The organism is Phyllobacterium zundukense (assembly GCF_025452195.1).
GTDB lineage: Bacteria > Pseudomonadota > Alphaproteobacteria > Rhizobiales > Rhizobiaceae > Phyllobacterium > Phyllobacterium zundukense_A.
Window position 1 is genome coordinate 1,855,001 of record NZ_CP104973.1, and the last position, 47,500, is coordinate 1,902,500.

41 protein-coding genes, 1 tRNA gene, 2 rRNA genes and 2 pseudogenes are annotated in these 47,500 nt (G+C 55.0%); 22 read left to right on the top strand and 24 right to left on the bottom strand.

Annotated features, from left to right (window positions below; genetic code table 11):
• Positions 1–2: 2 nt before the first annotated feature.
• The 5 genes and pseudogenes from N8E88_RS21505 to N8E88_RS21525 all read left to right on the top strand — a co-directional run bounded on the left by N8E88_RS21505 (position 3) and on the right by N8E88_RS21525 (position 4,468).
• Positions 3–2,814, top strand: a 23S ribosomal RNA gene (locus tag N8E88_RS21505).
• Positions 2,815–3,052: 238 nt separating this feature from the next.
• Positions 3,053–3,167, top strand: a 5S ribosomal RNA gene (gene rrf, locus N8E88_RS21510).
• Between the two features lie 53 nt (positions 3,168–3,220).
• Positions 3,221–3,297: transfer RNA gene (locus N8E88_RS21515), tRNA-Met, on the top strand.
• Positions 3,298–3,360: 63 nt separating this feature from the next.
• A pseudogene (locus N8E88_RS21520) lies at positions 3,361–3,579 on the top strand (transposase domain-containing protein); the annotation flags it as partial.
• 94 nt (positions 3,580–3,673) lie between these two features.
• Positions 3,674–4,468 carry a GNAT family N-acetyltransferase gene (locus N8E88_RS21525; RefSeq protein ID WP_262295420.1) on the top strand — a complete coding sequence of 265 codons (795 nt, stop codon included), beginning with the start codon at positions 3,674–3,676 and terminating at the stop codon, positions 4,466–4,468.
• Positions 4,469–4,745: 277 nt separating this feature from the next.
• Here the strand turns inward: N8E88_RS21525 and N8E88_RS21530 are convergent, their stop codons facing one another.
• From N8E88_RS21530 to N8E88_RS21575, 10 genes are all read right to left on the bottom strand, one after another.
• Positions 4,746–6,389, bottom strand: coding sequence for an ABC transporter ATP-binding protein (locus tag N8E88_RS21530; RefSeq protein WP_262295421.1), 1,644 nt, complete (start codon positions 6,387–6,389; stop codon positions 4,746–4,748).
• Positions 6,386–7,309 carry an ABC transporter permease gene (locus N8E88_RS21535; RefSeq protein ID WP_262295422.1) on the bottom strand — a complete coding sequence of 308 codons (924 nt, stop codon included), beginning with the start codon at positions 7,307–7,309 and terminating at the stop codon, positions 6,386–6,388. The genes N8E88_RS21530 and N8E88_RS21535 overlap by 4 nt, the downstream gene beginning before the upstream one ends.
• A 3-nt stretch (positions 7,310–7,312) precedes the next feature.
• Complete coding sequence (locus N8E88_RS21540) at positions 7,313–8,227, bottom strand: ABC transporter permease (RefSeq protein ID WP_262295423.1); 915 nt, start codon at positions 8,225–8,227, stop codon at positions 7,313–7,315.
• A gap of 70 nt (positions 8,228–8,297) precedes the next feature.
• Positions 8,298–9,809 carry an ABC transporter substrate-binding protein gene (locus tag N8E88_RS21545; RefSeq protein WP_262295424.1) on the bottom strand — a complete coding sequence of 504 codons (1,512 nt, stop codon included), beginning with the start codon at positions 9,807–9,809 and terminating at the stop codon, positions 8,298–8,300.
• A 94-nt stretch (positions 9,810–9,903) separates the two neighbouring features.
• Complete coding sequence (gene kdgD, locus N8E88_RS21550; protein WP_262295425.1) at positions 9,904–10,809, bottom strand: 5-dehydro-4-deoxyglucarate dehydratase; 906 nt, start codon at positions 10,807–10,809, stop codon at positions 9,904–9,906.
• 83 nt (positions 10,810–10,892) lie between these two features.
• Positions 10,893–11,624 carry a FadR/GntR family transcriptional regulator gene (locus tag N8E88_RS21555; RefSeq protein WP_262295426.1) on the bottom strand — a complete coding sequence of 244 codons (732 nt, stop codon included), beginning with the start codon at positions 11,622–11,624 and terminating at the stop codon, positions 10,893–10,895.
• Positions 11,625–12,038: 414 nt separating this feature from the next.
• Positions 12,039–12,773: a DUF8692 domain-containing protein gene (locus tag N8E88_RS21560; RefSeq protein WP_262295427.1), complete on the bottom strand. Its 735-nt coding sequence runs from the start codon at positions 12,771–12,773 to the stop codon at positions 12,039–12,041.
• Between the two features lie 469 nt (positions 12,774–13,242).
• A complete protein-coding gene (locus tag N8E88_RS21565) occupies positions 13,243–13,416 on the bottom strand; it encodes a hypothetical protein (protein ID WP_262295428.1) in 174 nt (57 codons plus the stop codon).
• A gap of 56 nt (positions 13,417–13,472) precedes the next feature.
• Positions 13,473–13,676 (bottom strand): hypothetical protein, encoded by a 204-nt coding sequence (locus N8E88_RS21570; protein WP_262295429.1) that lies wholly within the window; start codon positions 13,674–13,676, stop codon positions 13,473–13,475.
• Positions 13,677–13,813: 137 nt separating this feature from the next.
• Complete coding sequence (locus N8E88_RS21575) at positions 13,814–14,185, bottom strand: nuclear transport factor 2 family protein (protein WP_262295430.1); 372 nt, start codon at positions 14,183–14,185, stop codon at positions 13,814–13,816.
• A 360-nt stretch (positions 14,186–14,545) separates the two neighbouring features.
• Between N8E88_RS21575 and N8E88_RS21580 the strand changes: the two genes are divergently transcribed.
• Positions 14,546–16,420, top strand: coding sequence for a TPR end-of-group domain-containing protein (locus N8E88_RS21580; protein WP_262295431.1), 1,875 nt, complete (start codon positions 14,546–14,548; stop codon positions 16,418–16,420).
• Between the two features lie 152 nt (positions 16,421–16,572).
• On the opposite strand, the gene N8E88_RS21585 is transcribed toward N8E88_RS21580, so the two are convergent.
• The 8 genes and pseudogenes from N8E88_RS21585 to N8E88_RS21620 all read right to left on the bottom strand — a co-directional run bounded on the left by N8E88_RS21585 (position 16,573) and on the right by N8E88_RS21620 (position 25,042).
• Positions 16,573–16,806 carry a c-type cytochrome gene (locus N8E88_RS21585; protein ID WP_210280555.1) on the bottom strand — a complete coding sequence of 78 codons (234 nt, stop codon included), beginning with the start codon at positions 16,804–16,806 and terminating at the stop codon, positions 16,573–16,575.
• 121 nt (positions 16,807–16,927) lie between these two features.
• Positions 16,928–18,181, bottom strand: a complete 1,254-nt coding sequence (locus N8E88_RS21590; RefSeq protein WP_262295432.1) for a PQQ-dependent sugar dehydrogenase — start codon at positions 18,179–18,181, stop codon at positions 16,928–16,930.
• A gap of 167 nt (positions 18,182–18,348) precedes the next feature.
• Positions 18,349–20,093 (bottom strand): annotated as a pseudogene (locus N8E88_RS21595) (TRAP transporter large permease subunit).
• A complete protein-coding gene (locus N8E88_RS21600) occupies positions 20,090–20,800 on the bottom strand; it encodes a TRAP transporter small permease subunit (protein WP_262295566.1) in 711 nt (236 codons plus the stop codon). The pseudogene N8E88_RS21595 and the gene N8E88_RS21600 overlap by 4 nt, the downstream one beginning before the upstream one ends.
• 47 nt (positions 20,801–20,847) lie before the next feature.
• On the bottom strand, positions 20,848–21,993 hold the full coding sequence (locus N8E88_RS21605) for a TRAP transporter substrate-binding protein (RefSeq protein ID WP_262295433.1): 1,146 nt from the start codon (positions 21,991–21,993) through the stop codon (positions 20,848–20,850).
• 348 nt (positions 21,994–22,341) lie between these two features.
• Positions 22,342–23,349 (bottom strand): aldo/keto reductase, encoded by a 1,008-nt coding sequence (locus N8E88_RS21610; RefSeq protein WP_262295434.1) that lies wholly within the window; start codon positions 23,347–23,349, stop codon positions 22,342–22,344.
• A gap of 65 nt (positions 23,350–23,414) precedes the next feature.
• Positions 23,415–23,627 (bottom strand): hypothetical protein, encoded by a 213-nt coding sequence (locus N8E88_RS21615; RefSeq protein WP_262295435.1) that lies wholly within the window; start codon positions 23,625–23,627, stop codon positions 23,415–23,417.
• Between the two features lie 68 nt (positions 23,628–23,695).
• Positions 23,696–25,042 carry a Rieske 2Fe-2S domain-containing protein gene (locus tag N8E88_RS21620; RefSeq protein ID WP_262295436.1) on the bottom strand — a complete coding sequence of 449 codons (1,347 nt, stop codon included), beginning with the start codon at positions 25,040–25,042 and terminating at the stop codon, positions 23,696–23,698.
• A gap of 197 nt (positions 25,043–25,239) precedes the next feature.
• On the opposite strand from N8E88_RS21620, the gene N8E88_RS21625 reads away from it, so the two are divergent.
• The 5 genes from N8E88_RS21625 (at position 25,240) to N8E88_RS21640 (ending at position 28,744) form a co-directional block, all read left to right on the top strand.
• Entirely contained in the window at positions 25,240–25,962 is a 723-nt protein-coding gene (locus N8E88_RS21625; protein WP_262295437.1) for an IclR family transcriptional regulator, read from the top strand.
• Positions 25,963–26,026: 64 nt separating this feature from the next.
• Positions 26,027–26,857 carry a ferredoxin reductase gene (locus N8E88_RS21630; protein ID WP_262295438.1) on the top strand — a complete coding sequence of 277 codons (831 nt, stop codon included), beginning with the start codon at positions 26,027–26,029 and terminating at the stop codon, positions 26,855–26,857.
• A complete protein-coding gene (locus N8E88_RS31895) occupies positions 26,785–26,973 on the top strand; it encodes a 2Fe-2S iron-sulfur cluster-binding protein (RefSeq protein WP_410010694.1) in 189 nt (62 codons plus the stop codon). Before N8E88_RS21630 ends, N8E88_RS31895 begins: the two co-directional genes overlap by 73 nt.
• A gap of 89 nt (positions 26,974–27,062) precedes the next feature.
• Entirely contained in the window at positions 27,063–27,761 is a 699-nt protein-coding gene (locus N8E88_RS21635) for a class II aldolase/adducin family protein (protein ID WP_262295439.1), read from the top strand.
• Between the two features lie 71 nt (positions 27,762–27,832).
• On the top strand, positions 27,833–28,744 hold the full coding sequence (locus tag N8E88_RS21640; RefSeq protein ID WP_262295440.1) for a LysR family transcriptional regulator: 912 nt from the start codon (positions 27,833–27,835) through the stop codon (positions 28,742–28,744).
• Between the two features lie 18 nt (positions 28,745–28,762).
• On the opposite strand, the gene N8E88_RS21645 is transcribed toward N8E88_RS21640, so the two are convergent.
• Complete coding sequence (locus N8E88_RS21645; RefSeq protein ID WP_262295441.1) at positions 28,763–29,815, bottom strand: ABC transporter substrate-binding protein; 1,053 nt, start codon at positions 29,813–29,815, stop codon at positions 28,763–28,765.
• A gap of 291 nt (positions 29,816–30,106) precedes the next feature.
• Here N8E88_RS21645 and N8E88_RS21650 point away from each other — a divergent pair, with 291 nt between their 5' ends.
• Genes N8E88_RS21650 through N8E88_RS21660 form a run of 3 tightly spaced genes read left to right on the top strand, consistent with a single transcriptional unit; the run spans position 30,107 to position 34,022 of the window.
• A complete protein-coding gene (locus tag N8E88_RS21650; protein ID WP_262295442.1) occupies positions 30,107–31,099 on the top strand; it encodes an ABC transporter substrate-binding protein in 993 nt (330 codons plus the stop codon).
• A 55-nt stretch (positions 31,100–31,154) separates the two neighbouring features.
• A complete protein-coding gene (locus N8E88_RS21655) occupies positions 31,155–32,906 on the top strand; it encodes an ABC transporter permease (RefSeq protein WP_262295443.1) in 1,752 nt (583 codons plus the stop codon).
• A gap of 18 nt (positions 32,907–32,924) precedes the next feature.
• Positions 32,925–34,022, top strand: coding sequence for an ABC transporter ATP-binding protein (locus tag N8E88_RS21660; RefSeq protein ID WP_262295444.1), 1,098 nt, complete (start codon positions 32,925–32,927; stop codon positions 34,020–34,022).
• Positions 34,023–34,063: 41 nt separating this feature from the next.
• Here the strand turns inward: N8E88_RS21660 and N8E88_RS21665 are convergent, their stop codons facing one another.
• Together N8E88_RS21665 and N8E88_RS21670 are read right to left on the bottom strand one after the other, a co-directional pair.
• The gene (locus N8E88_RS21665; protein ID WP_262295445.1) at positions 34,064–34,813 is read right to left on the bottom strand and encodes an IclR family transcriptional regulator; all 750 of its coding nucleotides are present in this window, start codon (positions 34,811–34,813) and stop codon (positions 34,064–34,066) included.
• A gap of 96 nt (positions 34,814–34,909) precedes the next feature.
• Positions 34,910–36,523 carry an FAD-dependent monooxygenase gene (locus N8E88_RS21670; protein ID WP_262295446.1) on the bottom strand — a complete coding sequence of 538 codons (1,614 nt, stop codon included), beginning with the start codon at positions 36,521–36,523 and terminating at the stop codon, positions 34,910–34,912.
• A gap of 261 nt (positions 36,524–36,784) precedes the next feature.
• Between N8E88_RS21670 and N8E88_RS21675 the strand changes: the two genes are divergently transcribed.
• Positions 36,785–37,774 (top strand): ABC transporter substrate-binding protein, encoded by a 990-nt coding sequence (locus N8E88_RS21675; protein ID WP_262295447.1) that lies wholly within the window; start codon positions 36,785–36,787, stop codon positions 37,772–37,774.
• Between the two features lie 44 nt (positions 37,775–37,818).
• On the opposite strand, the gene N8E88_RS21680 is transcribed toward N8E88_RS21675, so the two are convergent.
• A complete protein-coding gene (locus N8E88_RS21680; protein ID WP_262295448.1) occupies positions 37,819–38,751 on the bottom strand; it encodes a LysR family transcriptional regulator in 933 nt (310 codons plus the stop codon).
• A gap of 107 nt (positions 38,752–38,858) precedes the next feature.
• Here N8E88_RS21680 and N8E88_RS21685 point away from each other — a divergent pair, with 107 nt between their 5' ends.
• The 6 genes from N8E88_RS21685 (at position 38,859) to N8E88_RS21710 (ending at position 44,593) form a co-directional block, all read left to right on the top strand.
• Positions 38,859–39,872, top strand: a complete 1,014-nt coding sequence (locus N8E88_RS21685; RefSeq protein WP_262295449.1) for an amidohydrolase family protein — start codon at positions 38,859–38,861, stop codon at positions 39,870–39,872.
• Positions 39,873–40,007: 135 nt separating this feature from the next.
• Positions 40,008–41,051: an ABC transporter substrate-binding protein gene (locus tag N8E88_RS21690; protein ID WP_262295450.1), complete on the top strand. Its 1,044-nt coding sequence runs from the start codon at positions 40,008–40,010 to the stop codon at positions 41,049–41,051.
• 39 nt (positions 41,052–41,090) lie between these two features.
• The gene (locus tag N8E88_RS21695) at positions 41,091–42,131 is read left to right on the top strand and encodes an ABC transporter substrate-binding protein (RefSeq protein ID WP_262295451.1); all 1,041 of its coding nucleotides are present in this window, start codon (positions 41,091–41,093) and stop codon (positions 42,129–42,131) included.
• An 8-nt stretch (positions 42,132–42,139) separates the two neighbouring features.
• Positions 42,140–42,991 carry an ABC transporter ATP-binding protein gene (locus N8E88_RS21700; protein WP_262295452.1) on the top strand — a complete coding sequence of 284 codons (852 nt, stop codon included), beginning with the start codon at positions 42,140–42,142 and terminating at the stop codon, positions 42,989–42,991.
• Positions 42,988–43,794, top strand: a complete 807-nt coding sequence (locus tag N8E88_RS21705; protein WP_262295453.1) for an ABC transporter permease — start codon at positions 42,988–42,990, stop codon at positions 43,792–43,794. Before N8E88_RS21700 ends, N8E88_RS21705 begins: the two co-directional genes overlap by 4 nt.
• A gap of 34 nt (positions 43,795–43,828) precedes the next feature.
• Complete coding sequence (locus N8E88_RS21710; protein WP_262295454.1) at positions 43,829–44,593, top strand: class II aldolase/adducin family protein; 765 nt, start codon at positions 43,829–43,831, stop codon at positions 44,591–44,593.
• 3 nt (positions 44,594–44,596) lie between these two features.
• On the opposite strand, the gene N8E88_RS21715 is transcribed toward N8E88_RS21710, so the two are convergent.
• Together N8E88_RS21715 and N8E88_RS21720 are read right to left on the bottom strand one after the other, a co-directional pair.
• Positions 44,597–45,097, bottom strand: a complete 501-nt coding sequence (locus tag N8E88_RS21715; protein WP_262295455.1) for a gluconokinase — start codon at positions 45,095–45,097, stop codon at positions 44,597–44,599.
• On the bottom strand, positions 45,094–45,861 hold the full coding sequence (locus N8E88_RS21720; protein ID WP_262295456.1) for an SDR family oxidoreductase: 768 nt from the start codon (positions 45,859–45,861) through the stop codon (positions 45,094–45,096). The genes N8E88_RS21715 and N8E88_RS21720 overlap by 4 nt, the downstream gene beginning before the upstream one ends.
• A gap of 163 nt (positions 45,862–46,024) precedes the next feature.
• Here N8E88_RS21720 and N8E88_RS21725 point away from each other — a divergent pair, with 163 nt between their 5' ends.
• Positions 46,025–47,458 carry an aldehyde dehydrogenase family protein gene (locus N8E88_RS21725; RefSeq protein WP_262295457.1) on the top strand — a complete coding sequence of 478 codons (1,434 nt, stop codon included), beginning with the start codon at positions 46,025–46,027 and terminating at the stop codon, positions 47,456–47,458.
• Positions 47,459–47,500 lie beyond the last annotated feature (42 nt).

Consider the following 47,500-nt stretch of genomic DNA (forward strand, 5'->3'; position numbering starts at 1 on the left):
ATGATCAAGTGTCTTAAGGGCATTTGGTGGATGCCTTGGCATGCACAGGCGATGAAGGACGTGATACGCTGCGATAAGCGTCGGGGAGGTGCGAATACCCTTTGATCCGACGATTTCCGAATGGGGAAACCCACCTTAGATATCTAGAAAGTTATTTTGGTTCTTCTGAACCAAAATAATTTCTAGATATCATAATAAGGTATCTGACCTTCGAATACATAGGGGTTAGAAGCGAACCCGGGGAACTGAAACATCTAAGTACCCGGAGGAAAGGACATCAAACGAGACTCCGTTAGTAGTGGCGAGCGAACGCGGACCAGGCCAGTGGCTTTTGTGAGACAAGTGGAACACTCTGGAAAGGGTGGCTAAAGTGGGTGACAGCCCCGTACACGTAATGCGAACAAAAGTCCTTGAGTAGGGCGGGACACGTGAAATCCTGTCTGAACATGGGGAGACCACTCTCCAAGCCTAAGTACTCGTGCATGACCGATAGCGAACCAGTACCGTGAGGGAAAGGTGAAAAGCACCCCGACAAGGGGAGTGAAAGAGATCCTGAAACCGAATGCCTACAAACAGTTGGAGCCCAAGATTTGTTCTGGGTGACAGCGTACCTTTTGTATAATGGGTCAGCGACTTAGTGTGACGAGCAAGCTTAAACCGGTAGGTGTAGGCGCAGCGAAAGCGAGTCTGAACAGGGCGTTTCAGTTCGTTGCATTAGACCCGAAACCAAGTGATCTAGCCATGAGCAGGTTGAAGGTAAGGTAACACTTACTGGAGGACCGAACCCGCATCTGTTGCAATAGATTGGGATGACTTGTGGCTAGGGGTGAAAGGCCAATCAAACTTGGAGATAGCTGGTTCTCCGCGAAATCTATTTAGGTAGAGCGTCGATTTTATACCTTCGGGGGTAGAGCACTGGATGGGCTAGGGGATCTCACCGATTTACCAAACCTAACCAAACTCCGAATACCGAAGAGTACTGATCGGCAGACACACGGCGGGTGCTAACGTCCGTCGTGAAGAGGGCAACAACCCTGACCACCATCTAAGGTCCCTAAGTTATGGCTAAGTGGGAAAGGATGTGAGGATCCCAAAACAACCAGGATGTTGGCTTAGAAGCAGCCATCATTTAAAGAAAGCGTAACAGCTCACTGGTCTAAATAAGGGTCTTTGCGCCGAAAATGTACCGGGGCTCAAGCCATACACCGAAGCTGTGGATTTGCTTAGCGATAAGCAAGTGGTAGCGGAGCGTTCTGTAAGCCGTTGAAGAGGGACCCGTGAGGGCCTTTGGAGGTATCAGAAGTGAGAATGCTGACATGAGTAACGATAAAGGGAGTGAGAGACTCCCTCGCCGAAAGTCCAAGGGTTCCTGCTTAAAGTTAATCTGAGCAGGGTTAGCCGGCCCCTAAGGCGAGGCCGAAAGGCGTAGTCGATGGGAACCACGTTAATATTCGTGGGCCTGCGGGTAGTGACGGATCGCGTGTGTTGTTCCTCCTTATTGGATTGGAGGGGCTTCGAAGCGGTCCCAGGAAATAGCTCCCGCGTATAGACCGTACCCTAAACCGACACTGGTGGACTGGTAGAGAATACCAAGGCGCTTGAGAGAACTGCGTTGAAGGAACTCGGCAAATTGCACGCGTAACTTCGGAAGAAGCGTGACCCTTTTTGACGCAAGTCGAGGAGGGTGGCACAGACCAGGGGGTAGCGACTGTTTACCAAAAACACAGGGCTCTGCGAAGTCGCAAGACGACGTATAGGGTCTGACGCCTGCCCGGTGCTGGAAGGTTAAGAGGAGAGGTGCAAGCTTTGAATCGAAGCCCCAGTAAACGGCGGCCGTAACTATAACGGTCCTAAGGTAGCGAAATTCCTTGTCGGGTAAGTTCCGACCTGCACGAATGGCGTAACGACTTCCCCGCTGTCTCCAACGCAGACTCAGTGAAATTGAATTCCCCGTGAAGATGCGGGGTTCCTGCGGTTAGACGGAAAGACCCCGTGCACCTTTACTATAGCTTTACACTGGCATTCGTGTCGGCATGTGTAGGATAGGTGGTAGACTTTGAAGCGGGGGCGCCAGCCTTCGTGGAGTCATCCTTGAAATACCACCCTTACCTATATGGATGTCTAACTGCGGTCCGTTATCCGGATCCAGGACAGTGTATGGTGGGTAGTTTGACTGGGGCGGTCGCCTCCTAAAGAGTAACGGAGGCGCGCGATGGTGGGCTCAGACCGGTCGGAAATCGGTCGTCGAGTGCAATGGCATAAGCCCGCCTGACTGCGAGACTGACAAGTCGAGCAGAGACGAAAGTCGGTCATAGTGATCCGGTGGTCCCGCGTGGAAGGGCCATCGCTCAACGGATAAAAGGTACGCCGGGGATAACAGGCTGATGACCCCCAAGAGTCCATATCGACGGGGTTGTTTGGCACCTCGATGTCGACTCATCGCATCCTGGGGCTGGAGCAGGTCCCAAGGGTATGGCTGTTCGCCATTTAAAGCGGTACGTGAGTTGGGTTCAGAACGTCGTGAGACAGTTCGGTCCCTATCTGCCGTGGGTGTAGGAATATTGACAGGATCTGTCCCTAGTACGAGAGGACCGGGATGGACGTATCTCTGGTGGACCTGTTGTGGCGCCAGCCGCATAGCAGGGTAGCTATATACGGACGGGATAACCGCTGAAGGCATCTAAGCGGGAAACCCACCTGAAAACGAGTATTCCCTATCAGAGCCGTGGAAGACCACCACGTTGATAGGCCGGGTGTGGAAGTGCGGCAACGCATGAAGCTTACCGGTACTAATAGCTCGATTGGCTTGATCATTCTCATTACAAATATCCATCTGACGAAGTCAGATGAATTGGATTTGTCTCACGCGCCGTATCGCACCTTTGGTGCGGGCGCTGCGACAGCGCGCGGCACACGCCGCGACGGCCAGTCGGCCTTGCGGGCTTCGCCCGAAGGTCGCCAGCCGCCAACTAAAACAACCAAAAAACTCCAGCTTCTCATTTGTATCGCATGCGCCTGAAAAACCGCATGCGTGAACGTTGCGCTTTGCTGACCTGGTGGTTACAGCGGGGTGGCTGCACCCGATCCCATTCCGAACTCGGCCGTGAAACGCCCCTGCGCCAATGGTACTTCGTCTCAAGACGCGGGAGAGTAGGTCGCTGCCAGGTCTGCCAAACGCAACGCTCAGAAACAAATCTCACAAAACAAAACAGAACTATGACGCGGGGTGGAGCAGCCCGGTAGCTCGTCAGGCTCATAACCTGAAGGTCACAGGTTCAAATCCTGTCCCCGCAACCAAATTATTCCCACAAAACACGCATAGGCGCTCATCGCGCAAACAACCGCGCTCGCCGGACTCGGAATCGCAAGAACACACTCTTCGCAGGGCACGATGCTGGGGCTGAGAACTGGGCGACCATCGCCTCGCTCATCGAGACCTGCAAACTCAATGCCGTCGATCCGCTGGCCTATCTGACCAACACGCTCACCGCCATTGTCGAAGGCCACAAGCAGAGCCAGGTCAATAAACTGCTGCCCTGGAATTACTCGGGATTGCGCAGCGGCACTTCTAACAAATGACCACTGGTCGCCTAAGGGTGACGAGCGGGCCTATCTTGTTCCGGTTTGCCGGGCTCCTAAAGGATGGTAGCTTTTTGCTGACTGGGAGGGCGAAATGGCAGGTTATTTTGGAACGGAGATGCAACAACGCCTCCAGGCTCGGGCGGAGGTAGCTGCTGAATTGATCGCCTCGACACCCGGCGCATGTCAGGCGGGTCGTACGATGGGATGTGATGATCCGGATAAATTCGGATGGGATCGTATCGGCGAAATCATAGAACAGGATGGTGTTTGCGGGTTCCGGCTCATTGATGCCGACAATGTCGAAGAGATCAGGTCTGAACTTTCGAGCCGAGCATGCAGGCTCGATACTTGGGATGTCTTCCTCGCAGACCGCGAAACGGCACTCGCAGCTTCCGAGAAATTTGCGCATCTGCCGCTGCCTGCGGAGTATTCTCTATCGCCTACGCCGATTGACCCGGAGAGCGATCACATGCGGCGGCTCCAAGCGATGATGGCAGGCGCTGGTCTGGTACCTTTTTCCGGATCAATGCTAACTGGAGCAGTCGGTAGTGCGACAACCGTTCTGATCGGCGACGCCGAAGGAAACGTGGCCGCTTGCGCACACGGATATATGCCGCATAACGCCTACAGCCCATATCATGGTTATGCTTGGGGCGGTCTCGTCGCAGTGGCGGAGCCGCATCGTGGCAAGGGGCTTGGCAAGGTAATCAATGCTTTAATGATTAATCGAGTGTTCCGGCACCTCAAAGCCAGTCACATTTACGAGCTAGTCTCGGCAAGTAACGTTGCGTCCCGACGAATGGTCGAAGCGTGCGGGTTGCGGCTGGAGCCGACGCTCACCTGCGGAATCGCAACGCCCAATAAGAGCGGGCGATTTACAAAATAGGTTACCAAATCTCGGAATTATCCCGCCCAGGTGTGACACGGACATCGCTTACGGTAAATCAGTCCAGTGGACTGATTTAAGACCCGAACGGGCAAATCCTGTCCCCGCAACCAAAAACAAAAAGGCCCGGCTTGTCCGGGCTTTTGTTTTTTGGCTTCGTGGCCGGCCGATTTGAAGCGGTATCAGGGGCTGCAAGGCGCGCCGCCGACGTGGCGGACAGCAGTTTCCAGATTAGTAACGCATTCCTCGCATGTTACGATTCCGCACCGCAACGTTTTTATGTTTCAAGCCATTTGGGAACGGGTGTTGCGTCCAGTAGACTACGCGTATAGCCGTGGCTGGGACTACCGAAGATGGCCGAGGTTGGTCCTTCCTCGACAATTTCGCCTTGTTTCATGACGAGAATCCGGTCTGCGAAGTGACGCACGATTGGCAGATCATGCGTGATGAAAATGTAGGAGAGTCCAAGCCGGGTCCGAAGATCAGCGAGCAAGTCGATTACCTGAGCCTGGATGGAAACATCAAGCGCAGACACCGCTTCGTCGCAGATGACGAGTTCGGGTTCGCTTGCAAGTGCGCGGGCAATTGCAATCCTTTGCTTCTGACCCCCTGAAAACTGGTGCGGATAGCGATCCGCGTGCTCGGGTTTCAGGTCAACGAGCTCAAGGAGCTCTACGACGCGGTCTTTCCACTTGGCCTTTGGCAAGATGTCGGCGTGGATGGACCAGGGTTCGGAGATGATCGCGCGTACGTTCATGCGCGGGTTCATCGAGCCGTAGGGATCCTGAAACACCATTTGAACCTTGCGGCGATAGGCGAGCAGACGGTGCTCGTCCATGGCGAAGACATCCTCCCCGTTGAAGATTGCCTTGCCGGATGTGGGATCGTTCAGCCTCAGCAGCATGCGCGCGACACTGGATTTGCCCGAACCGGATTCGCCGACGATGCCAAGCGTTTCGCCCTTTCTAACTTCGAAATTCACATCCCTGACGGCGAGGAACGTTTTTTTCTTCTTGCCGAAGAGCCCTGACGACAAGGCGTATTCCTTTGTCAGGTTTTCAACCCGCAGAACGGTTTCGCCAGAAGGATTCGTGGAGCGTCGATTGGTGTTTTCCGCAGCATCGCCATGCGGAAGCGCCGCGATCAGCTTTTTCGTATAGGCGTGTTGCGGTTTGGTGAAGACTTCTCTCGCCACGCCCGCCTCGACGATTTTGCCGCGGTTCATGACGATGACCTTATCGGCCATCGATGCGGCAACCTCCAGATCGTGTGTGATAAGGATCAGTGCCATGCCCGTTTCGCTCTGCAGATCGCGCAATAGATCGAGAATTTGCGCCTGAACGCTGACGTCGAGGGCCGTCGTGGGTTCGTCGGCGATCAGCAGATCAGGTTTCAAGGCGATTGCAATCGCGATCATCACGCGTTGCCGCTGGCCGCCCGAAAACTGATGCGGATAATGGTCAATCCTTGTTTCCGGATCGGGAATGCCGACGCGCCGCAGCATATCGACAGCGCGTTGGCGGGCTGGCCTGCCCTTGGCGATGCCATGGCATTCGAAGACTTCGCAGATTTGCCGCCCTACCGTGTAAACCGGATTGAGATATGCGAGAGGGTCTTGAAAGATCATAGCGATCCTGCGGCCGTTAATGGACCGGCGCGCCTCTCCCTGGAGACTGCCGATCGGAGCTCCCTCGAACGAAATCCGTCCACGGACGATATCACCGGGCGGTTGATCGATCAGATCCATCACCGCGCTGGTACTTACGCTCTTGCCTGAACCACTCTCACCGAGAATAACCAGCGTTTCGCCCCGATTGACCTCGAACGAAACGCAATCGACAGCTCGCACAGGCGCGCCATCGGAGAGGAAATCCACCGTCAGATCATCAACGGAAAGAATGGGGATTGCTGACTGGCTCATCTGGACGCCTTTCTCAGGCTCTGGAGACGCCAACGCTGCTGCGGATCTGCCATAGTTCTGGCCCAACTGGAAAGCAAGTTCAGGGAGAGAGTTGTCAAAAGGATCGCCAAGCCAGGCCAGAACGAGATCCACCAGGCATTGGCCAGATAACCACGGCCGTTGGCGACCATGGCGCCCCAAGTAAACTCCGGGGGCTGGATGCCGAGACCGAGGAAGCTCAATGAGGACTCCGCCAGAATGACCGTTGCGAAATCGATAGCAGCGATGGTCAGCAGCGTTGGTAATACCATAGGAGCGATGTGCCGGACAACGATACGGAGCGGCTTGGCGCCCATGGATTTCGCCGCGCTCACAAACATCCGCTCGCGCAACTCCAGCACCTCCGCGCGCGTGGTGCGCAGGTAGATCGGTGTGCGCGTCAGGGCAAGAACGATAATCAGGTTGGAGATGCTCGGGCCAAGCGTATAGAGCACGATAAGGGCGAGCAGCAGTGACGGGAAGCTCATGATAATATCGGCGACACGCTGGATCACCTGGCTGTACCAGCGTTCGCTATAGCCGGCAATCAGCCCGAGTACGCCTCCGATCAGCATGGAACAGACGACCGCGGCAAGCGCGATGCCCAGCGTGTTCTGTGCACCGACAATCAACCGCGCCAGGATAGGACGCCCAAGTGTGTCGGCGCCCAGAAAAAAGAGCCACCCGTGATTGAAGGAAAATGGCGGCAGGTTGCGCTGGCGCAGACCTAATTTGGCGGCCATATCGCCAATAAGCGGCGGTCCGGCGAGCGTAGCTATCGCCAATATCACGAGAAAAATGGCTGCGGCGAAAGCAAGCTTGTCGCGCTTCAGGCAGTTGAAGACCACCCGGGCGTTTCCATGGGAAGCAGAGACGGATGTTTCGCTGATGATTGCGGTCATGGGCTAATACCGAATTCTTGGGTCGAGCACCGCGTAGAGAAGGTCTATGCAGATATTCAGAATGAAGATCGCGGTTGCGGTGACCAGAATGGTTGATTGCACGACGGCGAAATCGCGCTGAATGATGGCGTCGATCATCAGCTTGCCGATACCTGGCCAGCCGAAGACGGTTTCAACGATGACCGCACCGTTGATGAGACCTGACGTCAGGTCGCCAGCGACGGTGATGACGGGAAGAAGCGAGTTTCTAAGCGCGTGTCCGAAGATGATCTGTTGCCGCCGCAGGCCCTTGGCCCTCGCGGTCTTGATGTAGGGTGAGGCGAGCGCCCCGAGCATGGCGCCACGAACAACTTGCACCAGTAATCCAAAGGGACGAAGCATCAAAACAAAAATTGGCAATATCCAATGCAGATAGCTGCCTGTGCCGGATGTCGGTAGAAGTTCGAAGCTGACGGCAAATATGAGAATTCCGACGATCGCGACCCAAAAATCCGGCGCGCTGGCACCTGACAGGGAAACGAGCGTCACGACACGGTCGAACAGGCTACCCGGCCTGGAAGCAGCAAGTGAGCCGACAACGAGTGCGAGAGCGGTAGAGAGCACCATCGCAACAACAGCAAGTTTCAGCGTTTGTGGAAAAGCCTCCAGCGCAACCGCCATCGCCGAGCGGTTCTGGCGGACAGATTCACCAAAATCGAGACTGAGCAGATCGCGCAGATACTGCAGAAACTGCCAATAAACAGGTTGATCGAAACCGTGCAGCTTGGCGAACGCGGCTCGGGCCTCGGCCGTCGAATCGAGGGGCAGAAAAAGCGATGAGGGATCGCCGGTCAGCCGCGTGAGGAAGAAGACCAGTGCAAGCAGGCCCATGACCGAAATGACGCTGTGCGATGCGCGCCTGCCGATAAAACTTAACATGAATTTGCCTTTCGGCTGTAACTGGAACAATCAGGAGCGCAACTCAAACCGGCCGCGCTCCTGTGGGATATCAATCCTTCATGTGGATATTTGCCAGCGGAATTTCGCTGTTGGTCGTAATATCCGGCTTCCAGTCGAGGCGCTTGCCCACACGCGTATATCCGATCATGTGGAACATCGGAATGTCGGATACGACGTCCGTGCGCGCCTTGGTGAAGATCGCCTTGAAATCCTTCGTGCGCTCTTCGCCGCTTGCGGCAAGTGCAGCGTCGATTTCCGCATCGAACGCCGTGTCGGACACGGTCGAATACTGACCGGTCGAGCGGTAGAAGATCGGAATGGTGAATGCGGAGTCGCCCTTGTTGTTGTCGTGCATCATCTGCAACAAGGTAGCGCCGCGCTCCTCAGGATAGGGCTTCTGCAGGTAACGGATCCAGTCCGCAACGTCCAGCATGGTGAGCTTCACGTTGAGCCCTGCCGTCTGCCACATCGCTGCCATCGCTTCCATAGCCTCACCGCCGTTGGGATAGATCCCGTTGCGGCCGATCAGAACGATCTCCGTGTCGACGGGCACGCCAGCAGCTTTCGCTTCCGCGACGAGTTTGGTCGCCTTTGCCGGATCGGATTCCCAAGGCTGCAAGCTGTCGTCGTGGCCATTGATGCCTGGAACGACCATCTGTGATGCGCGCTTTACGTCAGGTCCGAACAATGCCTTCAAACCCTCCCAATCGATCGCCAGATTGAGCGCCTTGCGGATGCGCAAATCGTTGAGCGGCGGCTTGGACATATCAACGCGCATCGCAGTCGTTTCCGAATTCAGATAGGAGAAATCCGTTTCGGGATTGGTGGCGTCCTGAATGGCGATCGATGGCGTCAGGTCAGCTTCACCGGTTTCGACCATCGCGGCACGGATCGACGATTCGGATCTCCAGACGTAGGTCGCCTTTTCGATTTCGGGCTTTTCGCCCCAATATCCGTCAAACCGGTCCATAGTGACCGTTTGTGTGTCGAAGGAGGTCAGCTTGAATGGGCCGGTCCCGACAGGATCATTGACGGGTTTGTCCGCCGGAGTGTTGGGGGAAACAACCATCACCACGCTGAGCAGCGTCGGCAAGATCGGCTCGGGCCGGTCGGATTTGATATCCAGCGTCAGATCGTCGACCGGCGTTGCTTCGAGCGTCCGGTCACCGAACTTCGCCATGTTGTTGCATGTCAGCGCACCGCCCGTCATGCGTTTGATGGAAAAGGCGACAGCTTTCGCATCCATATCCGTTCCATCCTGAAACTTGACGCTGGGCCTGAGCTTGATGCGCCAGGTCATATCGTCGATGCGGGCCCACTCTGTCGCCAGCTTTGGCTGCGGCAGGCCCGTCTTGGCATCGATGACAGTCAACGCTTCGGTGACGTTCTGGCTCAGAATCTGCCCGACATTGGTAATGATGGTGCCGCAGGGCTCCAAATTGGCAGGTTGCTCCGGCAGAACGATCTTGATCTCCTTCGAAGCCTCCTGGCCATGCGCGATTCCGGACGTTGTCGCCATGAGCGCCATGGCAATGACAGCGATGCTGTGTCTCGTTTTCATATTGTCTCCTCCCATTGATGTTCAAACTTTTCGAATGGCGCGCAGAATGACGCCGCCCGACTGAGCCGAAGAACCGCAAGCTCCCTTCCTGCGGTTAGCCCTCTGCACTTTCTATGAGCCTTGCGAGCATGTCCTTTTCATCAGGCTTGAGATTGGTCAGGGGCGGGCGGACAGGTCCTGGTGTTCTGCCGATGAGTTCAACACCCGCCTTGATGATGGAGACCGGATATCCCACTTCACGATCGCGGATTTTGGCGAATTCGAAGAAGAAGCCCTCGAGAATGGTTGCCATTGTCTTCTGGTCTTCGGCGCGCATCGCCTTGTAGAACCGCTGCGCGAGGGCTGGAACGAAATTGAAGACAGCCGACGAATAGGTTGTGACACCCACGGCGTTGAATGCCTCCGCAAAAAGCTCGTGCGTCGGCATGCCGCCTATGTAGCACAGACGATCGCCGAGCTTCGCCGTGACGTTGCGGACGAGATCGACCTTGCCGGTTCCGTCCTTGAAGCCGATCAGATTGGGACATGCATCGGCGAGCCGGGCTACCGTATCGGCGTTCGCGACGGAATTCGCGCGATTGTATATGATGACACCGAGGCCGGTCGCCTCGCAGACCGCTTTCACGTGCTGATAGATACCTTCCTGAGGCGCACCGATTAGATAATGTGGCAGAAGAAGCAGCCCATCCGCGCCGGCTTTTTCGGCTCGACGTGCAACGTCCTTGGCAAGCTCGATACCGTATCCGCAGCCTGAGATGATCGGCACACTACCCGATACGTCCTTGGCGGCCTTTGTAATCTCACCCACTTCTTCCGGTGAAAGGGAGAAGAACTCACCGGTGCCGCCAGCCGCAAAAAGGGCTGCCGCGTCGAAGCTGGACAGCCAGGAGACGTGCTCGCGGTAGCTGGCGAGGTTCAATCGAAGATCACTATCGAAATGCGTGACCGGAAATGACAGCAAGCCTGACGACAGCCGCGATTTGATTTCTTCTGGCGACATTTCAACTCCCGTTATTAGTACGATGTCTCATGCCAAGTCATATTATGACATAAGAGGATCTGTCAACAGGGTTTTGCTTTTCGTCAGACAGGTTTCCGGCTCGCCAGTCCACGGTACCGTTTGATGCCGCCGAGAAGATGCCGCCGCATGGCGTCCCGCGCCTGGTCGGGATCGCGGGCGAGAATAGCGTCCACGACCTCCGTATGCTCGGCGAGCAGGATGCGGTCGCGATTGGGTAGCGGATCGATACCGCCCATCGCTTTGCGGAATTTAACTCGAGGGATAATCCGGCGTCCTATATGTTCCAGAAACGTCTTGAACCTGACGTTGTTGGTTGCGGTCGCGATAGCCATATGAAATTGGAAATCCGCATCATCGGTGGACTCGCCCCTTGCAACAAGTTGCGCAAAAATATCGAGTTGCGCCTGTATTTCAGCCTCCTGTGCTGGCGAACTGCGAAGCGCTGCTAGTCCCGCAGCCTCTACCTCTATGCCAATACGCAGTTCCAGTTCTTCGATGATATCCGAGATCTTGTCGGTCGCGTCGGTAAAGAGAGCCAGCGTCTCGGAAGTCTGTTTTGGTCCGAGCACGAATACCCCGACCCCGTGACGCGACTCCAAAAGCCCGTCGGCCCGCAGTGCCGCGATAGCTTCACGAATGACGGTGCGGCTGAAGCCGAACTTTTCGACAAGCACCGGTTCAATCGGCAATTTGTCTCCCGGTGCGTAGTCACCTCCCTCGATCTGCCGACGCAACTCATCGGCAACTTTCCAGGCAAGTGTCCTCTTGACACCCATGCTATCGGCCATATCCATCCGAACTCCATTGCTTTGGGCGACGGTACATCATCTCAAGTGGCCGGGGAACAAAAAAGTATGACCACGTGCGAGACATCATATCTCATCGCGAAGCAATCTGCTGTCAATGCTTAATATACGGGTGAAACGCAAAGGCGCGACAACGGCCATCCCGGTTTACAGACAAAAAAGAGCCGGACTAAAAAGCCCGGCCTAATTGTGAAGGTCAAAAACCTCCAGAGGGGAACAGCCAACGCGGAAAATGGGAGGAGGAACCGCGTTGACTAAATCCCATGTAGGAGCAACCTTTGTGCTTTGCAATGCACTCATTGACGCACGGCGGGCGCAACAGCCCTTGCGCATCCGCGCTTGGACGCCCGCTTGTGTTCGAACCTCCTCGCGAATGTCTCTAGCCCAAAGCGGTAAAAGAGATCACGCGTTCGGGTGGAGTGTTGCTCCCGAACGCTTCAGACGGCACAGCAACACATAGATGAAGATCAGTATACCTGCCATTTCGAGACCCTCCTCGACGTTCGTCAATACCCGGTAACGAAATGATTCAATCCCTTCAACTTCTGCAACGCTGCCGCCAATCATCTCGAACCCGACGGCGCCGCCAAGGAAGATCAGAGCTGAAAGCACAAGGAGCCCCGCGAGCGTCAAGGGAAACGACCTGATGAACGGGATAAACGCAACGAGCCCTATCAGGCTGAGGATACCGGCTGGCGCTGCCCAGGCAAAATACATCAGGCCGGTGTGCTCAATCCTTCCCGATAAAGCGGCAGAAATCTTTTCATGAATGCCCGCGAATTCGTCGAACGAAAGCAACAAAAAAAGTACTGTGAGAGCATACCAGTGGTATTTGAACCGGTTGCCGCGCATTGCTGCGTCCTTGCTTGCCAGAAAAAGCAACCATGCTGCGGAAAACGCTATCACCACGGAGAGCCAGGTAAACGCGCTCTCCTCTGAGTCGACGTCGAGCAGCCATATCTTATTGGAAAGGTCCAGCTTGGTGCCGGAATAGAGTATCAGATCCTGCATAAAACCTGCACCGAGCAGCAGTGCCGAAACCACACAAGCCAGTAAAAACACCCAGCCCCGCTTCACAGACGTGCGCGCCCTTAGCGGAAGGTCTTCAGTGGCCACATCAGTGAGCCGGACACTCATAGATCACCAGATTTTACATGTACTTGACATGTCACAAAACCATCACAAATTTGTCGCTTATTCCTTAATTCATTGTCAACGCATGGAGGCAGCAAATGGCTCCCGTTGGAGGACATTTAAATTTGGCGGTCGGCGTAGCCGTGCTGGCGACCCTGATGATACTTGCCGTTCTCGTCGTGGCTCTGGACATCGAGATTGCGCTGCCGAGAGGCTGACAGGGCGTGGTACTTGGACGCTAACCTGCGCATGATACCGGCTTTGCTCGCAACCAGCCGCGCCCAGGGAGTTGTCGAAAGTCTGGAGCCCTCTGAGTGCGAACATCGCGGCCAGCGGGAGGTGTCGATGAGCACCTCCGGTTGTTGCCCCGATTCTAAACCTAATCACAAATTGATGGCCACCTCAGCGGCCGGCAATCGAATGAACCATGTTCCAAGCCGTGTGTGTCGAAATGAAGTGTGTCACAGGAGGGCTATTTCCTGACAATGCCCAGGCGTTTTTCCTCCTGTTTGGCGAACTCCTTCGCGGCTTCCTCCGTACCAAATGCGCGCTGCTTGACTTGTCCGCTTTCGCGCACTGTCACGAACCATTTTCTATCTTTTGGTTCAATGCCGACGGTATTGAGTGGTGGCTCGTCGAACGTCATTCTTCTTTCCCGAGGGTCCGGCTCTCGAATTGATCGAGTGGGCAAGCACTAGCGCATTAAGCCGGTGAGGCAACGGCCAGAACGATAGCGATTATCAACAATAGCGGCCCCATCCATCTGAAATGGTTAACAAGGATTGCCAGCCAAGCGTTCTGAACACCTTGGTTGGGAGGTGGAAACGATAGGTAACGGAAGCCCACAGCTGTCATCCATAATCCGGCGCAAAACATAATGAACTCGTCGATGTAAGCAGCAATCATGGCTGTTCTCCCGAAGTACAAAAAAGCTAATCCAACAGTGTCGTCAAGCGGAAAGCAAGTGGAGAGTAGCGCTATGTTCATGTCCGCCCCATGCCACCAAGAACCAGGATAGTTCAGCCGGCATTGTGTGGATATTTTCACTCCACGATTTTCCAATATGAATCTTTGCGTACTACCTTGCCGTCGCGAAACGAGTAAAAGTCACAACCCCTGACTTCCTTTCTTGTCCCGTCGAGGGTGGTGCCCGTAAGGGTCCATCTTGAGATGCCAGTCTCGGCATCCGAATCTACAAAATGCTGCTCGTTGCCGTAATGAACATCAGGCAGGCCCTCAAAGCGCGTTGCCAGCGCATCGCGTACGTTCCGTTTGCCTTCGAAACGAGAGCCCCAAGGATCGTTTCCCCGCGGCATCTCCAATAGGCAATCATCAGAAAAGAACGTCATGATACGATCAAGATCGTGCGCGTTGAAGGCCTCACATAGCTCCTTCAGTGTCGATCGAATGTCCATCGTCATATCTCCATTCATTCAGGATCGCTGGCGATAGAACCACAGTGGCCTACAGGACTCTACTCGCTCATGCTTTCTATGGAAGCTTCGCCACCTCATCGTCCGTCTCGAGTAAGGTTAGCCTCATTTTGCGCAATAATGAACGTCTCACATTGTATCCGCTCGATCATCCACCAATGCAGTGACGGGCTGATCTTCGGTCGCTATCCAACGGACGTTTCGGGGAGGGTTTTGTCTACCAGGTGGACGCCAAAATCGATATCGTTACTCCTTGTCGTCAATCGAAAGATGGACGCGACTTCAAGCGATGAAGCGGTTACAGTCCGATCTTCTTGCATTTAGTTATAATCTGGAGGTCATTTGGAACGCCGGCTGAGCGCTATATTTGCTGCTGACATCGTGGGTTACAGTCATCTCATGGGCATTGATGAAGCGGGGACGCTGAACAGGTTCAAGTGCCATCGCAGTGAACTGATCGACCCTTTGATCAATGACCATAAAGGTCGGACCTTTAAGCTGACCGGGGACGGAATGCTGGTTGAGTTCGCCAGTGTGATCAATGCCGTTGCTTGCGCCGCCGATATCCAGCGAGGAATGGCAGAACGCAACAAAAACGTCGCCAAGGACCACCGCATCGATCTGCGAATAGGAATTAATCTCGGTGATATAATCGTCGAGGACGGCGACATTTTTGGAGATGGTGTCAACGTTGCAGCCCGTCTGGAAAGCATTGCCGACGCTGGATGCATTGCGGTAGCAGCATCAGTACGCGATCAAGTGGGCTCCCGGTTGAATTTGAAGTTCGTAGACAGAGGCGAGCACTCACTTAAGAACATCAAGCAAAACATTCGTGTCTATACGATTGGTTTTGACGGTGCATCCAGCACCGAAATTAACACGCAAACGATAGTTGGCCCGCTTGATCAGGCGCAAAAACTCATAGCCGTTTTGCCATTTACCAACATGAGCCGCGATCCCGAACAAGAGTATTTTTCCGACGGTATCACCGAGGATATCATTACGGATTTGTCCAAGATTTCCAGCCTTCACGTCGTGGCACGCAATACGGTGTTCACTTACAAGGGCAGGTCTGTAAAGATCAAACAGGTGGCGCAGGACCTTGGCGTCCGTTATGTCTTGGAAGGCAGTGTGCGCAAGGTCGGAGAGCGTGTCCGGATAACCGGGCAGCTAATCGACGCGCTGCACGGCGGCCACATGTGGGCGGAACGATATGACAGGGACCTGACCGACATTTTTGCCATACAGGATGAAATAACGCACGCAATCGTCAGCCAGTTGAAAATCAAGCTTTTGCCAGAAGAGAAGAAAGCAATCGAGACCGAGCCAACAGGTAATGTCGAAGCTTATACCTATTATTTGCGGGGACGTCAGTTTTCGCATGCCTGGACCAAATCTTACCTTCATTTGGCGCGGCGCATGTTCTGCAAGGCAGTGGAACTGGATCGCGATTATGCCCGGGCTTATGCAGGCATTGCTGACTGCGAGGCAGCATTGCGCGACTGGCAACCGGATGACTTCCCGCTGGAACGAATTTCAGCCATGGCCGCTAAAGCGCTCGAGCTGGATCCAGATCTAGCCGAAGCGCATGCATCCCGGGGATTGGCTCTCCATCAGGCTGGTCATGATGAAGATGCCGCAGCCTCCTTCGAGCGTGCACTCGCGATCGATCAGGGACTTCATGAAGCCAATTTCCACTATGCTCGCTTCTTTTACATGCGCGGCAACTTCGAGTCTGCGGTGCACTATTTTAAACGAGCTGCCGAATTGAAGCCCGATGATTATCTCTCGCCCATCCATTTGATGAGTGCGTATAGCTCTCTCGGTAAAGGAGCGGAAACCGAGAGCTGGGCGCGCGTTGGAGCATGGCGGGCGGAGCAGGCTCTGGCCAAAAATCCGGAAAACTCGGGGCCAGCCCATCGCGGTGCATTGGCCTGGGCGCATCTCGGTGACGATCAACGCGCCCGAGAGTGGGCTGACCGGGCATTGGCAATCGATCCAGACGATGTCGTCGCGCAATATAACGTCGCCTGCGTGTACTCAATCATAGGTGAAATCGAAAAAGCTATCCAATTGCTGCAAAGCGTCCTACCCAAAAGTTCGCACTATCAGACTATGTGGTTCAAAAATGATTCCGATTTAAACCCTATTCGCGGCGATGCTCGATTCTTGAAAATGTTTGATCTTATAGAAGAGGAGAAACGGCTCACCGTGTGAATACTCAATGGGTGGATCACGGAGTCTCAAAGACTCAGCTGTTGACCGAATTCAGGATGACGGCACGATCTCGAAACTATTCCCGCCGTGCACAAGCCGTCACTCCGCATGTCCAGCCCTTGAAATGGACGGTGTCGTTGCGCCTTACCAACTCATGGCGGAACTTGAACGCTGATCTTGATCGATGAATAATAAGCCGCGACATTCGCGATGTCCTCATCGCTCAAACCTTTGACCACCACCGTCATCTGCTCATTCTTTCGCTCGCCGTCCTTGAAGGCGATCAACGCCTTCACGAGATAAGCCTCCTTTTGGCCAGCTATGTTCGGCGCGTCTGGCAGCTTGGCGAGGCCGTCCTTTCCATGGCAAACCTGACACTTCGACATGATCTTTTTGCCTGAAGCGGCATCACCTGCGGCCTCCGCAACAGTGGAACACGCAACGAGAGCGGCCAGACTTACTATCAAACCACGAATATCGACCTCCTATGGCGATATGGGGCGAACGTCACTTGGTACCATAGGAAATCCGCCAGACTGCACCGGCCAGATCGTCGGATACCAGCAGAGAACCGTCGTTGAGCACCTGAACATCGACCGGACGGCCAAGATATTCGCCATCCTCGCTCAACCAGCCCTCCGCGAACACCTCCGTCTTGTCCGCTGAGCCGTCTGCCTTGAGCGAGGTGAACAGCACCCGGGCACCCACGGGGTCTACGCGGTTCCAGGAACCATGCTGGGTCGAAAAGATGCCGCCGCGGTATTTTTCGGGGAACTGTTTGCCCGTGTAGAACGACAGGCCAAGGTCGGCCGCGTGAGCGTCTTGTTCGACAGCCGGGAAAATCACGCCGTCGGGCACTGTGGCGTCCTTGTACTCATTGGTACGGACCTTGCCGCCGCCATACCATGGGAAGCCAAAATTCTGATCCGGCCCGGTAACATGATTCATTTCACCCGGCGGGATGGTGTCGCCCATGCCGTCGACCTGATTGTCATTCACCCAAATTGTCTTGTCCTTTGGATTGAAGTCAAGGCCAAGTGGGTTGCGCATGCCACGGGCGTAAATCTTGCGATCGGAACCGTCCGGCTTCATGCTTATGATGCCGCCAATACCCAGTTTTTGAAACTCCGGGAGTACTTCGGGCGCTGGCACATTGAAGGGCTGGCCGATAGTGATATAGATCCGGCCATCAGGCCCGACACGGCAAGTGCGCGCTGTGTGATTGTAGCTTTCATTAGACGCGGGGATCAGTTCGCCTTCCTTGACGATGGCGAAAGCCGCGACATCCGGGCCTTCATAGAAAAACTCGGCTGCGGGGAACCACAGCACCCGGTTCTGCTCGGCGAGATAAAGATGGCCATCCCTGGAGAAACAAACGCCGTTCGGCACGGCCATTTTGATCGAAGGCGCGAACACCTTCACGTCGTCGGCGACGCGGTTCTTGTCGCGGTCGGTCATCGAATAGACCAATTCCTTGCGGGTACCGACGAAGGTCACCACACCTTGCGGCCCTACGGCCATATGACGGGCATCAGGAACAATGGCATAGAGATTGACCTTGAAGCCGTCCGGAACTTTGATCTTCGCCGCGATTGCTTTGAGGGCTTCGGCGTTCTCCCCAGTTTGCGGAATCGGCTCCATCATCGGTGTGCCGGTGGTCTTGAAGCCGCCGAGTTTCTCGAGATTGGCGTCTTGTGCAAAGGCGGACGTTAAACAAAAGACGGCTGCGCATGATAAAACGAAAGCAAGTTTCTTGATCACGGTATCCTCCCAAGGGACCAGATACTACGCTGCGGCAGTTCGTTTTTATTTGAATCTTCGGCGCCGGGCGTAGAATTCGCAAGTTTTACTCAACGCTAAAAAGTATTGCACAGATTGATTTTCCTGACAATAAACCGGGGTTTTCGGCCGTCCAAAGAACGGCGGTCTCAGCCACCGTAAAGGTAGTTTGGCAACCAGAGTGTTATGCCGGGCCAGATATACATGATGATCATGCAAACGATGACGATCAGCATGTAAGGCATCATACCTGCGAATATCTGGTTGAGTGTGACGTGCGGTGGAGCGACGCCTTTAAGATAGAACGCGGACATCGCGACCGGAGGCGACAAGAACGCCGCTTGCAAATTCACGAAGACGAGAACACCCCAGAGAACCGGGTCTATGTTGAAGTGCTTCAACATGGGTAGAAAGATCGGCACGAAGATGATGATGATCTCGGTCCACTCAAGCGGCCAGCCGAGAATAAAGATGATCGCTTGCGACAGGATCATGAACTGCACTGGCGTCAGGTTGAGCGACAGCACCCATTGCTCAAGCAGCGCCTGACCGCCGAGAATGGCGAAAACGGCGGAGAACAGCGCCGAGCCGACAAAGAGCCAACAGACCATGGCCGTGGTTTTCGCGGTGAGGAATACCGCTTCCTTGGTGCGCTTCCAGTTGAGCGTTCTGGCGTGGAACGCCAGCAGAAAGGCGCCGGCGGCCCCGACCGCCGCTGACTCGGTCGCCGTCGTTATTCCGAACAGGATGACCGCCAGCACGACAATGGTGAGAACGCCGAGCGGCATAACGGATGACGTCAGGAGCTTCACAACCTCCAGTCGCTCGGCATCCATCTTCCGGTAGTACCGCACAAGCACGATCGCAGCGAGAACGGCAATGACGCCGAAAGAAACGTAGAAACTGGTGGACGGCCCGACAGGTCCCGTCGGTGCCGCGTCCACCACCGGTGAGCCGAGCTGTTCCAATCCAGCTGGCGCTTCGGTGTCGGCCGAGGCTTGCTGATGGATGACGACATACCACCACACCAGTAAGAAGGTGAGAGCTGTCAGGGCGAAGGGTATCAATGCGGCACAAAAATTCTTGAGCAGCTTCAAATAGGTAAGAGGTCCATCCTCAGCCACGAGCGACATAGCCCTTGACGGAGCGAACAAAGCTGAAAAAAGCCCGGCAAACATGTTGCGTGAGTAGGCTGCCTGAAAGCTTTTCATCCATGCTGGAACCGGAACCCTTGTTTGTTCCTCCGGCAGGGGGGAGCAATCTTCGGATTGATTGTCGCCCAGGCGAGAATGTAGACGAGATAGAGGAAGGCGAGGAAAAAGCCGGGAAACATTGCGGCGGCGTAGAGCTTCACGACGGACTGCCCCGCGACCGCCGCATAGACAATGATCATGACAGACGGCGGGATCAGGATACCTAGCGTACCGCCCGCGGTAATCACGCCGGAAGCGAGCTTCACATCATATCCGGCGCGCAGCATCGGGTTGAAGGCAATCACTCCCATCAGAACGACTACTGCGCCAACGAGGCCGCTGGCGATGCCCCAGAACGTGCAGACGATGAGCGTTGCAATGGCGAGCGATGCAGGCACGCGGCGGAAGGAAAGCTGGATGCTGTAGAACATCTTGTCGACCAAGGCTCCGCGTTCCATCACGTACCCCATGAGCACGAACAGCGGTATGGAGATGAGAACGTCGTTGGTCATCGCCCCATAGGTGCGCTGAACCATCAGATCGAAAACACGATTATCTATCCAGTGTTCCGCTGGGTTGTAGAATGCATAGAAGCCGAAAAACATGCCGAGGCCCATCAGCGTGAAAGCCGTCGGGAAACCCATGACGATAACCACGACTATGAGCATCAGCATCGTTAGTCCAAGTACTGGATCGCTCACGTTTGCAGGTCTCCCCCCGAGCCGCGTTTGCGCGCGGTTTCATCGATTTGCTGCGCGCGCTCGATCGCCAGTTTGCGCGTTTCCTCATCCACATGCTCGCTGTGCGCGAGCTGCTCCTCGACCACGTCGATCTCCGCGACATCCTTGAGCCGGCTAGGCCATTCTCCGGTCTTGAGACAGGCGATACAGCGAGTGATTTCGGCTATTCCCTGAAGCATCAAAAGGGCACCAGCCAGGGGAATGACGGATTTGAAGTAGTAGATCGGCGGACCTTCGGCCGTCACTGTTGAATGCTCGCCGATCCGCCACGAGAGCGCTGCGTAGTCGTAGCCCGCGTAAACAAGGGCGGCGATGCCCGGCAGAAAGAAGACGATATACAATACCAGATCAAGCGCCGCCTGCGTCCGTGGCCGCATCGAGCTGTAAAGAAAGTCGCCGCGCACATGGGCGTTCTGCGCCAATGTGTATGCTCCCGCGAGCATGAACAAACTGCCATAGAACATGCTGCTGGCGTCGAATATCCATGCCGTCGGCATGTTCATTATGTAGCGCTTGAAGACCTCGACACAGACGAGCGTCATCAGCCCGATGATAAGCCACGCTGCGGCCTTTCCGACCCATACGCTGATTGCATCGACCGTATTCAGAAAATGCTGAACGTTCACGCATGCCCCCGATGTGAGAGAGTATGTAGGCAAAGAAAGCATCATCGGATCAAAATGCCCGATGATGCTTTACCAGTTTGGAGTGTACGTCAGATCTTCTTAGCCGCTGCGTTCTCTCCAAAATAGTGATCGAATGCCATCCGGCGACTGACGACCGTGTCCTGTTCCCATCGCGTTGCCCGCTCGGCAAAAGCGATCTGCGATACCAGGATCTCCTTGAAAAGCGGGTTTTCGCCGGCCTTTTTCTTCACGACCTCGTCATAGACTTCCAGTTGCTTCTTGAGGATCACGTCCGGTGTCTTGTAGAATTTGACCTTATCTGCCGTCTGCATCTCACGATAATCTTTCGAATAGCGATCGATCGCCTTCCAGTGCATGTCCTGCGAGGCAGCTTCGGTCGCGTTGCCGATTATGGCCTTCATTTGTTCTGGCAGTGCGTCATATTTCGTCTTGTTGAACAGGATTTCAAACTGCTCCGCATTCTGGTGATAGCTTTGCAGCATGCAGATCTTGGATACGTCAGGAAAACCAAGTACCCGGTCAGACGAGGCGTTGTTGAATTCGGCCGCATCAAGCAATCCGCGATCCAATGCCGACACGATCTCGCCGCCCGGGAGCGCGTTGACCGCCGCGCCAAGACCCGTGAAGACATCAATGGAGATGCCAACGGTACGGAACTTCAAGCCATTGATATCTTCGACCTTCGCAACCGGATTTTTGAACCAGCCGAGCGGCTGTGTCGGCATCGGCCCATACGGGAAGGAAACGACATTGGCGCCTATGGAGTCATAGAGTTTTGCGAGAAGCTCCTTGCCACCGCCGTATTTGTGCCACGCGAGCAGCATGTTGGCATCCATGGCGAAGCCTGGCCCGGATCCCCACAGTGCCAGCGCTGTTTGCTTGCCGTAATGGTAGACAAGTACGCCGTGCCCGCCGTCAAGTGTACCTTGTGAGACCGCATCGAGCAGCCCAAACGCAGGCACGACGGCGCCTGCCGGCAGCACCTCGATCTTGAGATCTCCGCCTGTCATGTCATTGATCTTCTTGGCGAAATCGACTGCAAACTCGTGAAAGATATCCTTGGAGGGCCATGTGCTTTGCCAGCGCATGTTGACCGGCCCTTGCGCCTTGACGACGCTCGGCGCAGCAACCATCGCCGCGCCCGCCACCGCTGCACCACTCAGGAACTTGCGGCGCGACGTTTTATCCCATGTTCGGTTTCTTGATTTGGTCATTTGCTCCTCCCGAAAGCACGAGGCTTATGTACCTCTGCCACACACTACTACTCAATGACCGTACAAGCAAAGTCCACTCAATGATGTACAAAGCAATATTTTAAAAGGTTGGCGATGGATACTAGGGATTGGTGTCGCTGAACTGTCCGGCGTCATCCCGCGTCGTTGTCAAAGCCGTCAGTGTCCGCAAGATGATGATTCCGGAAGGTACGGTAAGCTATCCACGAGATGCGATCTTTGCATGTGCTCGGTGTAGCCCCAGCGACGAAATCGCGCTCTAGGAATGGTAAAAGAAACGAAGGGAACGCGGTGATGAAGCAGACGCAGCGCGCCGCAGAAAGAGCAGAGTCAGCGATGCCGGATGGTTTCGATGTCTGTAAGAAGATTTTGCGGCAAGGGTCCCGCGATAGAAGCTGTAACCGCCGCTGCCAGCTGTTCTGCTACGGTAATTCCACCTAAGAGGGTCGTCACGGACGCATTGCTCAGGATGAACCTGTAAGCGAGTTCAACCAGTTCGATATTTTCGCGTCTAGCCAGCGCCTGAAATTTCCGTGCCTTATGCAAAACGCCGTTTGCCTCCAGCGTTTCGATATTCTTCGTGCGTGCAAGCGGATGCGTTTGTTGCCCGCGCAATATTGCATCGGTCAGAACGCCGCCGGCAAGCGGGCTAAAGACCGCAACCCCGCAGCCAGCAGCCTTGGCGACATTGATGACATTGCCGAAATCGGGTTTGACGCCGATGCTGCTCGAATAGGAGTAACCGGCGCTCGGGTTCAACAAAGTGTATGGTACGTTGATCATGTGGAAGAGGCCGGTATCAAGGAGTTGACGCACCTCATCAATATCGTCGCCGCGACACACGAACCCTGCATGACGTGCCTTGCCCAGCCGGAGAAGGGCATGGACTCCTTCCAGTACGCCGCCTTGCCGATGATAGTCTTCGGCCCAAAGCGTGGCGTAATACTTGCCTTCCATGTGAGGTTGTGCTGCGACCGGCCCGTTATGAATCTGCACGATATCAATTGCGTCGCGTTTGAGCCGGCGCAGACTTTCTTCGACTGACCGTTCGATATGTCCGGCTATATCACCGAGATTCTCGGCGCGGATTTCGACCTTGGTGTTGATAACAGGATCGGCACCGAGCTCTTTCAGCACGCGGCCGAGATTGACTTCTGCCGCGCCGGCGCCATAGTCAGGCGCATTGTCGAAGTAGGTGATGCCGCATTCCAGGGCTCGCGCGATAACGCGTAACTGCTCGGTATATTCGCCGCTCACCATGAGACCTGCATTGCCGCCACAACCAAAACCGATTTCAGATATGTTGAGTTCGGTCGACCCGATGCGGCGCTGTTTCATGTGTTACTCCAAGTTGGTGGGAACCCATCAGCCGTCTCGGATTCCTGGTATTGTGGAAGATTGATTCAGGTCTCGATGACCCGGGCCGACTGGAGAGTGCCACCGGCCGTAATCTCACACAGGACATGGCGGCTCTTCGAAACATCGATGCGCGCGATGATGCTTTGTCCCTCGAGTGGCACTGATGGCGTCAAGGTGACCGACCTGACAGTCATGGTCGGTACCTGATCGATTAGATCCTTGATGACGGCATCGATGGCGTCGCGTGAAATTGGCATTTCAATCCTGCTCCAGCTCGAAAAGCCGCGCCGACAAACGTTAAAGTCTGGCGGCCCGGCGGGATAGCTTAGGCGTGCTCCGTCACAGCTTGCCCGGTACGCTTGATCTCGTATTCCTCGATCTTGCGATGCAGATCTTTGACCGTTTCAATCAACGGACCGTAGCGGTCGGCATCATCGTTGGCAAAGCCCTTGTGGTAGTATTTGCGGAAGCCGTGTTTGATCAGCGTCTCGGGCTTGGAATAGTCAGGTGGCGAGCCGGTAGGGTGAATCATATCCGGACTCTTCCAGAAGAGGTTCATCGGCTCCAGACCTTGTTCAACGCGCTTGATCTGCTCATCGAGCTGACGGCGCAAAACCACAATCGGAATATCGGTTCGGCCAAGCAGTTCCGTGGTGCGATCCGCTATCGGACCTTGTGCAACCCAGACGATTGCATCCTGGGCGAGGACATAGTCAAGGATCGGTTCACCCATCTCGTCATGTGTCGGCGGAATATAATAAGGCACGACATCCTGTTTAGGGGCTTCGACTCCGGGCGGAGCCGAGTAGGCCTGGTAGCAGATGTGATATGTGTGCGTGTCATCGATAGGCACGCGAATCTGATATTCGCTGCGCGTCGCCCCGGTCTTGCCTGTCTGCGTGTAGAACGGGAAAATGACGGTGGAATGCTCCTGATCCTTGTCGGAATCAGCGCCAAGCGCCTTGGAATAGCGAATACCTTTGCGGAAGCCGTGCTCGGTTTGATTGGCATAGATCTCCTTGATCCCGACGCCCACACGTTTGCGTTGATGTAGCGTATGCAAATTGTCGGAACTGCGGTCCTCAAGTTGTCCTTTCTTTTCCAGCACATATTCGAACATGTGACCATGCGCCCAAGCGCTATGGGTCGGGTCGCCGGTATTTTCCTGGCACTGCAGCCAGTTGCAGTCGATAATGTTTATGCCGATCTGGCGAATGGCGTTCGGCCATACCAGCAAATCCCATCGGGGCAGGTCCGGGGCCGGAAGCGGGCCCATATAGGCGAAGACCAGGCCGCCAAGTTCGCGCACCGGATAGCCCTTGAGCTTCTGTTTGATCTCGGCTTGCGGAGCGCCCTCCATTGGCCGTTCAACGCAGTTACCAGTCTCATTGTAGAGCCAGCCATGGTAGGGACAGCGCAATCCACACTCGTCTGGAATACCGAACTTCATATCGACATTGCGATGCAGGCAGCGATCGCCGATCAAGCCCAGATTGCCGCTCTTGTCTTTGTAGAGCGTAAGGTCTTCGCCAAGAATGCGTACTTTCTTGACCGGATTTTCCAGGAGTTCAGCAAAAGGCGCGATCGGCAGCCAGTAGCGCCGCATCAGTTCCCCACCCGGCGTTCCAGGTCCAACGCTTGTCAGGCGTTCATTCTGTTCCTTCGTGAGCATTTTCTTCTCCCAAGTTAGCGGCAGCCCGGGAACACCATTAGGGCTATGAAATTCGCATGCCGGACGACGGCCCACGTTCCACCCTCTCGTCTCTAGTTTGTAATCATTATCAACGTTCTGTCAAGCGGATCATGTTCTGCTAGACAGAATACTGTTTGAATGTTAGGGTGACTGTCATGGATGGGTCGAGCGATGAAATGGACGTTGGTAGAGAGCGCGTTGAGGCAGTCGAACGGGCTATCGCGCTGCTGCAATGTTTTGAAGAGCCAGCAGAGGCCCTGACGTTGTCGGTGCTTTCTCAGCGTTCGGGTCTATACAAGAGCACGATCCTGCGGCTGGCAGGTTCGCTTTTGCATACAGGCTTCATGGATAAGGGCGCGGATGGACGTTACTTGCTTGGGCCCGAATTGCGCCGGCTCGGCGAACTAAGCCGCTCGAAATTCGCGCTTGAAGCGCTAATCAGGCCGGTGCTGCGTCATCTGACCACGATTACTCAGGAAACCGCTTCGTTTTACGTGCGTGACGGCGATGAACGTGTCTGTCTCTACAGGGAGAATTCTCCACGCAGCACGCGGCATCACCTGGAAGAGGGAACCAGGCATCCACTCGATCAAGGCGCCGCTGGTGTGCTTTTGACCTGGTACGGCACGATGGCGAATTCCGAACCAGCGGTTGAACTGCGGGAAACCGGTTCAATCGTATCGAAAGGCGGACGCGATGAGGATCTCGCCGCGGTCGCAGTGCCGATCGTCAACCGGCATGGCGAATTGATAGGGTCCTTGTCCGTGTCTGGGCTGATCAGCCGCTTCTCCGACGAGCGGATCAACTCGGCACGCAAGTTACTGAAAGAATCCGCAGAGGCGCTCAAACCGCGCCTGCCGGATCTTGATGAAATCAATCTGCGACGATCTGACGGCTGACGCCGCAATTGGCCGCCAACGACGGAAGGTGGGAGGACCACCGTCGGGATAAGGGAGAAGAAACTTGGAAGCCGTTCCCACCAAAACGATCACAATGCGTCTGACCGGGATTCAGTACCTGGCGCATGAGACAAATCTCTATGAATTCGAGCCCATCGCCGGCGAGGCAATCCCTCCCGCCGGACCCGGAGCGCATATCGACATCCATTTGCCGAATGGCATGATCCGTCCCTATTCGCTCGTCCATTCGGGTAAAGACAATCGCTATACAATCGGAGTCAAGCGGGATGCCGCCGGCCGTGGTGGCTCAGCTTGCCTTCATGATAAGATCAAGGTGGGATCGGTGCTAACTGTCGGCGTGCCACGCAATAATTTTCCGTTGGTGGAAACCGCTGATCATACCGTTCTCATCGCCGGGGGCATCGGTATCACCCCCATCTGGTACATGGCAGAGCGACTGAAGGAACTCGGTCGCAGTTTTGAATTGCACTATGCTTGCCGGGACCGTCGCGACGTTGCTTTTCTAAAGAGCATAGAAAAACTGTCCGGGGCCCGGATCCACATCGATGCCGAAGCAGGGAGCTTTCTTGATCTTGGCGCTATCATCGATCACGCACCTGCCGATTCGCATCTCTATTGTTGCGGCCCGGCGCCTATGCTGGATGTTTTTGAGGCGAATACCAGAGACCTTGATCCCGGCCATGTTCATCTGGAGCGGTTTGCTCCTGTCGAAGAAGTCTCACGCGGGGGGGCTTTGTCGTCATGCTCGAGAAATCCGGTCGGGAATTTTCGATTCCTGAGGGTAAATCGATCCTTGAGGTCCTGCGCGATGCCGGGCTGGATGTGGATTTTTCGTGCGAGCAAGGCATCTGCGGTGCTTGCCAAGTGCAGGTAGTCGAGGGCGAGCCCGATCATCGCGACATGTTTCTCTCGGATGAGGAAAAAGCTGAAGGCGGCATGATGATTTGTTGCTCCGGCTCCAAGACGTCGCGGCTGACCCTGGCCCTTTAACAGGTTCTCGATCAGTTGCACAACATGCCTGCTGCTGGCAACCGGCTAACGGCCCGGAATTCGTACACAACTTGAACGGAGCATATTAAATGGTGGACCACCTGAAGCAACGATTGATCGAGGCAGGCCTCATCCTTGACGCGCACAACCTCGGCGATTTTACACGTGGCCATGTTTCGATGCGCGATCCAGCGGATCCTTCGATATTCTTCATGAAGCCTCATAGCTTGGGGTTTGAGGAAATAACGATGGAGAACATCGTTATCTGCAATCTGGAGGGTGAGAGAATCGGCGGCGGCGGGAAGCGGCATAGCGAAGTATTTATCCATTCGGAGATATTCAAAATCCGGCCCGATCTCAATTCGGTCGTTCACGCACATCCTAAATATGCCGTTGCCTTATCCTCGACGCGCAGACCGTGGCGGGCGTGCTCGCAGCCAAGTGCGAGCTTTGACGGCGTCGGCTATTATGAAGACACGATAAATTTGATACGGAGCCAGGAGACCGGCCGGGGTGTCGCCGAGGCCTTGGGGAACTACAAGGCGGTGCTGATGCGGGGCCATGGCGTCGCAGTGGCCGGAAATTCTATTGAAGAAGCCGTGGTTCGTACGATAATGCTTGAGAACGCCTGTGAAGATCAGGTCATTTTGCAGTCTCTGGGAGGAGATCTCGTAGAATTCGACAAAGACGATGTCGAGAGATTGTGCCGCACTCTGGACCGGCAAGAGCAGTATATAGTGAATTTCGACTATCTCGCGCGAAGGGCAAAGCGCGGCTTGGCGGCTTAGAACTAGAATGAGGTGACGCTATCAATCTGAAACAGCTTAGTAATTTCATCAAGTCGGTTGAAACCGGCAATATGACGAAAGCTGCTGAACGCCTGAATGTCTCGCAAACCTCGCTTGGTCTGCAGATTCGAAATCTCGAAGCCATGCTCGGCGTTGAACTTCTCGTACGCCATTCACGTGGGATAACCACGACCGAAGCGGGTCGCCTGCTGTTCGATCGCGGCGTCGCAATCATGCGCTTGGTGGAAGAAGCCAAAAGGGACGTGTCCGCGTTTCGCACGTCCGCCCTCGAAAGTATTTCTATTGGCGTCACACCTAGCATCATGCGGCTTGTCGGAGCTGATTTCCTCGTCTCCGCCATGTCTGAACTCCCGGGCGTATCGGTAAGACTTGTCGAGGAACTGAGCTTCGTACTTGTCGATCTCCTGCTTCGGGACGAGATCGATCTGGCTTTGGCCTACGACGTCACCGAAAGCATCACCTCGATGCGGACGGCTTTGATGAAGGAAGATCTGTTTTTCATCACTGCGCCCGGCAGCGCTTTCCCACGAGGAGGAGTGCAGTTCAGAGACGCTGTGGCTTCGAATTTGGCGCTTCCGAGCGACCGTGACAATATTTGGCGAGCCGTTCACAGGGCAGCGAAGGTATCAACGCTACCCGTCAATGTGCGCTTCACCATTCAGTCGCTTGAGACGATAAAAACGCTGGTTGAACGGGGCGTCGCGACGAGTATCGTTCCATATGGCGTGGCTGCCGAGGAAATCGCAAGGGGTGTGATCGAGGCACACACCATCGAAGGACCGGAGTTGGTCCGGACGCTGTATCTGGCTGAATCCCCAAATCGTATGCCGATTCAGCAGGAAAGTGCGCTACGCGATTTCATCGACATGCTGGTTGATACACTTGCCGATCGCATCGGGCCGCACGCCACAGTTATTGGCCGTTGCGGCACGGCTAGCCAATCTTCGGCCGCTCCCGAATAGTCGAAAGCGGCCAACTCATCAATCTGACTCTCCGCGGATGACGATCTTCTGGTAAAGCGGTTCCCACTTCTTTGAGTTGTCGAGTTTCTCTACCGGATTGGCAATCTTGAGCGCAATACCTTTCAGAGGTGATTCAACTTTCGTCGAGGTAGGGACGTAGTTCAATTGCTTCAGGATCGGCTGAGCTTCCGTCAGCATATATTCTTCGAAGAGTGCTGCAGCGTTGGGGTGAGGGGCAGTCTTGACGACTCCAATTCCGTTTGCACGTGCGATCGCGGGTTCAAGCGCAAACCAGTCGATGGGAGCACCCTCTTTCTTTGCCTGTTCAGGCATATAATTATAGAGGGTAAGTCCTATCGGCACTTCGCCCGCTGCGACAAGTGTGTTCAACAGCGAGTGACCCTTGCGAATTGACAAGCCATTTCCGGCGACAAGATCGCGAAAATATTTCAGACCCTTTTCTTCGCCCATGTTCTGAACGACCGTCGTGAACCAGTCGATGTCTTCCACTTCAAAGCCGAGCTTGCCCTTCCACTTCGGGTCGAGAAGATCTTCATAGGTTTTTGGAAGTTCTTCCTTCTTGACGAGGTTGGTGTTGTAGCCCTGCACGAACACCGACAAAAGCGTGCTCACCCACTCCTTGTGCTCAGGTACGGTCCCCGGCAGCAGATCGGCAAAATAGGGAGATTCCACTGGCTGGAACACACCCTCACGGTGTAATGCTTCCATTTCGGGCGCGCTGATGTGGACTGAATCAACTGTATTGCGGCCGGCCTTCTGTTCCTGGATGACCCGTTGCAACACCGTGTCGCCGCTCGCACGCCAGGGAACGACCTTGATTCCATATTTCTCCTCGAAGGGGCTAATCAGTGGCTGCAGGTCGTTCTGCGCAATCGAGGTATAAAGCGTCAGCGTGCCTTCTGCTTTTGCGGCTTCGACGAGTTTGTCCTCGCGGCCGGCGTCCTTGGAAACGAGCAGCGCATTATCGGCTGCAAGGACTGGCTCAACAAATGCCGAAAGCGCGAAGGCTGCAGCACCCGCGAGCATTAATAGGCGGCGTTGTAAATTCATAATTTTCCTCCTCCAAATTTCCCCGCAAGCTGACCAACCGGCTCCTCCACTGGATAGTCGGCAGCTTGAATTTTATGACTGAATTTTTCAGGGCGGTCTCGCTCAAGGCGAATATTTACCTGCCAGTCTTCCTAACTGTACACGCGACCGACGGCAGCTTGAACATCAAAAAGCTGCGAGCTCTCCCATGAAAATACTCTTGGATAGAGAGAGTGTGTTGATCTACGCCAGCTAAAAAGCGGACCGGTTGGGATGCCGGCATGAACAACAGGAAACACGGTAGGAACTGGCATGAGCAATCTGCGTTTGACGATGGGCTGTTGGGATTACGATCGTACACGCAGCGTGATGGACGGGTCGATCCGTCCCGATGGAATCGATCTGACTTGCCTTAGCCTTCCCGTCGAAGAGACCTTCTTTCGCATGCTCCGTTACAAGGAGTTCGATGTCGCCGAGATGTCACTTTCTTCCTACGTGGTTTCGCTGTTCAAGGAAGAGCGGCCGTTTATTGCCATCCCATTCTTTCCGTCGCGATTTTTCCGGCACTCATCGATCTACGTCAACGCCAATTCTGGTATTCGCGAACCGAAGGATCTCATCGGCAAACGTGTAGGCTGCCCGGAATATCAGATGACGGCGCCAGCCTGGATCCGCGGCATACTCTCTGACGAATTCGGCGTGCCGGTGGATAGCGTCACCTATCGGACGGGCGGCGAAGAATCGCCCAATCGCAGTGAAAAGCTGAAACTCTCGCTGCCGGATAATATCAAGGTCGAACCGATCGGCCCGGAGCAGACTCTTGCAGCCATGCTTCGAGACGGTGAGATCGATGCACTTTATACGGCTCGGAAGCCCTCAACCTTTGAGGGGAAAAACGGAACCGTGAAGCGTCTCTTCGACAATTATGTCAGTGTCGAACGCGAGTACTTTTCCCGTACCGGAATTTTCCCGATCATGCACACCTTTGTGATCCGACGTGAGGTATATGAGAAGAACCGCTGGGTTGCCCAATCCATCTTCAAAGCGCTCAATGCATCTCAACAAAAGACCTATCGCGATCTTCAGGAAACGGCGGCGCTAAAGACAATGTTACCTTGGGCCGTTGCTCACTACGAAGAGACCGAGAGCGAGATGGGTGCAGATTTCTGGCCCAATGGCTTCGAAAAGAACAAGAAGACCTTGGACGTCTTCCTCAGATATTCATACGAACAGGGCCTTTCGCGGCGTCAATTAAAGGCAGAGGAATTGTTCGCACCTGAAACGCTTGAGGCTTTCGTGATTTGATCTAGATCGTAAAAAGACGAGTCGTGCCAAGCGACCGCATAAAAGGGAGGAACCAATGGCAGTAACGACACCGGACGGTAGCACCGTTCATACCTCGCTTGGCCAAGGCTGGGGCCGTTCATTCGATATGAAATGGGTGATCATCGGATTATGTATTGTTGTCATTGCGTGGCTCGCGCTCATTCCACTTGGTTTCTTGATCTGGCAGAGCTTCGCATCGACGTCGACTGCGCAGGTTCCTGCCGTTTTTACGCTTGAGAATTATGCCACGGCATTCGGCTCCACCGATTCACTCGGACTTATGTTCAACTCTTTGAAGTTCGCATTCGGGACGGCTGCATTCGCGCTCGTACTGGGGACATTTTTTGCTTGGGTCAATGAGCGGACCAACACGCCCTTCAAATCCTTGTTCTTCGCAATGTCCATCGTTCCATTGATCATCCCCGGCATTCTGTTCACCGTTTCCTGGATTATGCTCGCAAGCCCGCAGATCGGCATTTTCAATCAGATATTCAGGGATTGGTTTGGCCTGACGACACTGCCGTTCAACATCTATTCGCTGACGGGCATGATATGGGTTGATGGCCTGCATTATGCGCCGATCGCCTTTCTTCTGGTCACGGCGGCTTTCCGATCGATGGATCCGTCGCTTGAAGAATCTGCCTTGATGAGCGGTGCTTCCGTCGTACAAGTGGCTTTCAAGATTACGCTCAAACTCGCATGGCCGGCAATTCTTGCGGCGTTTCTCATTCTATTCGTCAGGGGCATCGAGTCGTTCGAAGTGCCCGCACTGCTTGGTTTGCCTGTCGGGTTGCGCGTTTATACTTCCGCGATCTATGATGCAGTTCATAGCTATCCAAGCGACATCGGTCTTGCTTCTGCCTATGCAATGGCGCTGCTGCTGATCACGTCGCTGGGCATCTATTATCAATCGCGACTGCCCAGCCAGGGTTCCAGGTTTTCGACCGTCACCGGCAAGGGGTTTCGGCCACGCGTGTCGGATATTGGCCGCTGGCGTTACGCTACAGCCGGCATTTTCATTCTTTACTGCATCTTTGTCGTTGCTCTGCCATTTCTGGTGCTTCTGTGGGCCTCGCTGCAAAAATATTACGCGGCGCCATCATGGGCGGCGTTGCATAATCTTTCCTTTGCCGCCTATGGCAAGGTACTGGCATATCCGGGCTTCTACGGTGTCGTCTGGAACAGCGCGAAGCTCGCTCTCGGCGGTGCTACGGTCGTGATGCTTTTGACCTCGGTCATTTGCTGGATCACCATCAAGACAAAGATCCCCGGCCGCTGGGTGCTCGACATGCTGGCGTCATTGCCGCTGGTGTTTCCCGGCATCGTCCTCGGCCTTTCGCTGATGATCTTTTATCTCAACTTCGACATCGGCATCTATGGCACGCTCTGGATCATGCTGATGGCCTACGTGATCAAGTTCCTGCCTTACGGAATGCGCTATAACAGCACTTCGATGATCCAGATTCATAAGGAACTGGAGGAGTCTGCGGCCATGAGCGGCGCTTCCTGGTTCACGATCTTCCGGCGGATCGTTCTTCCGCTGTTGAAGCCCGGCCTAATGGCGGGCTGGATCTATATTATTGTCGTGTCGGTACGCGAGTTATCCAGCTCGATCCTGCTCTACAGCCCAGGCAATGAAGTCATCTCGATCATGATCTGGGAGTTCTGGCAGAACGGCCAGTACATCGAGCTTTCAGCCTTCGGCGTCATGATGATTACTGCGCTCTTTTGCTTCCTGATGGTCGTGCAGACGCTGTCGAAGCGCTTCGGCGTCAAGGACGCTTGATATAATTGGGAGGAAACCATGTTATCAGTCGAAAATCTCAGTACGACCTATCAGGCGCCGGGCGCCAAGCCGGTTCTCGCTGCCAGCAATATAAATTTCTCTGTTCCAACTGGGCGGCTCTTTACTCTGCTTGGACCGAGCGGTTGCGGCAAGACCACGACCTTGCGGTCAATCGCGGGGCTGGAGCGTCCTTCAAAGGGCGTCATCAAAGCCCACGATACGGTGGTCTATTCTTCGGCCGGCAATATCTTCGTAGCGCCAAACCATCGGCAGTTCGGAATGGTCTTCCAATCCTATGCCATCTGGCCGCATATGACGGTTTTCCAAAACGCAGCCTTTCCGTTGCAGGTGCAGAAAAAGCGCCTGTCCGGCAAGGATATCCGCGACAAGGTCATGAAAGTCTTGGCCGCTGTATCCCTCGACCATGTTGAGCAGCGGGAGGCGACCCGATTGTCAGGTGGCCAGCAGCAGCGACTTGCACTGGCACGCGCGCTGGTCATGGAACCAAGATTGCTGCTGCTCGATGAGCCACTGTCAAATCTGGACGCCAAGCTACGCGACAAGATGCGGTTCGAGTTGAAAAAGATGCAGCGCGAGCTTGGCCTAACCACGATCTACGTAACCCATGATCAGAGCGAAGCACTGGCGCTTTCCCACGAAATCGCTGTCATGAACGAAGGCAAGATCGTCCAGGTCGGATCGCCGCGCGATATCTACGAGCGCCCGGCAAATACCTTTGTCGCCGATTTCATTGGCACCACGAATTTTGTCGAGGGTACTGTACGCGGCGGTGCGGACGACCGGCTGGTCGTAGACACTCGAATTGGCCAGCTCAACGTCAATGCGCAACCCGGTATTTCGATCGGCGCCAATGTATCGTTGTCGATACGGCCGGAGGATGTGCATCTGTCCGACACTGCCCCTGCACCATCGTCGAACTCGCTGTTTGTCGGTACTGTGAGAGCCAAGGTATTTCTTGGCGAATGCCAGGATTTCAAGATCGATGTGAATGAAACACAACTTCTGGCGCGCGCCCACCCTTCAGTTCGTACGCTGGTCGGGGAACAGATCCATATCGCGATCGATCCCGAGAAGTGCACGCTTCTGGCAGCTTGAAGATGGTGCAAAGGCAGTCGTCGCGACAGGGCGACTGCCTTCTAATTTTGCGCCACAGCGTTTGAAATTATACGGGCGCACAGCACGACTTGTTCGGCTATCCGCTGTACCTTGTCCGGGGTCATCTGGGACTCACGCACCGTGAGACTGAGACTGCCGAGAACGTCATGCTCGCCATCGAAGACGGGGGCCGCAATGCCCGCTACTCCGGGTGTTACTTCCCCCGTCGTGACAACCCAACCCTGCTGGCGATGCACTTTCAAATTTGCTTTGACTTCAGCAAGCGACTTTCCGAAACCCGCCGCATCAAATTCCTCAGGAATTCGATTGTATAGCCTGCCCAGCTGATATGCCGGAATATAGGCCAGGATCGCGACCGAGGCAGCGCCAAGGAGCAGCGGGCGGACGCGTCCACGATCGTAATTACTCTGCAAAGTTTCAGTGCCGCGTTCCTGATGGATACACAGGACATGTTCGCGGTACTTCCGGCATAGCAGGGCAATGCCTGAAAACCGGCCGGCAAGCTCTTCCATGACCGGACGTGCTGCACGGATCAGCGGATCGCCCGACCTGATCTTGTAGTCGAGTTCAATGATGCGCGAGCCGAGTACATAGCCAAGGCCGGGCAGGGACGACAGGAGTCCGGCGTCGGTCAGCGCTTTCAGATAACGATAGAGCGTGGAGCGCGTATAGCCGACGCGAGCGTGTATTTCATCGAAAGTCAGCGCCACATAATTCTCGTCGCTGTCGAAGAGATCGAGAATTCCCAGCATACGCTCGTGACTCTGCAAAGATGTCTCCTTGATGCAGCGGAATCAGCCTTGTGGCTCACCAACAGCCGAGATTTAGACTGCGGCTAAAGGGAACACAACACCATCAAATTGATGTCAATGTCCCGTCGCCAAGGCCGCCAAGCCTGCAATATCTTCCGGTAGGCAATTGCCACGCCATACGATGTGCATGTCTGGCCTTACCAGAATGAGATCGTATCCATAGATATCACGGGCTTTGCCGGCCGTTATATCGAGGATTTCAAACGGTGCGCCGAGCGATTTGAACTCGTGCTGCAGGGCGCTTGTTTCTAACGAGGATCCGCCGAGCCGCAGCAATGTATAGCCTCCGCCGATGCGATCCTGAACTGCGTCACCTTCAGCAATCCAGATATGCGGCAAACGTGCTCCGGGCCACGTGGTGGGGTTGTACTCGCGGAAGAGATGCTCAGGCCCACCGGGCTCATCGCATATGATGGGCGAACCGACATAGCGGTATCCGAGCTCAGCCCCGATCATTTCATTGGTCTTGCGCTGTTCGACATCGGCGACGCGGGTCAGGTTATCCCGTGTGTGCTGGCCTTCCGGTGTATCGTCAGCAATGTCCGGGCGATATTGCGAGCGCCATTTACGGCGTCCTTGCGATGCGTAGCGCGACGCGCCGACGTTTCGGTCACCGATTTGTCGGCGTTCGATTTCGTAAGAACGCAGCAGGTTGGGACCGCCCCAGCCTTGAAGGGTCGCTGCGAGTTTCCAACCAAGATCGACAGCATCGCCGACACCGGTATTCATGCCAAGGCCGCCTGTAGGAATGACGAGATGAGCCGAGTCGCCAGCGAGGAATATTCTTCCCGCACCATAGCGATCCGCAAGCAGGAGGTTTTGTTTCCACTGACCGACATAAAGCATTTCGTAGTTGACCGGCGCGCCAACCGCCTTTTCGAACTGCTGCGCCATGTCTTCGTCGCGTTCGACAACGGCATGCAACGTCCAATGCTTGGTGGAATCCTGCATGATGAGGAAGGTCGCTTGACCATCGGCGACGTGATAGTGCCGGCCTTTACCTGGACCGCCGGCGATTGGAATGCGATCATACAGGTCTTCGCTGTAATAGAGCGCCTGCCGCAAGTGCAGGAGATTGCCTTCTCCGCGCAGCTTGATTCCGAGCTGCTTGCGCACCGGGCTGGCTCCACCGTCACAGCCGACGAGGTATTTCGCGCGGATCTGTTCGATGTTGCCGCTCAAATCGACAGTTTTTGCCGTCACACCCTCGTCGTCCTGCTCGCAGGATACGAATTCGCATCCATAGCGCACAGTCACTGACGGGAGAGTTTCGGCTACGGATTTCAGCAGAGGTTCGAGCGTATATTGTGAGATGAGCTGATAGGCTTCGAGCGGTAGGCTGGCATCCGGACTTTTCTCTATCTGCTCAAGTGACTCCGCGACAGATGGATAAGGCAGCTGCAACAGCGGGGGTTTGTTCATCGCGAGAACGACATACACATCCATGGGTACATCAGCGTCCAGACCTGCTGCTCGTATCTTTCGCGAGAGGCCCATCCTGCGGAAAATTTCCATGGTCCGCGCGTTGCATCGTTCCATTTTCGGCAGAAACTGAGGTGCTTCCTTTTGCTCGATAAGCGTGCATTTGACGCCGCGCTGGCCGAGATCGATGGCCAAGGTAAGACCGACCGGGCCGGCACCAACGATAAGGACATCTGTATCTGTCATGTCAGGTAACTCATGTTATCGCCGGAACGTGCGTACGCGCCCGACGTGAATTGAACGGTAAGCCGCGGACGACATCGTGGCTGCTCCACCATTCTTTTTATCGTCAGGCGGATTTTCTCGTCAATCGTTAATTTACAAAAATCTCGTAATGTGGGACAAAATGTTAAATTGTGAGGCGCGCAACCCGCCCGTCGCTGAACCGATTCATAGATGACACCTGCTTGGAGCGGGTGGTACAAACGTAGTTGCGGAGGATAAAGAGTGACAAAAAAGGTTGAGTTGACCCTGGCATGTGGTGACTATGAGATCGTCAGGGCTTTGCGGGAAGGTCAGGTCAAGCCGGACGGCATAGAACTGACGATACTAACCGAGATGGATTCGACGACGCGCCACTGGCGCTTTCTTCGCAATGGCGAATTCGATGTCGCAGAGGTTTCGCTTTCATCTTACGTCACGGCCCGCGGCCGCGATCTGCCGTTCAATGCAATCCCGGTCTTCCTCCACCGCCGTTTCAGGCACGGCTTTATCTTCGTCAACAGCAAGAGCGGCATTCGCGAACCGAAGGACTTGATTGGCCGACGTGTGGGGGTCAAGAATTATCTGGTCACAGCAACGTTGTGGCTGCGCGGCATTCTTGAAAGCGAATATGGTGTGCCGCACCAATCGATCGAATGGTTTGCTGAACTCGACGAGGATGTGGATTTCACACCGCCCGCAGGCTTGAAGTTGAGCCGCCTGCCAGATGACAAATCAGTCGAAACCATGCTTCTCGACGGTGAGATCGATGCGTTGCTTCATCCGGATCTGATAGACGCCATCGTCGAGAAGGATCCGCGGGTAGGGCGCCTCTTTCCTGACTACAAGCAGGATGAGGTCGAGTATTACAAAAGGACCGGTATTTTCCCGATCATGCATGTCATGGGAATACGACCGGAAATTGTCGAGCGCCACCCTTGGGTGCCTATCAACCTGTTTCAGGCCTTTAACGAGGCCAAGCGCCTTGCCATGCAGAGAATGGAAAATCCGCGTGTTGTACCGCTGGCATGGTATCGCGAGGCTTGGGAAGAACAGATTGACATACTTGGTGATGACCCTTGGGCCTATGGCCTAGGCGAGCGCAACCGGCACAATCTCGAAACCGCTATTGGCTATGCTCATCAGCAAGGTTTGATCGAGCGTGAGATCCCCTTGGAGGAACTGTTCCTGGATGTTGGGCAAGGCCGAAAGCGTGGGGAGAAGAATCGGGTCTAACGGCTCCACGGCCTAGGGTCCAGAATATTCTCATAGTATGCGATTCAGCTTGGCGGAATGTCTGGATTTCGCCAACCGAGTTCACCGCCCTCAACAATTCGCATAACAAGCGGGCGGATCAGCGCTTCAAGCAAGTGGGCGGTGTTCGCGGACAATGATTGGTGAAGGACAAGCGCGACGGTGCGCTCCAGTTGAGGATCCGTGATGCGGCGCGCCGTGACGCGCTGTTCACGTATCTCATCCAAAAACAGGCCGTATGGCACGATGGTGCTGCGGCCATGATGCATGATAATTTCGCGTTTCACATTGGCAGGTTCCACCTCGATCAGGTCTAGCTTTGTCTGTCTGCTCGTGGCGATCTCATCAATCAGCCGCCTGATCGGTCTGACCTTTCCGTCGAGCACCAATGGGAATTCCGACAGCCTGTCGAATGGCACGGTGTTGTCCGTGTTGGATGCCACGCCGTTCAAGCCGACAAGATAGAGGTATTCCTTATAGAGAGGAACGACGCGAATATGCGGCAGATCTGGCGGGTCGTAGCATAGCGCCGCATCCAGCTCCTCCCGGGTCATGGCGTCGATGAGCTCGTCGCTCATTCCCTGCTGGACAACAATGTGCAGCACATCTCCGGCTCCTGTAGCCAGCGGCAACAGTTCGGGCAGCAAAGCACGGCCTGGTGTTGGTGCAACGCCCAATGAGATGCGCTTGCTGTTGGGTTCGCCAAAATGCGCGACAGAGCGCTCTGCTTCCGCGAAGGCCTCCAATGCCTTGGTTCCAGTCTCAATCAGGGTGCGCCCTGCTTCCGTGGTGCGCACGCCACGAGAGTGCCGTTGGAGCAAGATCACCCCAAGTTCGTCCTCCAGGAGCTTTAACTGGTATCCGAGCGCAGGTTGGGACACGTTGAGAATTCGTGCCGCCGCAGTGAAACTGCCAAGGCGTGCGACTGTAATAAAATACCGAAGCTGACGAAGGTTCATGCTGTTTCCTGAGCTATAAGCGTTACTTATAACACGCTTAAGCAAACGGTATTAGTCCCTAAACAACAGAGTTTCTAGTGTGACTCCACCATCTCGAGGAGTTTCCTATGCAATACATCGACGCGTTCAATCATTTCTTCCCGAAAGCTCTTTGGGAGCGCATTCAGTCCCTTGAGGGCGCCGGTAAGGACATCGGCAAGCGGATGCAAGGCGTCCCGTGCATATATGATCTCGATACGCGTTTCCGGGTAATGGACGAATTCGAAAATTATACGCAGATCATTTCACTCGGAATGCCACCGCTGGAAGCGATGGGTGATGGCCAGACGGCATTGGACCTGGCCCGGATTGGCAATGACGGCCAAGCCGAACTCGTCAGCAAATATCCTGATCGCTTCGCAGGCTTTGTCGCTGCATTGCCGATGGATACTCCGGAGGCCGCGGCCCGCGAAGCAGAACGTTCGTTTACGGAACTCGGCGCGAACGGAATTCAGATACATTCCAACGTCAACGGCGCGCCGCTCGACGAGGAACGCTTCTTCCAGGTTTTTGAAGTCTGCGCGAAACACGGCAAACCGGTCTTGCTGCATCCTTCACGTAACGCTTCGATGCCCGACTATGCAACAGAGACCAAGTCGAAATATGAGATATGGTGGACATTTGGCTGGCCTTACGAGACCAGTGCGGCGATGGCTCGTCTGGTATTTTCCGGCTTCATGGACCGTCTGCCCGAACTCAAAGTCGTAGCACACCATATGGGCGCCATGGTGCCATTTTTTGAAGGCCGTGTTGGCCCCGGTTGGGACCAGCTTGGTAAGCGGACAAGCGATGAGGATCTTACCCTGGTGCTCAAGCGACTGAAGAAACGTCCTCTCGACTATTTCAAGGACTTCTACGCAGATACCGCAGTTTTCGGTTCCAAGGCCGCGACGCTTTGTGGCTTGGAGTTTTATGGAAGCGACCGCGTGCTGTTCGCCTCGGATTCACCTTTCGATCCCGAAAAAGGTCCGGGCTATATCCGCGATACGTTGAGGATTCTCAATTCGCTAGACCTCAATAAGGAGGAAATGGAGAAAATCTGCTTCCGCAACTCTCAGGTACTGTTCGGTCTAAAGGGTTAGATATAAGTTTCACTTATACGACCCTACCAAAAACTCTATTTGTGGCCATCTACCGGCGTCTTTAAGCTGGCCACAACCATAGCCCGCCTTCGCTGGTAGCGAGGCAGAAGGTTAATTGCAGACAGGAGGAGACCGGTGTTGAGATCATGGATGCGTATCTTCTATTCGCTGGTACTAGCCGGCGGACTGATGACCAATTCCGCGCAGTCATTTGCAGCCGACAGCGTATCCATCGGCCTCACGAATGCGAGCAGCGACATTGCACTCTTTATCGCTGACGCCAAGGGCTTCTTCAAGGAAGAGGATATCACTCCAAATTTTGTGGCTTTCGATTCCGCGGCAAAGATGATCGCACCTTTGGGTGCGGGGCAACTCGATGTCGGTGGCGGAGCGGCATCTTCGGGTCTCTACAACGCCATCGAGCGTGGCGTCGGTTTGAAGATAGTCGCCGATAAGGCACGCAATGCACCCGGTTTCGGCTTTCAATCGTTCCTCGTGCGCAAAGCACTCGTTGACGACGGGTCTGTTAAAACCATCGCCGACCTTAAGGGACGCAAGGTGGCAACCGTTGCGCAGGCCAGCAGTGATGCATCCGTTTTGAACGAGGGACTGAAAAGTGCCGGGCTCGGATATGGCGACGTGGACAAGGTCTATCTGGGCTTTCCTCAACAGTTTGTCGCCTATCAAAACGGCGCTATCGACGCGAGCATAACAACCGAGCCTACCGTATCGGCAATTCTGGCCGCTGGGACCGCCGTACAATTGACGAGCAATGATACGTTTTATCCGAACGCTCAAACTGCAGTTATTCTTTACGGTCAGGCCTTCGCAGAGGGCAAACCGGACGTCGCCAAGCGCTTTATGAAGGCTTATGTCCAAGCCGTTCGCTACTACAACGACGCGCTGGCCAACGGTAAAATTGCAGGCAAGAACGGTGAAGACGTTGTTGCTATCATGGCGAAATATTCCACCGTCAAGGATCCTGCCGTTATCCGGAAAATGACGGCCCATGCCGTGGATCCGAATGGGTCCGTCAATGTCGACAGCCTGAAGAAGGATTGGACATTCTTCAAGGAGCAAAAACAGATCAACGGCAACGTGCAAGTCGATCAAGTGGTCGATCTAAGCTTCGTCAATGAGGCTGCCAGCGAACTTGGTCCCTACAAGGCGGCTCACTGAGATCGAGTTCGCGCGACATTGGGGATGGGAGGTTTCAAAATGATTGAAAAAGTTAACCGCACTATCGTTTGCTCATTGCTGATGATTTTCTTGTCGACCGGCGCAGCCTGGGCTGCTGACGTCGTCAAAGTAGGGACCGTTGCCTCGACCGGCGAATTCATTCTGAATGTTGCGCAGGGCAAGGGATATTTCGAGGAGGAGGGCATCGAGCCCGCCTATACTTTCTTCGACTCGGCAGCCAAAGCTATCGCTCCGCTCGGCACCGGGCAGATCGATGTCGCCGGCGGGGCGGTATCGGCAGGGCTGTTTAATGCGATCGAGCGCGACATAGCAATCCGGATTATCGCAGACCGAACATCGGTCGCCCCTGGTTTCGGCTTCCATGGCATCGTCGTGCGAAAAGACCTTGCGGGCACGGAGGTCAAGTCGATCGCTGATCTGAAGGGAAGGAAGATCGCGATTGTCGCTCGCGGCAGCAGCACAGAATCCATCCTCAACGAAGCAATGAAGAGTGCTGGTCTGGCCTACAAGGACGTGGAGGTCGTGTATCTGCCTTTCCCGCAGCAAGCAGCCGCATTGGCAAGCAAGGCGGTGGATGCCGTGATTGCGACCGAGCCTTATCTCACTCCGATGCTGAACCAGAATCTCGGCGTCCTTCTGGCTTCGACCGACAAATATTATCCCAACGCCCAAATCGGTGAGCTCATGTTCAGCGAAAACTTTGCCAGCACGCGCAAGGATGTCGGAGTGCGATTTGCCAAGGCCTATATCCGGGCAATTCGTGATTTCCGAAACGCCTTCGGTCCTGAGGGGCGCCTCGATGGCCCGGGATCCGATGAGATCGTCGCCTTGATCATAAAGTACTCCGGCACGAAGGATGAAAAGCTCTTGCGGAGTATCAAACTTCCCGCGGTGAACATCGATGGCCGGGTCAATAGCGAGAGCATCCAGAAGGATTGGCAGTTCTTCAAAGATCAGGGCCTGATCAAAGGGGGCGTTACCCCTGACAAGATCATCGACAATTCATTCGTCGAAGAGGCGCTCAAAGAACTCGGACCAGCGCAAAAGAACCCAGGTTAGGAACAAGGATGATTCAAGCATTGGCCAAGAAAGCGACTGTACGAGACGATGTTGCAACGGAGTCTCGAGAACGGCCTGCAATCCGGATCAAGGGCCTGAGCAAAAGGTTCGGATCCTTCACGGCCGTAGACAATGTCACCATCGATATTGCTCGCGGAGAATTCTTTATGATCGTCGGCCCATCGGGCTGCGGAAAGACAACTTTGTTGCGCATCCTCGCGGGTCTGGAAGCACCAACCGACGGCAGCATCGATGTAAGTGTCGAGGCGGGATCGCAGCGGCCAGTCAACTCCATGGTGTTCCAGGGCGATACGATCTTTCCGTGGATGACGGTGTGGGACAACGCGGCATACGGATTGAAGATGCGCCGGGCGCCGCAAGCCCAGATCAAGGAAGTCGTCGGCCACTATCTGGACCGGACCGGGTTGTTGAAATTTGCGGACGCCTATCCGCATCAACTTTCCGGCGGCATGAAACAGCGCGTTTCGATTGCGCGTGCTTTCGCCAATGATCCCGAGATATTGCTGATGGACGAGCCATTTTCAGCTTTGGATGCGCAGAACAAATTACTGCTTCAGGAAGAATTGCTGCGTATCTGGGAGGAGAACAAAAAGACCGTTCTTTTCATCACGCATGATGTGGACGAGGCGGTGAAACTTGGCGACCGCATCATGGTTATGACCGCGCAACCCGGACGCGTCAAAACGGTGGTTCCGGTGTCGCTCGCGCGTCCACGTGATGTTCTGGAACTTCAACAGAACCCCGAGTTTGGCAAACTGGTGCATCAGATCTGGTCGAGCCTGCGTGAAGAAGTTCAACGGGCACGCGAGCTCGATGAAGCAAAGGGAGTGCTAAAATGAGCGCTCATATCGAAGCAGATACCGCCCGCCCGACCCGATCCTGGAAACTCAGCGAAAACACTCGTGATCGCGTCATCAGCGTAGCGTCGCCGGTTCTTCTCCTTCTAGTATGGGAGATAGCTGCACGCACAGGATTGATCGACACGCGCTTCTTTCCAGCGCCTTCGAGCATCTTCGAGACGCTTGTCACGCTGAGCAGTACCGGTGAACTTTGGCAGCACACCGCTGCCAGCCTGCAACGGTTGTTCATCGGCTTTCTGGTGGGTGGCATACCTGCGCTGATTCTCGGGATAATCATGGGGCTCAGCCGCCCCGTACGCGCTGTGTTCGATCCTTTGATTTCCGCCACTTATCCAATTCCGAAAAGCTCCATTTTACCGCTAGCACTGCTGATCTTCGGGTTGGGCGAGGGCTCCAAGATTTTCATGGTAGCGGTAGGTGTGTTCTTTCCCGTCGCGATCAATGCAACGGCCGGTGTGCGCGAGATCAACAAGATCTATCTGGATGTCGGACGCAATTTCAAAGCCGGCCGTTGGGATACGTTTCGGACAATCGCGTTGCCAGGAGCGCTGCCTGTGATCATGACCGGGATAAAGCTCGGCGTTGGCATGGGTTTGGTCCTGATTGCAATCGCAGAGATGATGGGTGCAAAAAGCGGCCTCGGCTACATGATCTGGGCAGCCTGGGAAACGTTCTCCGTCGAACAAATGTATGTAGGTCTCTTCGTGATCGCGATCATCGGTTTCGTTTTGACATTGGTGCTCAACGAGATCGAAAAACGTCTCGTCCCCTGGAAGCGCTAAGCCGCCCGCCCACAGCATGGAAGAAGGAAAGATCATGGATCGGCACGCCCTTATCGAGGAACTGGTCACAGCGAACCATATTCTCGCAAATGAGAATGTATTGGATTCGTTTGGTCATGTGAGCATCCGGAATCCTGATAATCCCGATCGCTTTTTTCTGTCGCGAGCGCGAGCGCCTGCAATCATCGAAGCTGCGGACATCATGGAGTTCACACTTGAAGGAGTAAGCGTTGGGGCCGAACCCGGCAAACCATACTCCGAGCGCTTTATTCATGCGGGCATCTATGAAGCACGGCCGGAGATAAATGCCGTTGTTCATAACCACAGTCCCAGCGTCATTCCCTTTACGGTGACGAGCAAAAAGCTTCGTCCGCTCATGCATATGTGCGCGCCCATTGGCGATGAGATTCCAACATGGGATATTCGCACCAAGTTCGGTGATTGCACCAATCTTCTGGTGACTGATCTGGCAATGGGGCGCGATCTTGCGGCCTGTCTCGGCGATCGGACCGTGACGCTGATGAGGGGGCACGGCAGCACCGTGGCTGCCCGTTCCATTCGCGAGGTTGTGTTCACCTCCGTTTACATGGAACTCAACGCGGACATGCAGATGAAGGCGATGGCCATGGGGGATGTGGATTATCTCTCCGAGGGCGAGATTGCTGCAATCAAACGCGGAAGAGCAGGCTACACGTTCGAGCGCGGTTGGGAGAACTGGTGCAACCGCGTGGGTCGGCCTTATGTCCCGGGCAGCCGGGAATTCGGTGAAGGCTTTTCACGCACTGATCCGCGCGGTTGATTTCTACCAACGGTACGCTTTTACCCATTCGACGCTTGCTGCTGCGATCTCATCGACTCGATACTCAACATTTTGTCGCAACACAAATGGCTCTCCCGTTGGTCGTTCGAGCGTTGCGAGTTGGCTGTCAAGCATGGACAGGGGCATGAAGTGCCCCGTTCGCTTGCTCATATGATCACGCAAGACCTCTAAACTTCCATCGAGAAAGATGAAGCCGAGTGGCCCGCCCGCTTCCTGCCTTAACCGGTCTCGGTAAGATTTTTTCAGGGCTGAACACGAAACAACGACACCTTTTTGGGCCTTCGCCAATTCCGCGCCGATCTTGTCTAGCCACGGCCAGCGGTCTTCGTCGGTGAGCGGAATGCCCGATGCCATTTTCTCTACATTGGCCGGAGGATGCAGCGTATCACCCTCGACAAATGGCAACTCCAGAGCGGCCGCTATGGCACGTCCGACGGAGGATTTGCCGGAGCCGCTGACTCCCATGACGACAAGCCGGATCATAGCGACGCTGTAATTCCGCCGTCGACATGGATAATCTGGCCATTGACGAACGAAGAAGCGTTGCTGGCGAGAAAAACGGCAGCACCAATCAGTTCCTCGACATTACCCCAACGTCCGGATGGCGTGCGCTTCTCCAGCCAGGATGAAAAGTCGGGATTGTCGACCAACGCCTGATTGAGCGGCGTCTTGAAATAGCCCGGTGCGATCGCATTGACTTGCAGACCATACTTTGCCCAGTCAGTGCACATGCCACGGGTGAGATTGCGGACTGCGCCCTTCGTTGCGGTATAGGGAGCGATGGAGGGACGGGCGAGTTCGCTTTGTACCGAAGCAATGTTGATGATCTTGCCTCGTCCGCGTTTGATCATGTGCTTTGCCACGCTTTGGCCCGCATAAAAGACGCTTGAGATATTGGTCTGCAGCAATAGCTGCCACTTGTCCTCAGGAAAGTCTTCGAGCGGTGCTCTGAATTGCATCCCCGCATTGTTGACAAGAATATCAAGCGCACCGATTTCGGCCTCGATCTTGTCGACACCCGCCTTGACCGCTTGCAGATCAGTGACGTCGAAGTCAGAACCATGGACGGTGTAGCCATCCCCTCTTAGCTCAGCGACCGCTGCGTCCACTTTTGCCCCGTCCCGGCCATTGATCACCACCGCAGCCCCATGGGCCGCCAATCCTTTGGCGATTGCAAAACCGATACCCTGGCTGGATCCCGTGATGAGAGCCAGTCGTCCTTCGAGGTTAAACAGCGGATAGGACATTATATTCTTTCCTTGAAGTTCGATCGATCAGCATCAGTTTATCCGCAAATTCGATCCGTTCGAGCTTGTTTGCGGATATCAAAAAAGCGAGAGGCGGGAATTTCGCGTTGAATCACTCTAGTCCTATGGTATTGGTTCGGCCAAACAGAGCGAGAGAAAAATCATGACATTGCACCAGAATCTGATCAACGGCGAATGGGCCGGTGGCGACGCCATTCCCAATATCAATCCGTCGAACACCAATGACGTTGTTGGTCAATACGCACGCGCCACCGCTGAAGATACTCAGAGCGCAATCGCAGCTGCAAAGGCGGCTTTCCCCGCGTGGTCGCGCTCCGGCATCCTCGAACGCCATGCCATTCTCCGCAAGACAGCTGACGAGATTACGGCGCGCAAGGATGAGCTTGGGAGATTGTTGTCACGCGAGGAAGGCAAAACGTTGCCCGAGGGCATCGGCGAGACGCTCCGCGCCGCACAAATATTCGATTTTTTTGCGGGGGAGGTCCTGCGGCTAGCCGGTGAAGTGCTTCCGAGCGCCCGCCCCAACATCGGCGTTGAAATAACACGCGAGCCGGTCGGTGTAGTCGGCATCATCACCCCTTGGAATTTTCCGATTGCCATCCCGGCCTGGAAGATCGCTCCGGCACTCGCTTACGGCAACACGGTGGTTTTCAAGCCGGCCGAACTTGTGCCGGGTTGTTCCTGGGCAATCGTCGATATCCTGCATCGTGCCGGACTGCCGAAGGGCGTTCTCAACCTCGTGATGGGCAAAGGTTCGGTCGTTGGTCAGACGATTCTCGATAGCGCGGACGTCAACGCCATTACGTTCACCGGATCGGTGGGTACGGGCAAGCGGGTTGCTGCGGCGTCAGTGGAGCACATGCGCAAGTTCCAACTGGAAATGGGTGGCAAGAATCCGTTTGTGGTTCTGGATGATGCCGATTTGACTGTTGCTGTGGAAGCGGCGGTCAACAGCGGCTTCTTCTCGACAGGCCAACGGTGCACGGCCTCGTCGCGTATCATTGTCACCGAGGGGATCCATGACCGGTTCGTTGGAGCGATGACCGAACGCCTGAAGAGCGTTGTGGTCGACGATGCCTTGAAGGCGGGAACGCATATTGGCCCTGTTGTCGATGCGAGTCAGCTCAAGCAGGATGAAGACTATATCGCCATTGGTCAGAAAGAGGGTGCAAGGCTCGCTTTTGGTGGTGAGCGGTTGACCCGCGATAGTCCCGGTTTCTACTTGCAGCCGGCGCTTTTTACCGAAGCTACCAACCAGATGCGCATTTCACGCGAGGAGATATTCGGGCCTGTGGCTAGTGTGATCCGTGTCAAGGACTACGAGGAGGCGCTACATACGGCCAACGACACGCCGTTCGGTCTTTCCTCGGGCATTGCCACGACCAGTCTGAAATACGCAACGCATTTCAAGCGGAATGCCGAGGCTGGAATGGTCATGGTAAACCTGCCAACAGCGGGTGTCGATTTCCACGTGCCCTTTGGTGGACGCAAGGGATCGAGCTACGGTCCGCGCGAGCAGGGCAAATATGCCGCCGAGTTCTACACTATCGTAAAGACTGCTTACACACTCGCGTAAACAAGCCTTCGATTGCGATTTACGGCAGTTTTATTGTTATGG

Coding starts and splice junctions, on each gene's coding strand:
- N8E88_RS21525 (WP_262295420.1), top strand. CDS start 3,674: ATGGCAGGTTATTTTGGAACGGAGATGCAACAACGCCTCCAGGCTCGG.
- N8E88_RS21530 (WP_262295421.1), bottom strand. CDS start 6,389: ATGAGCCAGTCAGCAATCCCCATTCTTTCCGTTGATGATCTGACGGTG.
- N8E88_RS21535 (WP_262295422.1), bottom strand. CDS start 7,309: ATGACCGCAATCATCAGCGAAACATCCGTCTCTGCTTCCCATGGAAAC.
- N8E88_RS21540 (WP_262295423.1), bottom strand. CDS start 8,227: ATGTTAAGTTTTATCGGCAGGCGCGCATCGCACAGCGTCATTTCGGTC.
- N8E88_RS21545 (WP_262295424.1), bottom strand. CDS start 9,809: ATGAAAACGAGACACAGCATCGCTGTCATTGCCATGGCGCTCATGGCG.
- kdgD (WP_262295425.1), bottom strand. CDS start 10,809: ATGTCGCCAGAAGAAATCAAATCGCGGCTGTCGTCAGGCTTGCTGTCA.
- N8E88_RS21555 (WP_262295426.1), bottom strand. CDS start 11,624: ATGGATATGGCCGATAGCATGGGTGTCAAGAGGACACTTGCCTGGAAA.
- N8E88_RS21560 (WP_262295427.1), bottom strand. CDS start 12,773: ATGAGTGTCCGGCTCACTGATGTGGCCACTGAAGACCTTCCGCTAAGG.
- N8E88_RS21565 (WP_262295428.1), bottom strand. CDS start 13,416: ATGACGTTCGACGAGCCACCACTCAATACCGTCGGCATTGAACCAAAA.
- N8E88_RS21570 (WP_262295429.1), bottom strand. CDS start 13,676: ATGATTGCTGCTTACATCGACGAGTTCATTATGTTTTGCGCCGGATTA.
- N8E88_RS21575 (WP_262295430.1), bottom strand. CDS start 14,185: ATGGACATTCGATCGACACTGAAGGAGCTATGTGAGGCCTTCAACGCG.
- N8E88_RS21585 (WP_210280555.1), bottom strand. CDS start 16,806: ATGTCGAAGTGTCAGGTTTGCCATGGAAAGGACGGCCTCGCCAAGCTG.
- N8E88_RS21600 (WP_262295566.1), bottom strand. CDS start 20,800: ATGCTTTCTTTGCCTACATACTCTCTCACATCGGGGGCATGCGTGAAC.
- N8E88_RS21605 (WP_262295433.1), bottom strand. CDS start 21,993: ATGACCAAATCAAGAAACCGAACATGGGATAAAACGTCGCGCCGCAAG.
- N8E88_RS21610 (WP_262295434.1), bottom strand. CDS start 23,349: ATGAAACAGCGCCGCATCGGGTCGACCGAACTCAACATATCTGAAATC.
- N8E88_RS21615 (WP_262295435.1), bottom strand. CDS start 23,627: ATGCCAATTTCACGCGACGCCATCGATGCCGTCATCAAGGATCTAATC.
- N8E88_RS21620 (WP_262295436.1), bottom strand. CDS start 25,042: ATGCTCACGAAGGAACAGAATGAACGCCTGACAAGCGTTGGACCTGGA.
- N8E88_RS21625 (WP_262295437.1), top strand. CDS start 25,240: ATGGACGTTGGTAGAGAGCGCGTTGAGGCAGTCGAACGGGCTATCGCG.
- N8E88_RS21635 (WP_262295439.1), top strand. CDS start 27,063: ATGGTGGACCACCTGAAGCAACGATTGATCGAGGCAGGCCTCATCCTT.
- N8E88_RS21640 (WP_262295440.1), top strand. CDS start 27,833: ATGACGAAAGCTGCTGAACGCCTGAATGTCTCGCAAACCTCGCTTGGT.
- N8E88_RS21645 (WP_262295441.1), bottom strand. CDS start 29,815: ATGAATTTACAACGCCGCCTATTAATGCTCGCGGGTGCTGCAGCCTTC.
- N8E88_RS21650 (WP_262295442.1), top strand. CDS start 30,107: ATGAGCAATCTGCGTTTGACGATGGGCTGTTGGGATTACGATCGTACA.
- N8E88_RS21655 (WP_262295443.1), top strand. CDS start 31,155: ATGGCAGTAACGACACCGGACGGTAGCACCGTTCATACCTCGCTTGGC.
- N8E88_RS21660 (WP_262295444.1), top strand. CDS start 32,925: ATGTTATCAGTCGAAAATCTCAGTACGACCTATCAGGCGCCGGGCGCC.
- N8E88_RS21670 (WP_262295446.1), bottom strand. CDS start 36,523: ATGACAGATACAGATGTCCTTATCGTTGGTGCCGGCCCGGTCGGTCTT.
- N8E88_RS21680 (WP_262295448.1), bottom strand. CDS start 38,751: ATGAACCTTCGTCAGCTTCGGTATTTTATTACAGTCGCACGCCTTGGC.
- N8E88_RS21685 (WP_262295449.1), top strand. CDS start 38,859: ATGCAATACATCGACGCGTTCAATCATTTCTTCCCGAAAGCTCTTTGG.
- N8E88_RS21695 (WP_262295451.1), top strand. CDS start 41,091: ATGATTGAAAAAGTTAACCGCACTATCGTTTGCTCATTGCTGATGATT.
- N8E88_RS21700 (WP_262295452.1), top strand. CDS start 42,140: ATGATTCAAGCATTGGCCAAGAAAGCGACTGTACGAGACGATGTTGCA.
- N8E88_RS21705 (WP_262295453.1), top strand. CDS start 42,988: ATGAGCGCTCATATCGAAGCAGATACCGCCCGCCCGACCCGATCCTGG.
- N8E88_RS21710 (WP_262295454.1), top strand. CDS start 43,829: ATGGATCGGCACGCCCTTATCGAGGAACTGGTCACAGCGAACCATATT.
- N8E88_RS21715 (WP_262295455.1), bottom strand. CDS start 45,097: ATGATCCGGCTTGTCGTCATGGGAGTCAGCGGCTCCGGCAAATCCTCC.
- N8E88_RS21720 (WP_262295456.1), bottom strand. CDS start 45,861: ATGTCCTATCCGCTGTTTAACCTCGAAGGACGACTGGCTCTCATCACG.
- N8E88_RS21725 (WP_262295457.1), top strand. CDS start 46,025: ATGACATTGCACCAGAATCTGATCAACGGCGAATGGGCCGGTGGCGAC.